The sequence below is a fragment of the Kitasatospora sp. NPDC001225 genome (assembly GCF_053597855.1).
Genome location: NZ_JBSFJC010000005.1, coordinates 1 through 57,671 on the forward strand (window position 1 = coordinate 1; position 57,671 = coordinate 57,671).

The window sequence follows — 57,671 nt, forward strand, 5'->3', positions numbered from 1 at the left end:
CTTTGGCGGGGTCGCCCTCCCTCTCGGGGGACATGTGGGGGTTTTTCCCCCCCGGCTCAACCTCCCGCGGTCCCCCGCACGGCTCGGCCGTGCGGGGCACCTCTGGTGTTGCGTGTGCTTCCTAGAAGTCGTCGTCGAAGGCGACGGAGCCCTCGACGGCGACCTGGTACGCCGAGACGCGGCGCTCGAAGAAGTTGGTCAGCTCCTGGACGTTCTGGAGCTCCATGAAGCCGAACGGGTTCGTCGACCCGTAGCGGATCGGCAGGCCCAGGCGGGCCAGTCGCTGATCGGCCACGGCCTCCAGGTACTCGCGCATGGAGGCGGTGTTCATGCCGGGCAGGCCGTCACCGCACAGGTCCTGGGCGAACTGGAGCTCGGCCTCGACGGCCTCCTCCAGCATCTCCGTGACCTGCTTGGCCATCTCGTCGTCGAAGAGGTCGGGCTCCTCCTCGCGGACGGTGTCGACCACCGACATCGCGAAGTCCATGTGCATGGACTCGTCGCGGAACACCCAGTTGGTGCCCGTGGCCAGGCCGTGCAGCAGGCCGCGCGAACGGAACCAGTACACGTAGGCGAAGGCGCCGTAGAAGAACAGGCCCTCCACACAAGCCGCGAAGCAGATCAGGTTCAGGAGGAACGCGCGGCGGTCCTCCTTGGTCTGCAGCGAGTCGATGTGGTCGACCGCGTTCATGTACTTGAAGCAGAACTGCGCCTTCTGGCGGATGGAGGGGATGTTCTCCACCGCGGCGAAGGCCGCGTTGCGGTCCTCCGGGTCGGGCAGGTAGGTGTCCAGCAGCGTCAGGTAGAACTGGACGTGCACGGCCTCTTCGAACAGCTGCCGCGAGAGGTACAGGCGCGCCTCGGGCGAGTTGATGTGCTTGTAGAGGCTCAGCACCACGTTGTTGGAGACGATCGAGTCGCCCGTCGCGAAGAACGCGACCAGCCGGCCGATGAGGTGGCGCTCGCCCTCGCTGAGCTTCGCCAGGTCGGCGACGTCGGAGTGCAGGTCCACCTCCTCGACGGTCCAGGTGTTCTTGATCGCGTCCCGGTACCGGTCGTAGAACGACGGGTAGCGCATCGGGCGCAGGGTCAGCTCGAAGCCGGGGTCGAGCAGCATCTTGCGGTCTTCGGGGGTGGTCACTGGCAGGCCTCGCAGGACTCGGGGTTCTCCAGGGAGCAGGCGATGGCGGCTTCCTGCTCCGGGGTGAGGGAGGGGGTGTTCACGGGCACCGGCGCCGGCGCGGCGGCACGGGCGGTGCCGGACGCGGCCTGGGCGATGCGGGTGGCCGGGCGCGAACGCAGGTAGTAGGTGGTCTTCAGACCGACCTTCCACGCGTAGGCGTACATCGAGCTGAGCTTGCCGATGGTCGGCGCCGCCATGAACAGGTTCAGGGACTGGCTCTGGTCCAGGTACGGCATGCGGGCCGCGGCCAGGTCGATCAGCGCGCGCTGCGGCAGCTCCCAGGCCGTCCGGTACAGCGAACGGACCCCGGCGGGCAGCCAGTTCAGGTCCTGGACGGAGCCGTTGGCGTCGCGCAGGGCGTCGCGGGTCTGCTGGTCCCAGACGCCGAGCTCCTTGAGCTCGCGCACCAGGTACGGGTTGACCTGGAGGAACTCGCCGGACAGCGTCTCGCGCTTGAACAGGTTGGACACCTGCGGCTCGATGCACTCGTACACGCCGGCGATGGACGCGATGGTCGCGGTCGGCGCGATGGCCAGCAGCAGCGAGTTGCGCAGGCCGGTCTCGGCGATCCGGGCGCGCAGCGCCGTCCAGCGGTCGGCCCACTGCGGGGCGGCCGTCGGGAAGTGGTCGATGTGCAGCTCGCCGCGGGCGGCGCGGGTCTCGCCGTACGCCTCGTGGCGGCCGAGCTGCTCGGCCAGGTCGGCGGAGCGCTCGTACGCGGTGAGCATGATGCGCTCGGCGATCAGCGTGGACAGGCGGGCGGCCTCGGCGGAGTCGAAGTCGATCCGCAGCTTGAAGAAGACGTCCTGGAGGCCCATCACGCCGAGGCCGACCGGCCGCCAGCGGGAGTTGGAGGTGCCGGCCTCGGTGGTCGGGTAGAAGTTGATGTCCACCACGCGGTCGAGGAACGTCACGGCCGTGCGGACGGTGGCGTCGAGGCGCTCCCAGTCCATGGCGCCGAGCAGGTCGTCGACCGTGGCACCGGGGGCCACGTGGGCGCCGAGGTTGACCGAGCCGAGGTTGCAGACGGCGGTCTCGGAGTCGTCCGTGACCTCCAGGATCTCCGTGCACAGGTTGGAGGAGTGCACGGTGCGGCCCGGCAGGGCGGTCTGGTTGGCGGCGCGGTTGGAGGCGTCCTTGAAGGTCATCCAGCCGTTGCCGGTCTGCGCCAGGGTGCGCATCATGCGGGCGTACAGGGTCTGCGCCGGGATGGTGCGGACGGCTTTGCCGGCCAGCTCGGCCTTGCGGTAGGCCTCGTCGAAGTCGGCGCCCCACAGGTCGACCAGCTCCGGCACGTCGGCCGGGGAGAACAGCGACCAGTCCTGGTTGGCGTTGACCCGGCGCATGAACTCGTCCGGGATCCAGTGCGCCAGGTTGAGGTTGTGGGTGCGGCGGGCCTCTTCGCCGGTGTTGTCGCGGAGCTCCAGGAACTCCTCGATGTCGGCGTGCCAGGTCTCCAGGTAGACACAGGCCGCGCCCTTGCGGCGGCCGCCCTGGTTGACGGCGGCGACCGAGGAGTCGAGGGTGCGCAGGAACGGCACGATGCCGTTGGACTTGCCGTTGGTGCCGCGGATCAGGCTGCCGCGCGAGCGGATGCGCGAGTAGGACAGGCCGATGCCGCCGGCGTGCTTGGACAGGCGGGCGATCTGCGCGTAGCGGTTGTAGATCGAGTCCAGGTTGTCCAGCGGCGAGTCGAGCAGGTAGCAGCTCGACATCTGCGGGTGCCGGGTGCCGGAGTTGAACAGCGTCGGCGAGGAGGTCAGGTACTCCAGGCGGCTCATCAGGCCGTACAGCTCGGCCACCTCGCGCACCGACTGCTCGGAGTCGCCGACCGCCAGGCCGCAGGCGACACGGAGCAGGAAGTGCTGCGGGGTCTCGATCACCTTGCGGGTGATCGGGTGGCGCAGCAGGTAGCGGGACTGCACGGTGCGCAGGCCGAAGTACTCGAAGCGGTCGTCGCCGGCGGTGTCGATCAGCGCGTCCAGGGCGGCGGCGTGCTTGGCGACGAAGTCCGCGGTGGTGTCGCCGATCAGGCCCTCGGTGTGGCCGACGGCGATCGAGGCGGAGAAGGACACCGAGCCCTGGCTGTTCGCCTCGTCGACGATCTCCAGCGCGAGCAGGCGGGCGGCCAGCTTCGAGTACTGGGGGTCCTCGGCGATCATCGACGCGGCGGCGTCCACGGCCAGCCCGCGCAGCTCGGCGAAGTCCGAGCCGGCGTGGCGGCCGCGCAGCGCGGCGGCGGCGACATGGCCGGGGTCGACCTCGGTGAGGTCGGTGCTGCGGTCGGTGAGCAGCCGCAGCAGCGCGCCCCCGGGGTCGGAGACCGTCGGGTCGGTGAAGGCGGTACCGGAGCCCTGGGCGGGCAGGGTGGCTGAGGCAGCGGTGGTCAAGGCGCTCTCTCCTGGCGGCGATCGGCGGCGGTGCTCGGGGGGCCACCGGGCCGATCTGGGCAGGGGAGCACGGCGCGAACGCAAAAAAGCGTCGCGCGAGGTGACTCCCCGGCCCGCCCGCGAGGCCCGGAGGGGTACTGCTGGTGCCGGCGCGGCCTCTGCGGGAGGGCCGTGGCGCACGCCGTCGGCAGGTACTCGGACTCGCGGGGTGCGGCTGCTGGAGCCGCCCGCTCACCGCTGCGGGGCAGTCCCGGATTCGCACCGGGTTCCCCTGCATCGACAGCAGAAGCGAGCATACATGTAGTGGTGTCTCACTGAAGCGACCCCAGATGTAGTACGGCGCCGCGTGTCGGGACGATGACCGGCAGTACCAGGAACGTGGTGCGCGATGGCCCTCGGTAGCCCCGGAACCGGGCCGGGGGCGTCCTGGTTTCGATACGGAATGGTCACCGGGAGGACCGGCGCTCACGAGGATGCCCTACGATCTGGGCGCATGAGCGACGGAACTGGCGTACCTGGGCAGGGGCCGCAGGGAACGCCTCCCGCCGGGCCGGGGGGCGCACAGAGTCAGCAGCCGGTGGTACCTGGTCCGGTACCGCCGCCGAGCGGGGGTTTCGGGCCGCCGCCCGCCTCGTACGGGCCGGTGGTGCCGTCGGTGCAGCCGGTCGCGCAGCCCATCCCGCCGGTGCCGCACCCGGTCGCGCCTCCGCCGCAGCCGGCTCCGCCGGTGGGGCAGCCGCACCCGCAGCCGGTCGGGCAGCCCCAGCCCGTGGCGCAGCCGCAGCCGCAGTGGCACCTCCAGCAGCAGCCCCAGCAGCCGGTCCCGCAGCAGCGGGCCGAGCCGGACTGGGACGCGCTGGCGGACCGCAACGAGGTCGAGGGCAAACGCCGTCGCCGGATGAAGGTCGTCGGTGTGGTGGCCGCGGTCGCCGTGGTGGGCGGCCTGGTCGCGGGCGGCGTGGTGCTGCTCCAGGGCAAGAAGGACGACGGTTCCCCGACCGTCGCGAAATCCACCCAGCCGACCGTCCCCCCGAGCACGTCCGGTACGCCGGACGACCCGTCGAAGCCGATCTGGGAGGCTGCCACCGACCCGGCGCCGCAGGACGCGGGAGCGCTGTTCTCCGCGCTCCAGGTGACGATCAACGGCGCCACCTGGAACCGCACCGTCGTGTCGCTGGACTCGCCCTGTTGGGACGGGAACTCCACGACCGGCGGGCTGGGCAAGGTGCTCGGCGACCAGGGGTGCCAGCAGGTGCTCCGGGCGACGTACGTCTCCGGGGACAGCGCGGTCACCGTCGGGGTGGCGGTCTTCGAGCACAAGCTCCAGGCCGAGACCGCGCTGAAGAACTTCGCCGGTCAGCTCAAGGGCGCGCCCGCCCCCGGTTCGCCGGCGTTCTGTGCCGGTCCGGGTTGTACCGGCACCCACAACAGCCTGGGCCGGTACGGCTACTTCACGGTCGAGGGCTCGGCGAAGGGCGGCAACGCTCCGGACGCCACGGCGACCGCCGCGGCCGCCGGGTTCACCGAGCACGTGAAGGGGCAGTTGCTCAAGCGCGCCAAGGCCGCGTCCTCGGCCGCGCCCGGCGTTCAGGGCACCCCGGCGGGCTGACCCGCCGTGACACCCCGGCCCCGGCGGTTCGTTCGCCGGGGCCGGGGGAGTGTGGCAGGCTCTCGGAACAGTCATTTCGCATGTGTGTTCCGGTTGCGTCCGTGGGGGGCGGCGCCGGCGAGCAACCGGAGGAGCGGTCCGTGGCCCTGCCCAGAGCCCTGCGCGGCAAGCCGGCCGTCCTGGCCGCGGCCGGGATCGTCATCGCCGCGGGAGCGGTCGCCCTGCTGGACCACGACGGCAGGGCGGAGGGCGAACAGCCCCCGAGGGTCCCGGTGTCGGTCGGCCTCCCCGGGCGTACCCTGCCGCCGGAGGTGGGCCGGGACCTGCTCGCCCGGGACCCGCAGGCCTCGCCGAACGCCCGCGCCGTCCAGCAGTTCCTCGCCGACCTGGAGGCCCAGGCCCGTACCGGGCAGAGCGGCGGCACGGTGATCGGCCAGCACGTCGAGGCGCACAACGAGCGCAACAACCCCGAGTACGGGGACTACCGGGGCACCAAACAGGTCGGCTACTACTACAAGAAGGCCGCCGACATCACCGGCAAGCTGCCCGGCTTCGTGGAGACCGACCTCGGTCCCGGCTACGGCCAGAACGGCTGGGGCGTCGGCAATCCGCGCTCCTACTCGGCCGGCCGCTGGCCCACGTGCCGGGCCGGCTGGCAGTACACCGACGACGCCGTCGACCTGCTCTCCGCCGTCTGGAACGGCCACCCGCGCGCGGAGGACGGCGGCTACGGCGCGGCGGGCGTGCAGCAGAACTGTGACGGCAGCAGCACCGAACTTCCCGACAACGGCGGCGGCCCGGCCGGGATCGTCGGCATGTCCTTCCACCAGCCCTACCCCGGTTCGGACGTCAAGTCCTTCGACCGGGTGCTCTGTTCGAACTCGCCGGCGGCCAAGGACCCCGACTGGTTCGGCCGGGTCGTGGACGGCGCGCACGACACCCCCGAGTACCGCGCGCTGATCACCGACCTGTCCTATCTGGCCGACCACCTGGAGTACCTGGCCTCCCGGGACGTGCCGGTGCTGCTGCGTCCGTACCACGAGATGAACGTGCTGGACTGCTCCCGCCGGTTCTGGTGGGCGGGCCAGAAACCGGCCGACTACCAGGCGCTGTGGAGGATCACCTACAAGTACCTGGTGGAGACCAGGGGGTTGCACAACCTGCTGTTCGTCTGGACCCCGGTGTCCTGGGACGGTGCCCCGGGCGTGGACCCCTGGGACTACTACCCGGGCACCCAGTTCGTCGACGTGGTCGGGGTGGACGACTACAGCGGCAGCCCGGCGCACCCGATCGGCACCGGTGAGGTGTGGACCAAGCGGTACTACGACGGGCTCTCCGCCTACGGCAAGCCGCGGATGCTGGCCGAGTCCTTCGCCGTCCCGGTCAACTCCCGTCAGCCGGAGACCCTGCGGCGCACACCCTGGACGATCTGGACGGTGTGGGGGCAGTCGCTCACCGCGAACAACCTGACCCCGGACCAGCCGCGCAACTCGGCCGCGGACGTCACCGCCACGTACCGCAGTCCGCTGGCGCTCACCGGCGGTTCCGGCCCGTTCGGCGCGAACGTCGACTGGGGCGGCCTGCACGTGCGCTGAGCCGACGGCACGTTCGCACGGTGCTCGGCGCTGTGAGGTCCGCCGCACCGCGGGGATCCGCTGAACGGGTGGAATTCCGGCTCCGTTGCGCCGTGTGGCATCCTGTGGCGGCGAAGCCGAGGGCGGGGCGAACGGCCGGGACGGGCCCGGAGGGGGCGGGGGATACGGGATGACACGTACGGGTCCGATGCGCGCGGCCGGCGCGGTGGCCGTCTGCTGGGGCGTGGTGCTGCTCGGCTGGGCCGGGTACAACTGCTTCGGCCAGGTCGGTGTCGCCACCTACCTCAAGGGCGTCTTCTACTACGGCGGTTCCTCGGTGGCCGCCGAGACCGGGAGCCTCAACTACGGCCTGCTCTACCTGGTCTCGGGCGTCCTCCTGATCCGCGGGCGCGACTGGGCGCTCGGGGTGGCGGCCGGCGTCGCACTGGTCGAGGGGTACAACCGGGTGCGCAGCCTGACCGGCGCGCTCCTGGACGAGCCGCAGCAGAAGTGGTTCACCGGCACCACCGAGGGCTGGCTCAAGCTCGCCACCTTCGGGCTCGGGGTGGTCGTCACCGCGGCGCTGATCGTGCTGCTGGCCCGGTCGGTCTGGCGGGAGCAGCCGCGAGCGGCGGTGGCCCCCGCGCCGCAGCCGTTCCAGCCCCAGCCGTATCCCGCCGCCTGGGGGCAGCCCCAGCCCCAGCCGTATTCGCAGCCGCAGCCGCAGCCGGCCTGGCCGCAGACCCTGCCCGGACAGCCCCAGCAGCAGCCCCAGCCCGGTTGGGGGCAGCCCGTGCCGTACCCGCAGCAGCAGCCGGTCCAGCCGTGGCCCGCCGCCTCGTCGCAGCCCGGCGCGCCGGCCCCCGGCCCGGTGCGGCCCGGTCCCGTCGTACCGCCGCCTGCGGACCGTCCGCCCCAGGGCTGACCGTCCGGGGCCGACCGCCCGCGAACGATCCGTGCCCCGCCGGGGGCTGAGACGACACCAGACGAGGAACTTCTTTCGCCATGTCATCGACAACCGCCGAGCGGGCGGTGCTGACCACGTCCCGCGAGGCCGCCCGGCTCGCCGAGCGACAGATGTCGTGGAAGCCCCGGGTGACCCCGTTCTACATCTCCTTCGCGATCATCTTCGCGTTCTCGGTGTGGGCGTACGTGCCCAATCCCACTCCGCTCGGCTGGGCCATCACCATCCTGTGGGGCATGCCGGTCTTCGGTGTGCTGATCGGTTTCCAGGGCGTGCTGATGGTCCGTCGCCGGCTGCGCAAGGTCAGCCGGATGACCCCGGCCGCGCCCGTCGAGGACGACTTCCTGATCGTGCTGGTGCCGACGATCGGCCGCCACGACACCTACCCGGCGCTGGAACGCTCGGTGCTCTCGTACGTCGAGCACCTTCCGCCGTACTTCCCGTGGATGCGGGTGGACATCCTCACCGAGGAGGGCTGCGCCGCCGCGGAGAAGATCGACGAGCTCGCCCAGCGCCACCAGCTGATCCGCGTGGTGACCGTACCGAAGGCGTACGAGACGCCCAACGGGACCAAGTTCAAGGCCCGCGCCAACCACTACTCGCACGAGCTGCGGATCGAGGAGGGCGAGGCGGAGGACGACGTCTGGGTGCTGCACATGGACGACGACACCGGCGTCGGCCCGGACACCGCCGCCGCCGTCGCCCAGTTCGTCAACCGGCAGCGCCGGGCCGGGGACGACGCCAAGCACATGGCGCAGGGCATCCTGACGTACCCGCGCGAGAACGCCGTCTCCACCTTCACCTGGCTCGCCGACGCGATCCGCCCGGCCGACGACATCGCCCGCTTCCGGGCGATGACCGGCACCGGTACCCCGATCGCGGGCGTGCACGGAGAGCTGCTGATCGTGCGCTCCTCGGTGGAGGCCACCATCGGCTGGGACTTCGGGCCGAAGACGATCGTCGAGGACGCCCAGATGGCGCTCAACTTCTGCCAGCGCTACCCCGGCCGCAGCGACTGGTTCAACGGCCGCTGCTACGGTGCCTCGCCGGCCGGCGTCAAGGACTTCCTCAAGCAGCGCGAGCGCTGGGCCTGGGGCCTGGTCGCGCTCTGCTTCAACAAGACGATCCCGCTGCGGTACCGGTTGTTCATCGGGATGGGCATGGTCAGCTGGGTGCTCGGCCCGCTGCAGCACGTCGGCCTGGTGCTGCTGGTGGCGTGGTTCACCGGCACCTGGAACACCTCGCCGGTCACCCAGTCCGTGGTGCTGGTCTGGTCGATCAACTTCGCCTACGTCATCTGGACGTACTGGGAGGGCCTGCGGCTGAACGTGGTGGCCTCGGCCAACCACCGGCGCAAGTGGTGGGAGCCGATCGTGGTGGTGGCGGCCATCCCGCTGTTCTCCTTCCTGGAGGGCTGGGGCGGGCTGAGGGGACTGATCAAGTTCCTGAAGCGCGAGGAGAACAAGTTCGTCGTCATCGCCAAGCCGGCGTGATCGGAGGCCACAACCGTGAAGCGCCCTGTCATCTTCATCCTCCCGACCGTGGTGGTCGCCCTCACCGTCGGCATCCCGATGGTCTGGGGGGACCACCCGCTCAAGTTCGACCACCAGCGTCCCACCACGGTGCACTGGGCCGGCGCGCCGACCGAGCAGGGCCGGGTCTGGGGCTTCGGCAAGGACGCGCCTCCGGTGGAGGACACCGGCCCCAAGGTGGCCCGCCCGTGGACCAAGGGCAGTCCCGAGTGGGGCGTGCAGGTGTACTGGCTGGACGACCCGGCGGACCCGGACAACTTCGTCCAGGGCAAGGTCGACCGCATCGTCAAGTACGTGGTCGGGCTGAACGCCAACTCCCTGTCGGTGACGTTCCCGTACTACACGACGGGACCCAGGTCGAACGCTGTCGCCGCCCGTCCGACCACCCCGTCCCCGGAGCGGCTGGCTCTGCTGCTGGACGCCGCCCACCGGGCCGGTCTGCGCACCACCGTGCGGCCGATCATGGACGAGGAGGTGTTCAACTACGCCACCACCGGCGTGTGGCGCGGCAACATCGCGCCCGGCGACAAGGACGCCTGGTTCGCCAGCTACGCCGCGTTCCTGACGCCCTACCTGAAGACCGCCCAGGAGCACTCGGCGGCCGAGTTCACCGTCGGGACCGAGTTCAACTCGCTGGAGAGCGACCAGCACTGGACGGGGCTGATCGAGCAGGCCCGGAAGACCTTCCGGGGCCAGATCGTGTACGACGCCAACTGGGACAACTGGTCCAAGGGGGCGCTCCCGCTGCCGACCGACGGGACCGGCGTGGACGCCTACTTCCCCGCCAAGTCGGCGGGCGACGACGCCCCGGTGGCCGACCTGGTGGCCAGCTGGCACAGCTGGCTCGACAAGCGGGGCGCGGGGCCGCAGCCGGCCACCAAGCTCACCGAGGTGGGCATCCCGGCGCAGAAGGGCGCCTACAAGACGCCCGGCGACTTCTACACCAAGCGCGAGCTGAACGAGGCCGTCCAGGCCGCCTGGTTCACCGCGGTCTGCCAGGTGGCGCAGGAGCGCAAGCTGGGCGGGGTGTACTTCTGGTCGCTCTACTTCGGCATCGACCCCACCCTGCCGACCGACCAGGACACCCCGCGGATGGACTTCGCCGGGCGTCCCGCCTCCGAGCAGGCGATCCGTACCTGCTTCGCGCAGTCCTACGAACTGCCGCCCTCCTGAGGCCCGGCCGTCCCGCGGCCCCCGCCGCTAGGTCCCCTCGCCCTGGGGGCCGGTGGTCTTGGGGGCCGGGGGCCGGGTGGACTTCGTCGGGCTATGGCCGGTCGTCGGCTTGCCGGTCGAGGTCGGCGTCGGGGTGGGGGTCGGTGTGGGAGTCGGCGTCGGTGTCGGTGTGGGCGTCGGGACGGGAGTCGAGGTGGGCGCCGCGGCCGGGTGGCCGGGTGCCGCGTCCGCCAGCGCGCCCGCGATCTCCTTCTCCAGCCACGGGGTGACGAACCGCATGCCGGCCGGGGTGAGGTGCACCCCGTCGTTGGCCGGGGAGACCAGGTGGCCCTGCTCGTCCTTCCAGGCGCAGGTCTCGTACGGGCAGTAGAAGGTGTTGAGGTCGAGCAGTCGGACGGCGCCGCCGGAGGCCTTCACGAAGTCGCCGACCTGCTGGTTGTAGCAGGTGCCCCAGGTCTTGTTGATGGCGCCGTTCTCGACCCGCTCGTTCATCAGCAGCACCCGGGCGTCCTGCGCGCGACGGCGGATCTGGTCCACGGCCTGGGCGAGCCGGGTGCCGTAGATGGTCCGGTAGTCCTCGTCGCAGGGGTTGAGCCAGCTGCCGTCGACGTACTGCTCGGCGGCGTCCCAGCCGAGGTGGACCACGACGGCCTGCGGCGCGCCGTCGAGCTGCCGGTCCCAGGCGGCGGCCCGGTCGCGGCACTCCTGGCTGGTCTCGAACTCCTCCTGGGAGGTGGTGCGCACCTTCTCCGGGCCGAACACCCCGCAGCCGCTGATCCCGCCGTCGACGACGCGGTAGCGGTCGCCGTGCCGGTACAGGCCGGTGGAGAGGTCCTGGGAGAAGGAGTCGCCGAGGAGCAGGACCAGCGGTTTGCCGCTCGGCCCGGTCCTCATGTCGTGGGTGATCCAGGCGGGCAGGTACCAGGCGCCGGTGGTGGCCACGGCGGCGGTGACGGCCACGAGCGGGACGGCCGGGAAGGCCCGCCAGCGCAGCACCCGCAGCTTCTCGGTGCCGGTGTGCAGCAGCCAGGCCAGGACCCAGGAGACCGGTGCGCCGATGAGCAGCAGCCGCTTCGGCGAGATGTCGTCGAGGTAGTGCTGGAGCAGCCAGTACACCGGCAGGTGGAGCAGGTAGAGGCTGTAGGAGATGGTGCCGGTGAGCCGCAGCGGGGGCAGCGACATCAGCCACACCAGCGGTCCCCGCTCCTGGCAGAGCGAGACGGTGAGGACGGCGGCGAGGGCCGCGACGACGGCCAGCCCGCCCCGGTAGAGCCACGGTTCGTGGTAGCTGCCGACGGAGAGGCTGGCCCAGACCAGGCCGCCGAGGGCCGCGGTGCCGGCCAGGGTGGGCAGGACCGGCCCGGCCGGCACGCGCGAACGGGAGCGCGATCCGTCGGTGCCGTCGGAGGAGCCGGCGCGGACCTTGTGGCGCTGCCACAGGTAGACCCCGAAGGCGGCGGTGGCGCCGGCCGCGAAGCCGACCGCACGGGTCTCGGTGCCGAGGTAGAGACGGTCGCTGTTGTGGCCGTTCCACAACAGCGGGGCGACCAGCGCGGCGGCGACGAACAGTCCGGCGGTGACGAAGCCGGCGGCGCGGACGGAGCGGCGGCAGACGCCGTAGACCACGAGCAGCAGCAGCGGCCAGAGGGCGTAGAACTGCTCGGTGATGCTGAGCGACCACATGGCCGCGAGCGGGTCGATCGACTCGAAGTGCTGCCAGTAGGCGTCACCGCGCGACAGTTGGGCCCAGTTGGCGACCTGGGCGAGCGCGGCCAGTGCCTGCGGTCGGAGGTCCCTGACGTCCCGTAGCGGACTGACCAGGGCGGACAGCCCCACCACCAGGATGATGGTGGCGAACAGGCCGGGCAGCAGCCGCTTGGCCCGGCGGCGGTAGAAGACGCCGAGCCGGATGCCGTCGGTGCGGTCCAGCTCGCGGACCAGCACCAGGGTGACCAGGAAGCCGGAGAGGACGAAGAAGACGTCCACCCCGAACAGCCCGTTCTGGAACCAGTTGGTGTGGTAGAGCAGCACCGAGGCGATGGCCAGGCCGCGCAGGCCGTCGACCGCCTTGAAGCGGACGGAGGGCGGCAGCGGACCGCGGGGTTCCGGCGTCGGTGCGGGGACCGCGTAGCGGCTGCCGGTGGGGGCTTCGACGCCCCTGCTCCTGCGCATGTCCTGGAGCGTGGGCCCGCTCGTGGGCGCGCCGAGACCGGGCCCGTCGTCCATGTGGTCTGTTCCCCCGGGGTCGATCGACTGTCACGACGTGTCCATGGGACATGTCTTGATCTGTGGTTTATATCAAAAGACGCCTGTTGATCGTCTGTCGGTCACCGGCAAGGGGGGATTGCCGGTGACGTCCCACGGGCCCGGGCCGGTCGTCAGAAGGCCATGGTGTAGACCATCAGGTCCATCCCCGGGTACGGGGCCCAGTCGCGTTCGGGGGTGCGCCGGAAGCCGATGCGCTCGTAGACGCGGTGGGCGGTGGTCATCTCCGGGCGGGTGGAGAAGGCCATGCCGGCCAGGCCGAGTTCGCGGCTGCGGGTGACGGTGGCGCGGACCAGGGCCTCGCCGACGCCGCGGCCGCGGGAGGCGGCGGCGGTGGCGAGCATCCGTATCTCGCCCTCCCGCGGGGTGGCGATGTCCGCCCACTCGGTGCCGCCGACCGCGTAGGTCACGCAGCCGAGGACCCCGGCTCCGGCCGTGTCGACGGCGACCAGGAGTTCGGCCTCGCGGGCCCGTCGCTCGGCGTCGCGCAGCAGGTCGACGTAGCTGCTCGTGGGGTTGGTGAAGCCGTCGCCGACGAAGGCCTCGACGGTGATCCGGCCGGCGTCGGCGAGGTCCTCCGGGAGGGCCTGGCGGATGAGGAAGTCCATGCGGCCAGTGTGCCGGAGCCCTGGTCGGGACGGTCCTCCGGGGTCGAACGGGTCGGAGGGGTCGAACGGGTCGGAGGGGTCGAACCGCTCGACGGGGCCGGGGCCGGGGCCGGGTCGGCGGTGCCGTGCAGCCGGTCGGGGCGGGCCGGGTCGGCCGGGTAGCCGCCCGGGCGGTGGTAGTTGTCGCGGCCGGCCGCCGGGCCGTGGGAGGTCTCGCGGCCGATCAGCAGGCCGAGCAGGCCGAAACCGCCGACGGCCGCGGTCATCGCGAGTGAGCCGATGAGGGTGTCGCTGTCCATGGGCACCACTGTGGCCGGGCGGCGCCGCGGCCACGAGTGGCAGGAACGACCGATCACCTCGAAATCCTGCCATCCTCCCGCCGTCCCCTTCCTTCCGCCGGGGCGGGCGCCGGGGGCATCCTGGTGGGCATGCTGAAGAACGTGGTCGCGGTGGTGCTGGAGGAGGTCCACCCCTTCGAACTGGGTGTGGCCTGCGAGGTGTTCGGCCTGGACCGCACCGCCGACGGGCTGCCGGGCTACGACTTCGCGATCGCCGGGGCCCGTCCCGGGCCGCACGCCACCCACTCCGGCTTCGCGGTGGACGTCCCGTACGGTCCCGAGCGCCTCGCCGGTGCGGACCTCGCCGTGGTCACCGCGGCGAGCATCCGCCCCGGCTACCCGGAGCCGCTGCTGGCGGCGCTGCGCGGGGTGGTCGAGGGCGGCGGCCGGGTGCTGTCCATCTGCAGCGGCGCCTTCGTGCTGGGCGCCGCCGGGCTGCTGGACGGCCGTCGCGCCGCCACGCACTGGCGGCACGGCGAGGAGCTGGCCGAGCGCTTCCCGCTGACCACGGTCGAGCCGGACGTGCTGTACGTGGACGACGACCCGGTGATCACCTCGGCCGGGACGGCGGCCGGCATCGACGCCTGTCTGCACCTGGTGCGCAAGGTGCAGGGCGCCGAGGTGGCCCGGGAGATCGCCCGCCGGATGGTGGTGGCACCGCACCGGGAGGGCGGGCAGGCCCAGTTCGTGAACCGGCCGCTGCCGGAGGCCGCCGGCGACTCGCTGGCCCCGCTGCTGGACTGGATGCGCCACCACCTGGCCGAGGAGGCCACCGTCGAGCAGCTGGCCGCCCGGGCGCACATGTCGCCGCGCACCTTCGCCCGCCGCTTCCAGCAGGAGACCGGCACCACCCCGCACCGCTGGCTGGTCGGTCAGCGGGTGCTGCTCGCCCAGCGGCTGCTGGAGTCCACCACCGAGCCGGTGGACGCGATCGCCGCCCGCTGCGGCTTCGGCAACGCGGCCGCGCTGCGGCACCACTTCGGCCGCCGGCTGGGCACCACGCCGCTGGCCTACCGGCGTTGCTTCGCCGACCCGGACCCGGACCCGAAGGCGGGCTGAGGGGCCGCAGGCTCGCACCAGCAGGTCCCGCCAACCGTCAGTCCGTCCCGGCCGTCAGGTGCCCGACGCCGTTCCAGCCGTCCGGCCGCAGCCGCCCGTCCTGGGCCCGCCAGAGGCTGGTGGAGCAGTTGTGCACCGGCCCGAGCGCGGTGAGCTGGTCCTCGGTGAGCCGGTCCAGCGCGTAGCGGAGCATCAGCACCGTGCAGTCGTGCGCGACCAGCAGGACGGGCCGTCCGGCCTCCTCCTCGCAGAGGTCCCGCAGCAGGCTGCGCACCCGCAGGGCGACGTCGGCCCAGGACTCGCCGCCCGGCGGGCGGTAGTACAGCTCGCCCATCTTGCGCCGCCGGGCCGCCTCCTCCGGGTGCTTGGCCTCGATCGCGGCCTTCGGCAGCATCTCCAGGACGCCGAGTTCGCGGTCGCGCAGCCGCTCGTCGTACCGGACGGCGAGGGTGACCGGGACGGAGCCGAGCCCGGCGGCCTGGGCGAGCGCGATCCGGGCGGTCTCGGCGGTGCGCACGTACGGCGAGCACCAGACGCTGCGCGGGCGGTCGGCGCTGGGCAGGCCGGCCCACCAGTGGCCGAGCGCCTGGGCCTGCCGGCGGCCCTGCAGCGACAGCGGGATGTCGGCGTCGCGGCAGCTGATCGGGACGCTGAGCGCTCCGGCGGCCTCGGCCAGCTGGAACTCGACGTTGGCGGTGGACTCCCCGTGCCGGGTGGCGATCAGCACGGACGGCAGCCGGCCGGCCGCCGACGGGCGGTGGGCGGTGCCGTGCTGGCCCTGCGCGGTGACGTGGTGGTGCTGGCCCTGCGTGGACTGGTGCTGGCCGTTGAGGGTGGTGCCGAGTTCTGCCATGGCCGCGAGCTCCCCGTGGTCGATCAGGTCCCGGCCGGATGCCGGTCCGGTCTGGTGGTGCCCGGCGTGCACGCCTGTTCATACATATGATCGCGCCGCCTTCTCCAGTGTTCACGGAGAAGGCGGCGCGATCACAGGGCGCGTACCGCGCGAATCAGTGCGCCGCTACAGGCTCCGGCGCGTTCTTCAGCTCGTCGTCGCCGGCTTCGGCGCTGTAGTCGGACGGCCTGGTCTCGTCCGGGCCGTCCGGTGCCTTGACCGCCCGCAGCACCAGGGTGAGCGCCACCGCGACGACCAGGTTGAGGGCGAAGGCGGTGACGCCGATGTAGCCGATCTCGCCGATGCCGGGGATCTCGGCCGCGTTGCCGCCGAAGTGCTTCGTGGCCGGGCTGGCGATCCCGTACGCCTTCCAGGTGCCGTACACCATGCCGGCCGCCCAGCCCGCGAACAGCGCCCAGTGGTGGAACCAGCGGGTGAACAGGCCGCCGACGATCGCCACGAAGGTCTGCAGGATCCACAGGCCGCCCAGCAGCTGGAGGTTGATCGCGGCCTGCTTGTCCATGCCGAGCACGAAGACCAGCGCGCCGACCTTCACCAGCAGCGAGACCAGCTTGGCGATCCGGGTCTCGTCGGCGGGGGTGGCGGCGGGCTTGAGCCACTCCTTGTAGACGTTGCGGGTGAACAGGTTGGCCGCCGCGATGGACATGATGGCGGCCGGCACCAGCGCGCCGATGCCGATCGCGGCGAAGGCCACGCCGGTGAACCAGTCCGGGAACATGTCCGCGAACAGCTGGGGCACCGACAGCTGGGCGTTGTAGCCCTTGACGCCCTTGCCGACGCCCGCCGCGAGCGCCATGAAGCCGAGCAGCGCCAGCAGGCCCAGCATCAGCGAGTAGGCCGGCATGATCGCCATGTTGCGGCGCACGGTCTTGCGGGACTTGGAGGCCAGCACACCGGTCACCGAGTGGGGGTACATGAACAGCGCCATCGCCGAGCCGAGGGCGAGCGTGGCGTACGTCCACTGCTTGTTCTCGGGGATGGTCAGCGAGCCGCCCTTGACCTCCTTGAAGTGCTGCGCGGCCGAGTCGAAGATGTGCCCGTAGCCGCCGAGCCGGATCGGGATGTAGATCACCGCGACGATGATCACGATGTAGACCAGGGCGTCCTTGACGAAGGCGATCAGCGCCGGGGCGCGCAGGCCGGAGGAGTAGGTGTAGGCGGCCAGCACGCCGAAGGCGATGAACAGCGGCAGGTCCTTGACGAACCAGTTGGCGTTCTCCCCGCCGCCGACCCCCAGCACGTCCAGCACGGCCTGGATGCCGACGAGTTGCAGGGCGATGTACGGCATGGTGGCCAGGATGCCGGTGAGCGCGACCACCAGCGACAGCGGCCGCGAGCCGTACCGGCCGCGCACGAAGTCGGCCGGGGTCACGTAGCCGTGCACCCGGGAGACCGACCAGAGCCGGGGCAGGAAGAGGAAGACCAGCGGGTAGGCGATGATCGTGTACGGCACCGCGAAGAAGCCCGCCGCGCCGGTCGCGTACACCGCGGCCGGGACGGCGACGAAGGTGTACGCGGTGTAGAGGTCGCCACCGAGCAGGAACCAGGTCACCCAGGTCCCGAAGCTGCGGCCGCCCAGGCCCCACTCGTCCAGGTGCGCGGCGTTGTCCGCGCGGCGCCAGCGCGAGGCGAGGAAGCCCATCACGGTGACGAGGGCGAAGAACAGCACGAAGACCACGAGGGCCGGCACGTTGACGTCCTTCATCGCGCACCGCCCTTCCGGGCCGCCTTGCGGGCCTTCTCGTCCCGGGTGATCAGCAGGTAGGCGGCGACCGTGAACACGGCCGACACCGGCACCCAGAGCAGCTGGTACCAGTAGAAGAACGGCACCCCGGCCACCGCCGGGTCGCTCTTGTCGTACGAGGACACCCAGAGCGTCGCGACGATCGGCACGAGCAGGGCGAGGCCGGCCAGCACCCGCTCGGGCGTCACGGCCGGGACGGGCCTCCCGGCTGGCTCGGGCATGACATCTTCGACGCTGGGGGGATCAGAGGGCATCTTCGGCTCCGCTCCGGAGGGGTTCCCCGTCGGCGCCGCAGCCCCTCGGCGCCGAGCGCCGCACGGGCCCGCCGAGCAGCACCATCGGTGATCGGCAGTCAGGTCAGTACGGCTGCGCAATCTAGAGCATGGGGTGATCCATGTCACCGGGATTGACCGAACTTCCCACCAGCCGGACGCAACCGGCCGGAGTCCGCCGCCGGGGGGCGCAAAAGCCACCACCGCCGGGGACCGCGGGAGAAGCCGCCGCGGAACGCGAAGGGCACCGGCGCGCGGGTCGCGCGCGCCGGTGCCCGGGATGCGGTGGGGGAGTGCGGCTACTCCGGACGCTTCAGTCGGGTGATGAACTTGTAGCGGTCGCCGCGGTAGATGGAGCGCACCCACTCGACCGGGGCCCCGTCGTTGTCGAAGGAGTGCCGGGAGAGCTGGAGCATCGGCAGGCCGAGGTCGGAGCCGAGCAGGCCGGCCTCGCGCGGGTTGGCCAGGGTGGTCTCGATGGTCTCCTCGGCCTCGGCCACGGTGACCCCGTACACCTCGCGCAGCGCCGCGTAGAGGGAGGTGTGCTTGGCCAGGTTGCGGCGCAGGGCCGGGAAGCGCTTGGCGGAGAGGTGGGCGACCTCGATGGCCATCGGGTCGCCGTTGGCGAGCCGCAGGCGCTCGATCCGCAGCACCCGGCCGCCGGGCTTGATGTCGAGCAGCGGGGCGAGCCGGTCGTCGGCGGTGATGTAGCCGATCTCGATCAGCCGGGAGGCGGGCTCCAGGCCCTGGGCCCGCATGTCCTCGGTGTAGGAGGTCAGCTGGAGGGCCTGGGCGACCTTGGGCTTGGCGACGAAGGTGCCCTTGCCCTGGATGCGCTCCAGCCGGCCCTCGACGACCAGCTCCTGGAGGGCCTGGCGCACGGTGGTGCGGGAGGTGTCGAACTGGGCGGCGAGCGCCCGCTCGGGCGGCACCGGGGTGCCGGCGGGCTGGGTCTCGGTGAGCTGCAGCAGGTGCCGCTTCAGGCCGTAGTACTTGGGGACGCGCGCGGTCGGGTCGGTGCCGGCCTGCGTCGGGAGGCTGTTCACCTCGGGGTCGTTGACCTGGGCGGTGGATCCCCCGTCGCTGCTCATCGGACCTGTTCTCCCGCTTCTCGCGAGGCCTACGGCGACCCCGCCACATCGTTAACGGCTCACATCGTTGCATGTATGGCTACGGAACGAATACCTCATCACGCGATGAACGATGTGCGGTGTCGGCTTGATAACGGGTGGTCGAGATCGGTCGAACAGCCGTTGACAGGCCCATTGGTCTAGGCCAAGCTCCAGGCAGCTGGTCTACACCACTAGGCCGGTAGCTATGAATCCCCCCACCCGTTCGAAGGGGTCCGCGGCACCTTTCCCCCCGCTTTGTGTGGGTCTGCCGCTGCCGCCCGACGGGGGTAACCCAGGCATCCCTCAGGAGGATGGCGTAATGAAGCGTCAGCTCATCGCGGCGGTCGGCGTCGCAGCAATGGTCGTCGGCCTGGCGGCTTGCGGCTCGGACGGCAAGAAGAGCGAGGGCGACTCGGGGTCGTCCTCCGCCTCCGCGGCGGACAAGTACAAGGGCAAGACGCTCAAGGTCTGGACCATGACCGGCTCCGCCCCGAAGGGCTGGACCGACGCGGTCAAGACCGAGTTCGAGACCACCTACCCGGGCTCGAAGGTCGAGTACGCGACCCAGGAGTGGGGCGGCATCGGCGCCAAGATCACCGCCGCGCTGTCGGAGGGCTCGGTCGACGTCCTGGAGGTCGGCAACACCCAGACCGCCGGCTACGCCTCCTCGGGCGGTCTGCTCGACCTCACCAAGGAGAAGGCCGCCCTGGGCGGCGACGCCTGGCCCGCCAACCAGAACGAGTCCGCCGTCCTGGACGGCAAGCAGTACGCCGCCCCGTGGTACGTCACCAACCGCGTGGTCGCCTACAACAAGGACCTGTGGACCAAGGCCGGCCTGACCGACACGCCGAAGACCCTGGAGGAGTTCTACAGCGACCTGGAGAAGCTGAAGACCACCGAGGGCGTCGTCGACCCGATCTACATGCCCGGCCAGGAGTGGTACGTCTACTTCGGTCTGCTCACCAGCGAGGGTGGCAAGATCGCCAAGAAGGACGGCGACAAGTGGGTCGGCGGCCTGGGCTCGCCCGAGAGCCAGAAGGCCTTCGAGACCTACAAGAAGCTCCAGGGCTACTCGGCCACCGGTCCGAAGGACAAGGACGAGGCCACCCCGCAGCAGAAGGACGTCTTCGCCCAGGGCAACGTCGGCGCCATGATCGGCCTCGGCTGGGAGCTGCCGGACGAGAAGGCCATGCCGAAGGACAAGATCGGCTACTTCGCGCTCCCCGGCAAGACCGCCGACAAGCCCACCGGCGTGTTCCTCGGTGGTTCGAACCTCGCGATCGCCTCGCAGAGCAAGAACACCGACATGGCCAAGGACTACCTGAAGATCGCCCTCAACGACAAGAACGAGGGTCTGTTCGCCGCCGCCGGCATCACCACGAACAAGCCCGCGCTGAACGCCAACATCCAGGGCGACTTCGCCAAGGCCGCCCAGCAGGGCGCCACCGTCGGCGCGATCACCCCGAACACCCCGAACTGGTCCAGCGTCGAGGACAACCCGAACCCGGTCAAGGAGTTCCTGACCGCTGTCCTCCAGGGCGGCGACTTCGCCTCCACGGCCAAGAAGTACGACGACGAGATCGCCAAGAAGCTCAACCAGAAGCAGTAAGCACCCGGGACCCGTCCTCGGCCCTCCCGCAGGCGGGAGTCCGGAGGCGGGTCCCAGCAGCGTCGTTCACCGGCCCCCGGCGGGGGGCCGGTGGGCGGCGCCTGTCCGTCGTGGCCAGGTTGTGAGGAAGTGAGAACGATGGCTGTGCATTCGGAGCGGGTGCAGACACAGTCCCCGGACCCAGGGAAGGCCGCTGTGGCCGGTCAAGAGACGAGCGCCTCGGGCGGCGGCTCGAAGGGCACCGCGCCGAAGGGCGCCAGATCCGCGGGCGGCCCCAGCCTGGGCTCACGCCTCGCGCCGTACCTGCTGCTGCTGCCGGCCACCGTGGCGACCCTGGCCCTGCTGGGCTGGCCGCTGCTCAAGACGGTCCTGCTGTCGTTCCAGAACCTCAACAGGCGCCAGCTGGTCCTGCACCTGACCGAGTGGACGGGTTTCGACAACTACAAGGAGCAGCTGACCGACCCGGAGTTCTGGTCGGTCACCGGCCGGACCATCGTCTTCACCCTGGTCAACGTGGTGCTGATCATGGTCGGCGGCACCCTGATCGGTCTGCTGCTGAACCAGCTCGGCAAGAAGATGCGGCTGGTGCTCCAGGTCGCGCTGCTGCTGGCCTGGGCCATGCCGGTGGTCGCCGCGACCACCGTCTACACCTGGCTGTTCGACTCCCAGTGGGGCGTCGTCAACTGGATCCTGGAGCAGCTCGGCTGGCAGTCGATGCACGGCTACAACTGGCTCAGCAACCAGTACTCGACGTTCTTCGTGATCATCCTGCTGATCGTCTGGATGTCGATCCCGTTCGTGGCGTTCAACATGTACGCCGGCCTGACCACCATCCCGAAGGAGCTCTACGAGGCGGCCCGGATGGACGGCGCCGGCGCGCGCAAGATCTTCACCGCGGTGATCTTCCCCAACCTGAAGCCGTTCTTCCTGGCCACGACCTTCCTCGAGGTCATCTGGGTGTTCAAGGCGTTCACCCAGGTCTACGCGGTCAACGCCGGTGGACCGGAGAAGCTGACCCGGACCCTGCCGGTGCACGCCTTCCTGGAGGGTTCGGCCGGCCAGCACTACGGCGTCGGCTCCGCGATCGCGGTGCTCACCATCCTGATGCTGGGCGTGCTGATGGCGTACTACTTCCGCATCATGATCAAGCAGGAGGACGAGCTGTGAGGCGCTCTCTCTTCGGACGTACCTGGCTGAACGTGATCGCGGCCGTCCTCGCCGTCTTCTTCGTGTTCCCCGTCTACTGGATGTTCGCGACCGCGTTCAAGCAGAACAGCGACATCATCAGCCCGACGCCGGTGTTCATCCCGCTCGACGCGACCTTCGAGCACTTCACCACCGCGGTCAACGCGCCGAACTTCTGGACGTACGTCCTCAACAGCGTCGTCGTCACCGTCGGCGCGGTGCTCGGGTCACTGGTGATCGCCACCCTGGCGTCCTTCGCCATCGCCCGGATGAGGTTCCGCGGCCGCAAGGCCTTCGTGCTGGTCATCATGATGGCCCAGATGGCGCCCTGGGAGGTCATGACCATCGCGGTCTACATCATCTCCCGCGACAACGACATGCTGAACAGCCTGGTGCCGCTGACCCTCTTCTACATGATGATGGTCCTGCCCTTCACCATCTGGACGCTGCGCAGCTTCATCGCCGCGGTGCCGAAGGAGCTGGAGGAGTCGGCCATGGTGGACGGCTGCACCCGCTCCCAGGCCTTCGTGAAGGTGATCTTCCCGCTGCTGGCCCCGGGCCTGATGTCGACCTCGCTGTTCGGTTTCATCACGGCGTGGAACGAGTTCCCGCTCGTCCTGATCCTCAACAAGGACCAGGGCAAGACGCTGCCGCTGTGGCTGTCGTCCTTCAAGACCGCCTTCGGCAACGACTGGGGCGCCACCATGGCCGCGTCCACGATGTTCGCCATCCCCGTGCTGATCCTGTTCGTCTTCCTCCAGCGCAAGGCGGTCGGCGGTCTGACCGACGGCGCCGTGAAGGGCTGAGTCCACGTGAGCATCCTCGTTCCCACCGTGCCGGACAGCGACCAGCTGCACCGCGACGCCCTGACCGTCCTCCAGCCCGGCTTCGTCGGCACCGAGCCGCCGGAGTGGCTGCGCCGCCACCTCGCCGCGGGCCTCGGCTCGGTCGCGCTGTTCGACCGCAACGTGGTCGACCTCGACCAGCTGTCCGCGCTCACCCGGGCGCTGCGCGCCGAGAACCCCGACCTCCTGATCGCCATCGACGAGGAGAGCGGCGACGTCACCCGGCTGGAGGCGGGCTCCGGCTCGTCCTGGCCGGGCAACCTCGCGCTCGGCGCGATCGACGACCCGGCGCTGACCCGGGACGTCGCCCGCGAGCTGGGCCGGGCACTGGCCGCGGCCGGCGTCAACTACAACTGGGCGCCCACCGCGGACGTCAACTCCAACCCGCGCAACCCGGTCATCGGCGTCCGCTCCTTCGGCGCCGACCCCGAGCTGTGCGCCCGGCACACCGCCGCCTGGGTGGAGGGCCTGCAGTCGGCCGGCGTGGCCGCCTGCTCCAAGCACTTCCCCGGCCACGGCGACACCGCGGTGGACTCGCACCACGGCCTGCCGGTCATCGACGTCGACCTGGACGTGCTGCGGGCCCGCGACCTGATCCCGTTCCAGGCGGCGATCGCGGCCGGCACCAAGGCCGTGATGACCGCCCACATCATGATCCCGGCGCTGGACCCGAAGCTGCCGGCCACCCTGAGCCCGACCGTGCTGCGCGACCTGCTGCGCGCGGCCCCGGCCGACGGCGGCCTCGGCTACCAGGGCCTGATCGTCAGCGACGCGATCGAGATGGGCGCCATCGCCGACACCTTCGGGATGGGCGAGGGCACCGTGCTGGCCCTGGCGGCCGGCGCGGACGCGATCTGCGTCGGCGGCGGGCTGGCCGACGAGGAGACCGTGCTGATGCTGCGCGACGCCATCGTGGCGGGCGTGCGCTCCGGCCTGCTCGCCGAGGAGCGGCTGGCGGACGCCGCCGAGCGGGTCCGGGCGCTGGGCAGCTGGGGCCGGATCGCGGCCCAGGGCGAGCGGGTCGAGCCGGACCTGGCGGTCGGCCTGCGGGCCGCGCGCCGGGCGCTCAAGGTGGTCCGGGCGCCGGGCCAGGTGGTGCCGCCGGTGAGCGAGCGCCCGTACGTGGCCTCGTTCTCGGACGAGCCGAACATCGCGGTCGGCGACGTCACCCCGTGGGGTGTGGCCGGCATGCTGGCGGACCGCTTCCCCGGCACCCGCACCCGCGCGGTGTCGGCGGCCGAGGCCGCGCCGGAGCTGCTGGACGCCCTGGTCGGCGAGCTGCTGGCCGGCGCCGAGGGCCGCCGCCTGGTGCTGGTGGTCCGGGACGCGCACCGGCACGCGTGGATGTCCGCCGCGCTGCGCCGCCTGGTGGCGGCCCGGCCGGACGCCGCCGTGGTCGAGATGGGCCTGCCCCAGTCGGAGCCGGTCGGCGCGCTGTACATCGCCACCCACGGCGCCGCCCGGGTCTGCGGACTGGCGGCCGTGGAGGTCCTCACCGGGCAGCCGGGAGCGGTCGGCTGACACGATCGACGCGACGTCACCGGCGCTGTCCGGTGGCGTCGGTGAACGGGCCCGTCATGCGCATGTCGCATGGCGGGCCCGTTCTGTTTCCCCGCCGTCGACCCGGGAGACCACCGAGTGACCGTGTTCCCTCAAGCAGGCCTTAAATCCACCTTAAGACCTACTTAGGGTGACGGAACGACGACTGGCGGCCACGCGGTACAACGGCTCTGCAACGGCCGCCCCGACGAAGGCTTTTGGTCGTTGACACCACCTATGGTCTAGGCCAGAGTCCAGTCATCCGGTTCGAGATTCAACCTCGCCGGATGTGGTATCGGCCCTCCCCCAAGCTCTTCGCCGCCCCCTGTCCGGACTCTCCGCCACGGGCGCCAATCACGCTGCCGGCGGGCACAACGGCTCTACACCCCTCGGAGGATGGCGTGAAGAAGCGTCAGCTCATCTCGACGCTCGGGACCCTGGCACTGGCGGTCGGTCTGACGGCCTGTTCCTCGACGGCGAAGCCCTCGGGCGACGCCGGCGCGGCCGGTTCCGCGGACCCGAAGGCCGCCGGTGGCACCGTCACCGTCTGGCTGATGGACGACGCCCAGAAGAACTGGCCGGACCTGGTCCAGCGGGTCAACGACGAGTTCGCGGCGAAGTACCCGAACGTCACCCTCAAGCTCGCCTACCAGGGTTGGGCCGACAAGCTGGCCAAGCTCGACAAGGCCATCGCCGACGGCAGCGCCCCCGACGTGGTCGAGCTGGGCAACACCGAGACCATGAAGTACGTGCTCTCCGGCGCGCTGGCCCCGGTGGACCGCGGCACCTTCGACAACTCCGACAGCTGGATCAAGGCGCTCGCCAACACCTGTACGTACCAGGACAAGCTCTGGTGCGTGCCCTACTACGCCGGCTCCCGGGTCGCCATCTACAACTCCACCGCCTTCCAGCAGGCCACCGGCAGCGCCGACTTCCCGAAGACCGAGGCGGAGCTGCTGGCCGCGCTGGACAAGGTCGCGGACCGGAACAAGGCCGACAAGACCTTCTCCCCGCTCTACCTGCCCGGCCCGTACTGGTACGCCGCGATGAGCTACGTGGCCGCGTACGGCGGCGGCATCGCCAAGTTCGACGGCTCCGGCAACTGGCACGGCACCCTGCACGACCCCAAGTCCCAGCAGGGCATCAGCCACTTCGTCGACCTGGTGCGCAAGTACAACAAGGGCGACCTGGCGGTGAACGAGCAGAACCAGTTCGAGTCGATGGCCCGCGGGCACGCCGCGTCCTTCTACGGCAACGGCTACGAGGCGGCCAGCGTCACCGCGCCGGTCACCGGCGACCCGAGCCTCAAGGACGCCGTCAAGGTGGCCACCATGCCCGGCCCGGACGGCAAGCCGCTGCCGACCTTCATCGGCGGCTCCGACCTCGCCGTCACCGCCAAGTCCCAGCAGGTGGCGCTGGCCACCGACTGGATCCGGATGTTCACCAGCACCAAGTCCGAGCAGGCGCTGGCCGACAAGGACATCCTGCCGAACAACCTGACCCAGCTGAACCCGCTGAAGAGCAAGCCGAGCACCGCCGCCGCGGCCAACGCCGTCCCGGACGCCTGGTTCACCCCGCTGGCCCCCGGCTGGGGCGCGGTCGAGAAGCAGAAGATCATCCCGGACATGCTGACCTCGATCCTCAAGGGCAAGTCGGTGGACCAGGCCACCAAGGAGGCCGACGCCGCGATCGACCAGCTGATCAACAAGGCGTCCTGACCTCCCGTCGCGCCCGTCTCCGGATGCCCGTCCCGTCGTCGGAAGGGCGTCCGGAGGGGTGCGCGGGTGGGCGTGCGCGCGGGGCGCGCGGGTGTGCGGACGGAGGTGCCCGGCGGCGGGCGCGCCCGTAGGATCGTGGGACGAAGGACCGCAGCGAGTGTGCGGACTCGCCGCCTGGAGGTCCCCGCCGGGCAGCCGCCCGAGCGGGGTCGAACCGTCTCACCGGAGGCAGACCCAGATGTCCGACCCGCAGACCGTTCCCGTCCCCGGCCGGATCATGGCGGCGGAGATGGCCGAGCAGCCGGCCGTCCTCCAGCGCATCCTCGACGAGGGTGCCCCGAAGATCCGCGAGGTCGCCGCACAGATCGCCGCCCGCCGCCCGCGCTTCGTCCTGCTCACCGCGCGCGGCACGTCCGACAACGCCGCGCTGTACGCCAAGTACCTGATCGAGATCCTGCTCGGCAAGCCGGCCGGCCTGACCTCGATGTCCACCACCACCGCGTACGGCGCCAAGCCGGACCTCACCGACGTGCTGGTCGTCACCGTCAGCCAGTCCGGCGGCTCGCCCGACCTGGTGGCCTCCACCAAGGCCGCCCGCGAGGCCGGGGCCGTCACGCTCGCGGTGACCAACAACGCCGCCTCGCCGCTCGCCGAGGTCTCCGAGTTCCACATCGACGTGCTGGCCGGCCCGGAGAAGGCGCTGCCGGCCACCAAGACGTACACCGCCGAGCTGCTGGCGCTCTACCTGCTGGTCGAGGGCCTGCGCGGGGGCGACGGCGCGGCCGCCAAGGAGCTGCCGGGCCTGGCCGCCGGGGTGCTGTCCCGCCGGGCCGAGGTGAAGGCGCTGGCCGAGCGCTACCGCTTCGCCCAGCGCCTGGTGATCACCTCGCGCGGCTACGGCTACCCGACCGCCCGCGAGGCGGCGCTCAAGCTGATGGAGACCACCTACATCCCGGCCACCCCGTTCTCCGGCGCCGACCTGCTGCACGGCCCGCTGGCGATGGTGGACAACGTCTCGCCGGTCATCGCGATCGTCCCGGACGGCAAGGGCGGCGAGGCCCTCCAGCCGGTGCTGGACCGGCTGCGCGGGCGCGGCGCGGACCTGGTGGTGGTCGGCCAGCAGGCGCAGGTGGACGCCGCCTCGGCCGGCTTCGCGCTGCCGGCCGGCGTGCCCGAGGAGGTGCAGCCGATCCTGGAGATCCTGCCGCTGCAGCTGCTGGCCTACGAGGTCACCATCGCCCGCGGCCAGGACCCGGACGCCCCGCGCGCCCTGGCCAAGGTCACCGAGACGCGATAGCCCCTCCCGCGTCCCGCACGCGAGCCGGCCCCGGTCCACGGGTTGTGGACCGGGGCCGGCTCGTTGAGCGGCGGAGACATGGTCCCGGGGGTGGAAAACACTACGGGCCACGGCGCCGACACGGGACCCTCAACCCATGCGGCACCGCAGCCCGGAGCTGTCGTCGGGCGCCAGATGGGATCGAGAACTGTGCGGGGTCCTCGATCTGCGGCGTCCGACCGAGGAGGGGCCGCGCGCGGTCAGGGCAGTTGCGCGGGGACCTCTCCTTGGTGCCCTTCCATTGTGGACTAGACCAATCTCGGTTGTCCAGGCCTCCCGGAAAATTGGTCTAAACAACTCAGGGGGTGTCCGGACCCGGCGGGAGGCCTGGCGCGCCCCGCCTGGACCGGCGGCGCTACCCTCGCCATGTGCCCTCGCTGAACGAACTCGTCCGCCGCCACACCACCCTCACCGGGGCCGACGTGGAATGGCTCCACCACCTGGTCTCGGAGTGGCAGCTGCTCTCCGACCTCTCCTTCGCCGACCTGGTGCTGTGGATCCCCACCTGGGACGGCATCCGCTACGTCTCGGTGGCGCAGATGCGGCCCAACACCGGGCCCACCTCCTACCAGGACGACATGGTCGGCCACCTCGTCCCGCGCGGCCGCCGCCCGCTGCTGGACGCCGCCTTCGACGAGGGCCGGATCGTGCGCGAGGGCGACCCGGAGTGGCGCGAGGAGGTCCCGGTCCGGGTCGAGTCGATCCCGGTCCGGCGCGAGGGCAAGGTGCTGGGCGTGATCGCCCGCAACACCAACCTGCTGACCGTCCGCACCCCCAGCCGGCTGGAGCTCACCTACCTCCAGAGCGCCTCCGACCTGGCCCAGATGATCGCGGCCGGCTCCTTCCCCTTCCCCGGCGTCGAGCAGGCCGACATGGACGCGGCCCCCCGGGTCGGCGACGGCCTGATCCGGCTGGACGCGGACGGCGTGGTCACCTACGCCAGCCCCAACGCCCTCTCCGCGTACCACCGCCTCGGCCTCACCACCGACCTGGTCGGCAGCCACCTCGGCCGGGCCACCGCCGACCTCGCCCCGCCGTCCCGCTCGGCCGTCCACGAGGCGCTGGTGAAGCTGGCGAGCGGCTGGGCGCCCCGGCAGACCGAGGTGGAGGCGCAGGGGGGAGTGGTGACCCTGCGGGCGATCCCGCTCAAGCCCAAGGGCACCTTGACCGGTTCGCTGGTGCTCTGCCGGGACGTGACCGAGCTGCGCCGCCGCGACCGCGAGTTGATGACCAAGGACGCCACCATCCGGGAGATCCACCACCGGGTGAAGAACAACCTGCAGACCGTCGCGGCCCTGCTGCGGCTGCAGTCCCGTCGGATGGAGTCGGAGTCCGCCCGGGCCGCGCTGGACGAGGCGGTGCGCCGGGTCGGCTCGATCGCGATCGTGCACGAGACGCTCTCCCAGGCGCTGGACGAGCAGGTGGCCTTCGACGAGATCGCCGACCGGGTGCTGGCGATGGCGATGGAGCTGACCCAGGACGGCCGGGTGGCGACCCGCCGCACCGGCAGCTTCGGGATCCTCTCCGCCGAGGTGGCCACCCCGCTGTCGATGGTGCTGACCGAACTGCTCCAGAACGCCCTGGAGCACGCGTTCGGTCCGACCGCCTCCGGGAACCTGGAGGTCAGCGCGCTGCGCGGGCGGGCCCCGGCGACCGGCAAGGGCTGGTCGGACACCTGGAACGGCGGCGCCCGGCCGGAGGAGTACCTGCTGATCACGGTGCAGGACGACGGCCGCGGCATGCCGGAGGGCTTCGACCCGAAGACGGCGGGCAACCTCGGGCTGCAGATCGTCCGGACGCTGGCCACCGGCGAACTGGGCGGCACCTTCGACATGGTGGCCGGCCCGAACGGCGGTACGAAGGTGATCCTGGAGATCCCCGTCCGCTGAGATCCCCGTCCGTGGCGAAGCCGTCGCGCGGGGAAACCGTTGCGCGGGGATGCGCACAGGTGCGTGGAGGGGGCGTGCGTCCGGCGGAAGCGCCGGGTGCGCGCACCCGCACGCCGGGGTGCGGAACAGGGTGCGGAAACAGAAACGAGGCCCTGTCGACCGGGGGGGGGTGGGTCGACAGGGCCTCTCAACCCGTTCCGGCCGTCGGGGGGAGTCGGCCGGAGCGGGGGCTCTGGGTGGTGCGACACCTCGCCGGTGCGTTGCACACGGTGAGCGCCACAGCTCCACGATATTGCTCTAAGTGAACAGTATCAAGTGCTTGGGCGGGTCCGGTGTCGCGGGACCTGGCTGGGCGAGGTCCTTGGTGCGGAAGGCTTCACCAGGAGGTGCAGGGAAGCCTTTGATCATGTGTCGATCGGTACTGCGGTCACTGCTGGTACTACGGCGTGTGATCGCCGGGTGATCAGGCGGTGCGGGCGCGGTTGCGGGCTGCACGGCGCTTCATCGCGCGGCGCTCGTCCTCGCTCATGCCGCCCCAGACGCCGGCGTCCTGACCGGTCTCGAGCGCCCACTGGAGGCACTGCTCCATCACCGGACAGCGGCGGCACACGGCCTTGGCTTCCTCGATCTGCAGCAGAGCAGGACCGGTGTTCCCGATCGGGAAGAACAGCTCGGGGTCCTCTTCGCGGCAGACAGCGCGGTGGCGCCAGTCCATGGTCGTCCAACTCCTCCTGCCGCGGGGGGTGGCCCGATCGGCATAATCGAATGGCTTGTGAATGTGAACGCTTTCACGAATCCCGCAACAGCAAAAGAGACCAAAGGCCCGTCGGGCCCGGGTGGTCTGTGCTGGGGGGGATTCGGCGATTCGAGGGACACCCCGCGGTCGGCGCTCCTGTGGTTCCGGAGTTGCCGTCGCTGCGATGTGTCCCGATCGCCATGTAGAGGTTCGCAAACCTCGGGCTCGGATACAACCCCCTTCGGGGAGGAATTTTGGATTCTTCGGTGTCGCCTAGCTCACAGCCAGTACTTCTATGGAGTGAAGGGGGCTTGTGCGTTCGAGAAGAAGGAGGAACCCCCCTTCCAGTCACACAATCACACGCAGTGCCCGCCGTACGCCTGTGAAACTGACGCGACTCCTGTCTCCAAGATGGTCCCCGTCGACCTGGAACGGGGCCGGTTCCTCCGAAACCAAGGTGAAGTGTCTGACGTCGTGATAGGAGACGACGTGCTTCCCGGAGGGGCCGCTGGGAGGGGCGCCGTCACTCGAAGTCGTGTACGACCGCAGGATCTGACGGACCGTTCGAGCGGTGCCGAACGCCGTCATCCGGGTGATGCCGAAGACGTCCAGGTCCGTGTCGAAGGAGGCGAGCGGTGAGGGGTAGACCGGACGGTTGCCGAGGAACGTCCAGGGAGAGGTGTTGCTGACTATCGACAGCACCAGGCCCGGAACCCGCTCGTGGCCCGGCAGCTCCAGGGAGACGGGGCCGGAACGGCGCTGCTCACGCTGGGTGAAGTAGTGCCGCAGGGCCTGGCCGACGTACAGGGCGTGGGTGGACTTGCGCCCGGCCCGGCGCTGCTCCTCGACCCGCCCGACCACCCCGGCGTCGAAGCCGAGGCCGGCGGTGAAGGTGAACCAGCGGTCCGGCAGCCCGTCGGTCATCGCCTTGCCCAGCCCGATCGGCCGCTCCCGGCCGTGCTCCAGCGCGTCCAGCAGGGCGCCGGTGGCCTCCACCGGGTCGTTGGGCAGGCCCAGCGCGCGGGCGAACACATTGGTCGAACCGCCCGGCACCACGGCCAGTCGCGGGACCTTCTCGCCCGGGCCGTGCGCCAGCAGCCCGTTCACCACCTCGTTGACGGTGCCGTCCCCGCCCAGCGCCACCACCAGGTCGACCGTGCCGTCCTCCGCCGCCTCGCGGGCCAGGTCGCGCGCGTGGCCCCGGTAGCGGGTCTCGGCGACCTCCAGCTTGAGATCGCTGCGCAGGGCGTGGATCAGGACGTCCCTGGTCCGGCCACTGGTGGTGGTGGCCTTGTGGTTCACGACCAGGAGAGCGCGCATGGGGAAAGCCTACGGGTCGGTACGGAGCAACCGGCGGCTACCCTGCTGGAGTGACCGCAGAAACCTCCGCACCCGTACCCTCGGCCGGATCCGGCCGCCCGGCCTCCCTGACCCTGGGCGCCGCCATCACGGCCCTGGCGGGCGCCGCGCTGGCCGTCGTCGGCGTCTGGGACATGGTGGCCGCGCTGTCCGGCCAGTCCAAGCAGCTGGCCCTGAACGAGTTCGGCGGAGCGGTCATCGTGCTGCTCGGGGTGCTGCCGGTGCTGGCCGCCCGCGCCCTGCTCAAGGAGCGCCGCTGGGGCCGCAGTCCGGCGGTGCTGACCAACTCGATCTGCCTGCCGGTCGGCTACTACATGGCCGAGAGCGGCGGCGCGATGATCGCGGTCGGCGTGCTGGTCGGGGCGCTCGGCCTGGTGGGCATCGGCTGCCTGCTGAACCCGAAGTCGACGGCGGCCCTGTACGCCCCGTCCGAGGACTAGGGGTACAGGGCCGCCGGGGGCCTGAGGCCGGGGGCTTGAAGCCGGGGGGACTGAAGGAGCGTCAGTCCTACTCCTCCACCAGGAGCTTCTCCCGCAGCTGGGCCAACGTCCGGGCGAGCAGCCGGGACACGTGCATCTGGGAGATCCCCACCTCGGCGGCGATCTGCGACTGGGTCATGTTCCGGAAGAACCGCAGCACCAGGATCTTCTGCTCCCGGGGCGGCAGTTGGGCCAGAAGCGGCTTGAGCGACTCGCGGTACTCGACGCCCTCCAGCGCCTCGTCGGTCGCGCCCAGGGTGTCCGCGACGGCCGGCGACTCGTCGTCGCTGTCCGGCACGTCCAGGGACAGCGTGGAGTACGCGTTGGCGGACTCCAGGCCCTCCAGGACGTCCTCCTCGGAGATCCCCAGGTGCTCGGCCAGCTCGTGCACCGTGGGGGAGCGGCCGTGCCGCTGGGAGAGCTCGCTGGTCGCCGTGGTGAGCGACAGCCGCAGCTCCTGGAGGCGGCGCGGGACGCGCACCGCCCAGCCCTTGTCGCGGAAGTGCCGCTTGATCTCCCCGACGATGGTCGGCGTCGCGTAGGTGGAGAACTCGACCCCGCGCTCGTGGTCGAAGCGGTCCACCGACTTGATCAGGCCGATGGTGGCGACCTGGGTCAGGTCGTCCAGCGGCTCGCCCCGGTTGCGGAAGCGCCGGGCCAGGTGCTCGACCAGCGGGATGTGCATCCGCACCAGCTGGTTGCGCAGCTCGACCCGCTCCGGGGAGCCCTCGGGCAGTGCGGACAGCCGGACGAACAGCGCGCGGGCGGCCTCCCGGTCCGGGGCGCCGGTGCGGTGCGAGCCCTGGGCGGGCAGGGCGACGTGCGGCTCGACCTCGGCCGTCGGCTCGGCCTCGACCGCGGGGTCGGCCTCGACCGCCGGTTCCGCCCCGACGGCCGGGGCCGTCTCGTCCACCGGGTCCGGCGGGGGCGCGGAGGCAGGCGTCGGCTCGGACGTCGGCTCGGTGGGGTGGCTCATCCGCTGGGCGTCCTTCGGGTGCGCTTCGTCGTTGGCGGCGAGGCCGGGAACGCTCGCCTGGGTCGGTACGGCAGGTCCCGCCGTCGCGAGGCCGGTACGGTCCAGATCACTCACGGCCATTCCCCCGTTCCGTTCCGGGAGCACCGGGGCCGGTGGCCCCGGAATCGTCTCGTTGGTCGTACCGCGTGGGCGGCGGTACCGGGAGCCGTCCGTCGGTCCCCTGAGCGGGGGAGCGGCGGACGGCCCTTGCGCGGGTGCTGCTCGGTGCTGCTCGGTCGTGCGGTGCGGTCCGGCGCCCGACTAGTGGGAGGGGGACCCGCCGCGCTTCTTGTGCAGGCTGATCGTCACGGTCCTGTCCTCGGCGACCGAGGAGTCGACCTCGCCGGCCAGGGCGGAGAGCACCGTCCAGGCGAAGGTGTCCCGTTCGGGAGCCTTGCCGTCGGTGGTCGGGGCGGAGACGGTGACCTTCAACGAGTCGCCGACCAGCCGGAACTCGCAGGACAGTACGGAGCCGGGCACCGCCTGCTGGAGCAGGATGGCGCAGGCCTCGTCGACCGCGATCCGCAGGTCCTCGATCTCGTCGAGCGTGAAGTCCAACCGGGCCGCCAACCCGGCCGTCGCTGTTCGCAGGACGGAGAGGTAGGCCCCGGCTGCGGGCAGCCGGACCTCCACGAAGTCCTGAACGCCGAGATCGCCGTCGATCTGGGACACCCTTGCCTCCTGGGTGGCGCGCTGTGCTTTCTTGGTACCCCGCTTGTTACCGCTTGCTACCCCCGAAGGGGGCCCGGCGCCGCGGATCCGCCATCGCTCTGCCTTCCGCACCCCGGTTCGGGAGTTACTCATGGTAAGGCATTGCGACGCAGGGTGGCAGACCCTTTCCCCGGACTCCCGGGAGCCGTTCAGCGCTGCCCGGCGGCGGCCAGCGCCCCGTCGGAGAGCCGGTACACCGTCCACTCGTCCATCGGCACCGCGCCGATCGACTTGTAGAAGTCGATCGAGGGCTGGTTCCAGTCCAGGACCGACCACTCGACCCGGGAGTAGCCGCGCTCGACGGCGATCCGGGCGAGTTCCAGCAGCAGCGCCTTGCCGTGGCCGCCGCCGCGCGCCTCCGGGCGGACGTACAGGTCCTCCAGGTAGATCCCGTGGGTGCCGCGCCAGGTCGAGAAGTTGCGGAACCAGACCGCGAAGCCGACCGGTTCACCGGTGGCGTCGTCCTCGGCGATCAGCCCGAACAGGGCCGGGTTCTCGCCGAACAGGGCCTCGTGCAGCTGCTCCTCGGTGGCCTTCGCCTCGTGCAGGGCCTTCTCGTACTCCGCGAGTTCGCGGATCATGGCGTGGACGACGGGGACGTCGGTGGCGACGGCGGTGCGGATCATGTCCGTGAGCCTACTGCTCGGGACCGGTCTCGTCCCAGGCCTGGAGGGAGGTCTGGTCGATGATCCGGCCGTCCCGCAGACCGGCCATCGAGGACATCAGCACCCGGACGCCGTCCGGGTACCGGCAGGACTCCAGGAAGGCGACGTGGTCGCCCTGGACGACCACCTGTTCCAGTGTGTGGGTCATCTCGCGGCCGTAGACGTCGTCCAGCATGGCGCCGATCTCCTCCCGCCCGTGCATCACCAGGGGGTGGCTGGGCTGGGTCTTGCGGTCGACCATGCGCAGTTCGGCGTCCTCCGCGTAGAGCGCCAGGAGGGCCTCGGCGTCGCGGCGTTCGATGCCCTCGCGCAGTGCGCGGGTGTCGAAGGCGGCGGGGGCCGTCGTGGTGGTCATGATCTCGCTCCTCCGGTCGGGTTCCGTCGGCTCGTACCTTGAGCGTACGCCCGCGGCCGCCCGGACCCGGAGGAGCGGGATCCGGGCCGGTCAGGGGGCCGGCACGGTGCGCAGGTAGGCGGCCAGCGCGCTGATCGCGGCCGGGTTGCGCGGGCTCTCCACCAGGTCGACGTAGTCCATGACGAAGATCCGGCCGTTCCTGACCGCGGCGACGTCGGCCAGCGGCGGGAAGGACATCAGGAACTTCCGCTTCTCCTCGGCCTTCGGCGTCGCGTAGTCGTTGATCACGATCACCTCGGGGTCGCGCCGCACCACGCTCTCCCAGCCGGCCGTGACCCAACTGTCGGCGAGGTCGCCCATGATGTTGGTCCCGCCCGCCTTGGCGATGATCTCGTTGGCGGCGGCGAACTTCCCGGCGGTGTACGGCTTGTCCTGCCCGCTGTCGTACAGGAAGACGGAGGGGCGGCGCTCGGCCGGCGGGACGGCGGCGATCCGCGCCTTGAAGTCCGCGATCAGCTGGTCGGAGCGGTCCTTGACGTCGAAGATCTCGCCGAGGTTGGCCAGGTCGGTGTAGAGCGCCTCCAGCGGGTCCATCACGCCGCGCTCGGTGCCCTTGCCGCTGCGGCAGGACTCGCTGAGCACGTACGAGTCGACGCCGAGCGCCTTGAAGGCCTGCGGGGTGACGCCGCTGCCCTCGTCGAAGCCGTAGTGCCAGCCGGCGAAGACCAGGTCGGCCTTGGCGTCCAGCGCGATCTCCTTGGTGAGGATCTTCTTGGAGAGCCAGGTGGTCTGCTGGTAGCCGTCCTTCCAGGCGACCTGGTCGATCTTCCCCTTGTCGTCGGGCATCACGTAGCCGGCCATCCGGTCGGCGAGGCCGAGCGAGAGCATCAGTTCGGTGATGTTGACGTCGTTGGTCACCACCCGGGCGGGCTTCTGCGCGAAGGTGAGCTTCTCCCCGCAGTTGTCCACCGTCACGGGGTAGTGGGCGGAGGCGGTGGCGGCCTCCTTCGGGGCGATCTCGGCGCCGCAGCCGACGAGTCCGAGGGCGAGCAGGGCGGTGGCGGCAACGGCCTTGGTGCGCACGGGAGTTCCTTGGGGGGTCAGGGGAGGCGGTCGAAGAGCAGCTGGAGGGCGCCGGTCTCCGGGTGGCGCACCGGGGTGCCCCGGACGCCGAACACCTCGGCCAGCAGGGCGGGTCGGAGCACCTCGTCGGGCGGCCCGGAGGCGACGATCCGGCCGTCCCGCAGGACGTACAGCAGGTCGCAGTGGCCCGCCGCCAGGTTGAGGTCGTGCAGCGCGGTGAGCACCGTCGGACCGGCCTCGCGGGCGAGCGCCAGCACCTCCAACTGGTGCGCGATGTCGAGGTGGTTGGTGGGTTCGTCGAGCACCAGCAGGCGCGGCTCCTGGAGCAGCGCGCGGGCGAACAGCACCCGCTGCTTCTCGCCCCCGGACAGGCTCAGGAAGCCCCGCTCGGCGAGGTGCCCGGCCCGGACCTTGCGCAGCGCCTCGGCGCAGCGCCGCTCGTCCCCGTCGACTTGGACGCCGAAGCCGCGGCGGTGCGGCAGCCGGCCCATGGCGACCACCTCGGCGACGGTGAAGTCGAACTCGGCGGAGTGCTCCTGGGTCAGCGCGGCCACCCGGCGGGCGCTCTCGCGGGCGGTGAGGGCGTGCAGGTCGTCGCCGGCCAGCCGGACCACGCCGCCGGCCGGCTTCAGCACCCGGTAGACGCAGCGCAGCAGGGTCGACTTGCCGCTGCCGTTGGGGCCGATCAGCCCGACCACCTGCCCGGCGGCGGCCGCCAGGCTCACCTCGTGGACCAGCCGGGTGCCGGCCAGCTCCACCGAGACGCCGTCGACGGCGAGGTCCTGGGCGTGCGCCGGGGTCGGGTCGGTCGTCGCGGTCACCGGGCACCTCCGAAGGCCTGGCCGCGGCGGCGCATCATCACCAGGAAGGCGGGCACGCCGAGCACCGCGGTGAACACCCCGACGGGCAGTTCGGCGGGCGCCAGCAGGGTGCGCGAGGCGATGTCCACCCAGACCAGCAGCAGCGCCCCGGCGAGCGGCGCGACCACCAGCACCCGGCGGTGCCCGGCGCCGACCAGCATCCGCGCCAGGTGCGGCATCAGCAGCCCGACGAAGCCGATCGCCCCGCTGACCGCGACCACGGTGCCGGTGACGGCGGCGGTCACCACGAACAGCTCGCGGCGCAGCCGGTCCGGGGCCACGCCGAGCGAGGCGGAGGTCTCGTCGCCCATCGCGAGCGCGTCCAGCCGCCCGGCGGTGCAGGCCAGGTAGGCGAGCCCGGCCAGCACGGTGACGGCGGCGATCGGCACCTTGCCCCAGGTGGCGCCGCCGAGGCTGCCGAGCAGCCACATCATGACGTCCCGGGCGGCCTCGCCGCGGTCGGCGGCGAAGACCATCAGGGTGGTGGCGGCGGAGAAGCCGTAGGACAGCGCGGTGCCGGTGAGCACCAGCCGCAGCGGGGTGAGCCCGTACGCGGTGCGGGCCGCGACGTAGACCAGGGTCATGGCGGCCAGCGCGGAGCCGAAGGCGGAGGCGGAGATCGCCCACACCCCGAGCGAGGCGAAGGCGCCGAACAGCATCACGGCATTGGCGCCGACGGCCGCGCCGGAGGAGATGCCGAGCACGAAGGGGTCCGCCAGCGCGTTGCGCACCAGGGCCTGGACGGCGACCCCGCAGGCGGCCAGCCCGGCGCCGACCACGGCGGCCAGCACGGTGCGCGGCAGCCGGATCTCCCAGACGATCGCGTACGCGGCCGCCTCGTCCGCGTCCAGCCGGCCGCCCGTCAGCCCGGCGCCCAGGAGCCGCAGCACCCGGGGCAGGCCGAGCCCGGAGGAGCCGAGGGCGACCCCGCAGACCAGGGAGAGCAGCAGGGCGGCGGCGAGTCCGGCGGCGAGCGGGACGACGGGTATTCGGCGGGCGGGCGGGCCGACTGCACGGTTGACGGGTGCGCGGTTCACGGGTGCGCCTTGCCTCGGGCCGGGAGCGCGCCGGGGCGGGCGCGGGCCGGGGGCGTGCCGGGGCGCCGTTCCCCTCGCAGTCCGCGGCGAGTTGTCGGGAGGTCGGCGGCCGAGGGCGATCGGGCTGGCGCGGCCGTACGGGCGGGTACGGGCCGTGCTCACCGTTGCGGGTCAGCGCCGGATTCGCACCGGACTTCCCCCTCGGACGCCCTGGCAGCATAACAGCCACTCAGGGCAGGCAACCCTTACCGGGCCGGGTCGGACGTGAACGCACGACCGCCCCCGTCCGGCGGTGCGGACGGGGGCGGTCGGGTGGCGACGCGTCAGGCTCAGGCCTGCTTGGTCTCCCAGAAGATCTTGTCGACCTGGGCGATCAGGTCGAGCAGGGCCTGGCCGGTGGCCGGGTCCGTGGACGCCTTGGCGGCCGAGGCGGCCTTCAGGGTGTCGTTGATCAGCTGGTGCAGCTGCGGGTACTTCTCGAAGTGCGGGGCCTTGAAGTAGTCGCTCCACAGCACCGAGATGTGGTGCTTGACGGCCTCGGCGCGCTGCTCCTTGATGATGACGGCGCGGGCGCGGAAGTGCGGGTCCTCGTTGGCCTGGTACTTCTCCTGGGTGGCCTTGACCGACTCGGCCTCCAGCTTGGCCTGCGCGGGGTCGTAGACGCCGCAGGGCAGGTCGCAGTGGGCGTGGACGGTGGCGCGCGGTGCAAACAGACGAGAGAACATGGGAGTCCTTCCTTAGATCGTCTTCCCGCGCCCGAGATTACCCTTCCGCCCTCCCGGTTTCGCGATCGGGCGGTGGGCCTAGGGCGAAAGACGGACCGGGAACCGGCGCAATCCGGACATCGGACGGACGGCGGTCCGTACGGCAGACTGGGGGCGCGAGCGGGGCGGGAGGAGGAGTCGTGGCGCGGAGCACGCGAGCGGAGGGCGCCGGGGCGGGGGAGCGCGGCCCGGGCGGCGCGCTGCCGTTCGGGCTGGTCGACGTGGCGGGGCCGTCGATGGTCCCGACCCTGCGCGAGGGCGACCGGCTGCTGGTCCGCTACGGCGCGCCGATCCGGCCCGGCGCGGTGGTGGTCTTCCGGCACCCCTTCCAGCAGGACCTGCTGGTGGTGAAGCGGGCCGCCGAGCGCCGGGCCACGGGCTGGTGGCTGCTCTCCGACAACCGCCCGGTGGACAGCGACAGCCGCAGCTACGGCGCCGTCCCGGACGAGCTGGTGCTCGGCCGGGTGCTGCTGCGGCTGCGCCCGAGCCCGGTCTGGCTGGCGCCGGGGCGCCGGCTGGAGCGGCTGCTGCTCACCCCGCGGCTGGCCCGGGTGCCGGGCCTGGCCCGCCGGCTCGGCGCCTGGGTGGAGGACGTCTAGCGGGCCGCTACGCCCGGGCCGCCGCCTCCGCCTCCAGGCGCTTGCGGGCCCGGTAGGCGGCCACGTTGGCGCGGGTCGCGCAGCGGTCCGAGCAGTAGCGGCGGGAGCGGTTGGTCGAGGTGTCCAGGTAGGCGTTGCGGCAGGGCGCGGCCTGGCAGATGCCGAGCCGGTCGGCGCCCAGCTCGGTGAGGTGGACGGCCAGGCCCATGCAGGCGACCGCGCTGAAGTGGGCGGTGGCGGTGGGGGAGTTGTCGGCCAGGTGCAGGTGCCAGCGCGGCCGCCCGGCGTCGTCCAGGTAGTCGTGCCCGGAGATCAGCGGGCTGACCGGGTACTCCATCAGCAGGCTGTTCAGCAGGTCGACGCCGCGGATCTCGTCCCCGCCGGCGGCGGCCTCGAAGACCCCGCGCAGCCGGGTCCGCACCGCCCGCAGCCGGGGCACGTCGGACTCGTCGGCGAGCGAGCGGGCCCGCGAGGAGTCGGAGAAGAGACCGCGCACCGCCTCCACGGAGGTCAGCGAGTCGGTGCCGCGCTCGGGCTCCTCGGTGTTCACCAGCCGGACGGCGAGATCGGCGTAGGCGGCGAGCTCCACAGGGGTCCTTCCAGGGGGTCGGTAACGGGCTGACTGCCTCCAGCCTATTACCTGGGCGGGCAAAACGACGGCGCCCGGCAGGAGTGACCTGCCGGGCGCCGGGCGTACGGGCTCAGAGCACCTTGGACAGGAAGGCCCTGGTGCGCTCGTGCTGCGGGTCGGTGAGCACCTCGCGGGGGTTGCCGGACTCGACCACCACCCCGCCGTCCATGAACACCAGCGCGTCGCCGACCTCGCGGGCGAAGCCCATCTCGTGGGTGACGACCACCATGGTCATGCCCTCCTCGGCGAGGCCGCGCATGACGTCGAGGACGTCGCCGACCAGCTCCGGGTCGAGCGCGGAGGTCGGCTCGTCGAAGAGCATCAGCTTGGGCTTCATGGCCAGCGCGCGGGCGATCGCCACGCGCTGCTGCTGGCCGCCGGAGAGCTGCGAGGGGTAGTTCTTCGCCTTGTCGGCGAGGCCGACCCGCTCCAGCAGGGCCATCCCGCGCTCGCGGGCGTCGGCCCGGCTCTCGCCCTTGACCTGGACCGGCGCCTCCATGACGTTCTCGACGGCGGTCATGTGCGGGAACAGGTTGAAGCGCTGGAAGACCATGCCGATGTCGCGCCGCTTGAGGGCGACCTCGCGGTCCCTGAGCTCGTGCAGCCGGTCGCCCTTCTGCCGGTAGCCGACCAGCTCGCCGTCCACCCAGAGGCGGCCGCCGTTGATCTTCTCCAGGTGGTTGATGCACCGCAGGAAGGTCGACTTGCCGGAGCCGGACGGGCCGATGAGGCAGAACACCTCGCCCTGCCTGACCTCCAGGTCGATGCCCTTGAGCACCTCGACCAGGCCGTACGACTTGTGCACGTTCTCGGCGCGGACCATGGGCTCACCGGACGCGGCGCCGCCGGCGGGGGACTTGGTCAGATCGGTCATACGTGACCACCTCCCTCGAGCCCCGGGACGACGTCGGCGGTCGTCCTGGGGGCGGGCTTCCCGGCGAACAGCCTCCGCAGCCGCTGCAGCGGGGTGGGCGGGAGGGTGCGGTTGGAACCTCGGGCGTAGTGGCGCTCGATGTAGTACTGGCCGATGGTCAGCACCGAGGTGAAGAACAGGTACCAGAGGCTGACCACGATCAGCAGCGGGATGTTCTGGTAGTTCCGGGAGTAGATGACCTGGCCGGCCCGGAAGATCTCCTCCAGGGAGATCACGGAGACCAGCGAGGTGGTCTTGAGCATCGAGATGGTCTCGTTGCCGGTCGGCGGGATGATCACCCGCATGGCCTGCGGCAGGACGATCCGGCGCATGGTCTGGAACCGGCTCATGCCGAGCGCGTGCGCGGCCTCGGTCTGGCCCTCGTCCACCGACTGGATGCCGCCGCGGACGATCTCCGCCATGTAGGCGGCCTCGTTGAGGCCGAGGCCCAGCAGCGCGGCGACGAAGGTCGGGATCAGCACGTTGGTCTGCTCGGACCAGAACTCCGGCCCCCACGGGACGCCGATCGACAGCTTGGCCCAGATCAGGCCGAGGAAGTTCCAGAACACCAGCTGCACCAGCACCGGGGTGCCGCGGAAGATCCAGATGTAGACCCACGCGACGCCGGCCAGCAGCGGGTTCGGGGACAGGCGCATCACCGCGAGGACGATGCCGCCGACCACACCCATGAGCATGGCGAGCACGGTCAGTTCCAGCGTCACCAGCAGGCCGTGCATGATGCTGTCGTGGAACAGGTACTGACCGACGATGTCCCACTTGAAAGCGGGGTTGGTGAAGAGGGCGCTCACCAGCATCGCCGCGAGTACGGCGATGACGACGGCGCCGGCCCAGCGTCCGGGGTGGCGGACGGGGACGGCCTTGATGGTCTCGGGCCGGCCCTGCTCCGCCGTCCCCTTGTCCAAAGAGTTCACGGTGTGGCCTCGGGGGAGAAGATGGAGCGGACGAGGGTCAGCTGACGGCGCCGTTGACGGTCGAGGTGGTGATGGCGCCGGACTCGACCCCCCACTTGGCGAGGATCTGCTTGTAGGTGCCGTCGTCGATCAGCGACTGGACGGCCCCCTGGACGGCCGGGGTGAGCTTGGAGCCCTTGGCCAGCGCGACGCCGTAGGGGGCCACGCCGTAGGTCTCGCCGACCTTCTCCAGCTGGCCGCCGGACTGCTTGATCGCGTAGTCGACGACCTGGGAGTCGGCCATCATCGCCTGGTCGCGCCCGGAGACCACGGCGTTGGTGACGTCCGTCTGGAGGTCGAACTTGTCGCCGCCGTTCTGGACGCCCGGCTTGCCGGCCTTGGCGCAGTCCGGGTCGCGGGTGTCCTTGATCTCGTCGGCCTGGGTGGTGCCGGTCTGGACGGCGACCTTCTTGCCGCAGAGGTCCTTCGGGTCGATCTTCTCCGGGTTGCCCTTCTTCACCGCGACGGCGCTGCCGGAGTTGAAGTAGGTGACCATGTCGACGATCTGCTCGCGCTCCTTGTTGTCCGTGAAGGACGACATGCCGAGCTGGAACTTGTTCGACTGGATGCCGGGGATGATCGCGGTGAAGCCGGAGTCCTGGACCTCGGCCTTCAGCCCGAGCTTGGCCGCGATGGCGTTGGCCAGGTCGACGTCCATGCCGATGACCTTGCCGCTGTCGTCCTTGAACTCGTCCGGCGCGTACGAGGCATCGGCGCCGACCAGGAGCTTGCCGGCGGCCTTGACGTCGTCCGGGACGAGCCCGGCCAGCTTGGGGTCGGCCTTGACCTCGTTGACGGTCGCGGAGGCGTTGGGGGCGCCGCTGCTCTCGCTCTTGCTGCTGCTGCAACCGGTCAGCACCAGGGAGACCGAGGCGGCGACCACACCGGCTGCGAAGAGCCGGCTGCGCTGGGTACGGGTGGTCATGAGGGGGATCTCCATCCTGGGGGAGAGAGGTCGGGCGGAGCGCGCCGCGGGAGCGGCGCACCGGAACGGCGAGCCGCGCGGCTCGGTACGGGTGCGTGTCGCCGTACGTCGTCGTACGTGCAGGCCGGGTCGTGCAGTTGCCCGGGCGCGGGGGAGCCGTCCGGGGTTGTACGAGGTACTGCTTCCGCCACCCTCCGCCGAGGTGGACGTTGACCGGACGGCCTCGACCAGTGGCCGGCTCGATCCGAGATGGGGGGAATCCTGCCATCTGATGACAGTCAGGTGGCCCTCATCCAGATCAAAATCGGATAACGAGGGGTCGCGCTGTCCGCTATTCGGACTTATTCCGCGCCCCTGTCACTCTGCGCATAAGTATGCAGATCGGTCCGTGCCGTCCCCGGAGGCCCGCCGCCCCCGCCTCAGATGCCCCCGTTGACCACCGCGTTCTGCGCCGCGCCGGCGCCGACGTTCCACTTGGCCAGGATCTTGTCGTACTCGCCGCTGCGGATCAGCTGGTCGATCGCCCCGGCCAGCACGTCCCGCAGCGGCCCGTCGTCCTTGCGCACCGCGATCCCGTACGGGTTGGAGGTGGACTGCCCGCCGGTCACCTCGAAGCGGGCGCCGCCGTCGGTGGTCTTCGCCGCGTAGGCGGCCACCGGGTAGTCGTTCAGGCCGGCCGCGGCGGCGCCGGAGGCGACCTCGGCCAGCGCCTTGGTGTCGGTGTCCAGCTTGTGCGGGGTCAGCGGGCGGCCGGCCCGGGTGCAGACGCCGACCTGGCGGGTGACGATCTCGTCCTGGGTGGTGCCCTGCTGGAACGCGACGGTCTTGCCGCACAGGTCGTCCAGGCCCCTGATCCCCTTGGGGTTGCCCTTCGGGACGACGATCGAGGTGCCCGCGATGAAGTAGTCCACGAAGTCCACGCCCGGGCCGGTCGGCTTGCCGGTCTCGTCCACCGCGTCCCGGCGCCGGCGGGTGTCGCTGAGCGCGGACATCGCCACGTCGTACTGCTTGGCCTGGAGGTTCGGCACCAGCTTGTCGAAGGGGGTGTCGACGAACTCGACCCGCACGTCGAGGATCCGGCCCAGGGCGGCGGCGAGGTCCGGGTCGAGGCCGGTCGGCTTGCCGTCCGGGCCGCGGAACTCCACCGGGGCGTAGTTGACGTCCATGCCGACCCGCAGCGCGCCGGCCGACCGCTGGGCCTTCGGCAGCTTGCCGCGGAGGTCCTTGACCGGGTCGCCCGGGGCGGCCTGCCCGCCGCCGCAGCCGGTCAGCAGGAGGGCTCCGGCGGCGGCCAGGGCGGCGCCGGCCGGGACCGGACGGAGGGCGTGGCGGACGTGCGGCATGAGGGCGGCTCCTGAGGGAGGGAGGTGGGGCCGCCACGGTGTCGCACGGGTGTACGCGAAATGGCGGACAAGCGATCCTGCCATCCCGCCCTGCCGGGCCCGGCGGCGGGTGTGTCAGAATTCGGTACCGGGTGACCCCCGAACGCTCGAACCAGGCCGACGAGCCCCGACAGGCTCGGGGTGCCCGGGAACGGAAGTCCTCACGCGGCTCCGTATCCGGGGCACCGGATCCCCTTCGGCCTGTGTTCACTCCTGCGGGTGCGCGTGCGCTCATGCCGTTGCCGCCGCCGGAGCCCGGCGCTTCCGACGCCGGGCCCCTGTGACGCGACAGCGCGGCGATGAACCGTACGTGACGAGGACGAAAAGGCATAGGTGCGATGCCTTCCTCCGACCTACGCTCGGCCCGGAAGCACAACGCGGACAACACAGACCCCATACAACCCTCATCCGAGGGCGCCGCCCGACGGCAGCGCCCCGACCCCGACCCCGGGTCCGCTTCGGCGTACCCGGTTTCCGGTTTCCGGACGGGTCGCCCTGCCCGTCGGCCGCGCGTCCTCGCCAGATCAATGACGAAGAGGTCATCGTGGCAGCGGAGATCATTCACAGCAGCACCCAGGACACCGAGGATCCGGTCGACGCGGTCTTCGCGCTCCACCGCGGCGGGAAGATGGAGATCCGGGCGACCGTCCCGGTGCGCGACGCGGACGACCTGTCCCTCGCCTACACCCCCGGTGTCGCCCGGGTCTGCACGGCCATCGCCGAGCAGCCGGAGCTGGTCAACGACTACACCTGGAAGTCCAACACCGTCGCGGTGGTCACCGACGGCACCGCGGTGCTGGGCCTCGGCGACATCGGCCCGCAGGCCTCGCTGCCCGTGATGGAGGGCAAGGCCATCCTGTTCAAGCAGTTCGGCGGCGTGGACGCGGTGCCGATCGCGCTCGACTGCACCGGGGTCGACGAGATCGTCGAGACCGTGGTCCGGCTGGCCCCCTCCTTCGGCGGCGTCAACCTGGAGGACATCTCCGCGCCCCGCTGCTTCGAGATCGAGCGCCGGCTCCAGGAGGCCCTGGACATCCCGGTCTTCCACGACGACCAGCACGGCACCGCGATCGTCACCACCGCGGCCCTGTGGAACGCGGCCAAGGTGACGGGCCGTGAGATCGGCTCGCTGCGGGCCGTCATCTCCGGCGCCGGCGCGGCCGGCATCGCCATCGCCAAGATGCTGGTCGCGGCCGGCATCGGCGACGTGGCCGTCTGCGACCGCAAGGGCGTGGTGTACGAGGGCCGCGGCGACCTCACCGACGTCAAGGCCGAGATCGCCGGGCGGACCAACCGCACCGGCCTCAAGGGCTCGCTGGCCGACGCGATGGCCGGCGCCGACGTGTTCATCGGCGTCTCCGGCGGCACCGTGCCGGAGGAGGTCGTGGCGACCATGGCCGAGGGCGCGTTCGTCTTCGCGATGGCCAACCCCAACCCGGAGATCCACCCGGAGGTCGCCCACAAGTACGCCGCCGTGGTGGCCACCGGCCGCAGCGACTTCCCGAACCAGATCAACAACGTGCTGGCCTTCCCGGGCATCTTCGCGGGCGCCCTCCAGGTTCGCGCCTCCCGGATCACCGAGGGCATGAAGCTGGCCGCCGCCAAGGCGCTGGCCGGCGTCGTGGCCGACGAGCTGACGCCGCAGAAGGTCATCCCCTCGCCGTTCGACGAGCGGGTCGCGCCGGCGGTCACCAAGGCCGTCGCCGAGGCCGCCCGGGCGGAGGGCGTCGCCCGGATCTGACGAGGTGATCGGGGGAGCGCGCCCGCCACGGCGGCCGCTCCCCCGCGTCCCCCCGAGCGCCCGGAGGCGAGCGGGGGAGCAGCAGCCGGGACACGCGTCACACCTGCGCGTGGTTCCCGGCCCCGGCCGTCGCGGCTATCGTCCGGGGCATGTTCGCTGCCTACGCCGCACGTACCGACGCCGCCGACCCGCTGAGCGGGCTGGAGCTGGGCGACCTCCCCGAGCCGCAGGCCCGCCCCGGGTGGAGCGTGGTCACCGTCCGGGCCGCCAGCCTCAACCACCACGACCTGTGGTCGCTGCGCGGGGTCGGCCTGCCCGCCGAGCGGCTGCCGATGATCCTCGGCTGCGACGCCGCCGGTGTCGACGAGCACGGCAACGAGGTGGTCCTGCACTCGGTGATCGGCCAGAGCGGCCACGGGGTCGGCCCGGACGAGCCGCGGTCCATCCTGACCGAGCGCTACCAGGGCACCTTCGCCCAGCGGGTCGCGGTGCCCACCTGGAACCTGCTGCCCAAGCCCGCCGGGCTGAGCTTCGAGCAGGCCGCCTGCCTGCCCACCGCCTGGCTGACGGCCTACCGGATGCTGTTCACCAACGCCGGGGTCAAGCCCGGGGACACCGTCCTGGTGCAGGGGGCGGGCGGCGGCGTGGCGACCGCGCTGATCGTCCTCGGCAAGGCGGCCGGCCTGCGGGTCTGGGTCACCGGTCGGGACGAGGCCAAGCGCGCCCGGGCGGTGGAGCTCGGCGCCGACGCGGCCTTCGAGAGCGGCGCCCGGCTGCCCGAGCGGGTGGACGCGGTGCTGGAGACGGTCGGCGCCGCGACCTGGTCGCACTCGGTGAAGTCGCTGCGCCCGGGCGGCACCATCGTCATCTCGGGGGCCACCTCCGGCACCAACCCGAGCTCCGTCGAGCTGAACCGGATCTTCTTCCTGGAGCTCAGGGTGGTCGGCTCGACCATGGGCACCAAGGAGGAGCTGGCCGGGCTGCTCGCGTTCTGCGCCAACACCGGCGTCCGGCCGGTGATCGACTCGGTGCTGCCGCTGGCCGAGGCCCGGGACGGCTTCGCCCGGCTCGCCGAGGGCGACGTCTTCGGGAAGATCGTCCTCACTCCCTGACGGCACCCCGCTCCTGACGGAGCCCCACCCCCTGGCGCCTGCCCGCGGGCGTGCGGCGGCCCGGTGCCTCCCGTGACGGGGGCACCGGGCCGCAGGAGCCGTTCCGGGCTCAGCCGAGCAGCCGCTTCAGCCGCTCGCCCGCGGCGCCCAGCACCGTACGGGCCTCGGCCAGCGTGTCCGCGTTCACCCCGCCGTCCCGGGCCGCGTCGCGGACCTGGTCGCGGAAGCGGTCGAGCAGCCGCTCCAGCTCGCGGGCCGGGTCCCCGGCCGGGTCGGTGGCGGCCCACGGAGGCAGGTCGGCCGGGGTGTCGGAGCCGTCCTTGTCCAGGTCGATCCTGGTCACGGTGACCCGCTCGGCGGGCTCGGCGGGCGGCTCCTCCGCGCCGTGGCCCCAGCGGGCCGCGTCGGCCAGGCCGGCCAGGCCCTTGGTCAGCTCGGACAGGCCCTCGGCCAGCCCGGTCGGCCAGTCGCCCTTCGCGGCGTGCTCGCGCACCTGCTGCTCGACCCGGCGCTTGATCCGCAGCGCCTCCTGCTGGGCCGCGGTGCGCGAGGCCTTGGCCTGCTCGCGCAGCCGTCGGGCCTCCGCCTCGGCGGCCTTCGCCTTGGCCTTGGCGGCCTTCTCCTGCTCCCGGGCGCGCTTGGCCTGCTCCTTGGCCTGCTGCTTGAACTGGGCGAACTCCTCCTTGGCGCGCTGCCAGGACTCGTTGTCGCCCCAGGGCCCGGCCCACGGGTCGCCGGGCTCGGTGCGCTCCGGCCCGGGCGCCTGCCGGGCGGCGTTCCACAGCTCCTCGCGCAGGTCCTTGGCGCTGTCCCGGACGTCCTCGCGGATCGCCCCGGCGAGCTGCGCCACGGAGTCCCGGATCTCCACCTCCAGCTCGTCCAACTCGACCTGCCGGGCTTCGAGTTCGGCGCGCCCGGCGTCGGTCAGCCGGTACACCTTGCGGCCGCCCTCGGTGCTGTGGGCGACCAGGCCCTCCTGCTCCAGCTTGGCCAGCCGCGGGTAGACCGTCCCGGCCGAGGGGGCGTACAGGCCCTGGAACCGCTCCTCCAGGAGCCGGATCACCTCGTAGCCGTGGCGCGGGGCCTCGTCCAGCAGCTTCAGCAGGTAGAGGCGGAGCCGGCCGTGGCCGAACACAGGGGTCATCTCAGGCCTCCTTGGTGAGGTTCGGGGTGCCCGGGCCGGCCGGGAGCTCCTTGACCACGACCGGGCCGTCCTCCTCCGCCTCGGGGCGGCGCAGCACGGTGACCGCGCCGGAGACGGTGGTGACGTGGAGGCTGCCGCGGCCCTCGCCGAGGCGGCCGGAGATCTTCTTGGCACCCCAGGTGCTGCTCATCTGGAGCTCTTCGAAGGTGCTGGAGACGTCGCCGCTGGTGGAGCCGGCCTCGACGGTGGCGTCGGCCAGCGAGGGGATCCGGATCACGACGGCGCCGCTGACGGTGTTGACCTTGACGTCGGTCTCGCCGGCCACGTCGAGGTCCAGGGTGACGGCGCCGGTGACGGTGTTGGCCTGGACCCGGTCGGCGGTGCCGGCGATCACGGTGAGCTGCCCGGAGACGGTGTTGACCTTGAGCCGGCCGCCGACCGCGTGGGCGTCCACGTCACCGGTGACGGTGCCGGCCTCGATCTGGCCGGTGACCCCGGCGAGGGTGGTGTCGCCGTTGGCGCTCTGCACCGAGACGTGCCCGCTGACGCCGCTGACGGTGGTGTCGGCCGACACGGTGCCGACCTTGACCTCGACCTCGGTCGGGACGGTCACCGTCACGGCGGCGATCCGCTTGCGCTTGAAGGAGCCGAAGAGGTCCTTCACCGAGCCGACCGACTTGAGCCGGTCGCCGAACTCGCCCCAGCTGTGGATGTCCTTGTAGGTGACCGTCAGGACGCCGTCCACCAGGGTCACGTGCAGGGGCTCGCCGGCCAGCTCGGTGACCTCCAGGCGGGTCGGGCCGTCGGCCGCCACCACGTTCACCGTGCCCTCGATGGTCCGCACGTGCAGCGCGCGCACCGGCTCGTCGAAGGTGATCCTCTCGGTGCCCTCGACCGTCCACTGGCTCATGTCCGTCGCCTCCCGTTGTCGATCGCGATGTATCGCGTTCTCTTCTAAAGACGATATATCGCGTGCTGGCAGAGTCAAGCGCCCCGACCCCCGAACCCGACCCCGATCCGTCCCCGACCCGTCCCCGAGGCCTCCCCTACGAGGCCCCCGGGGTTCCGCATTCCTCCGCACCCTCCGCACCCTTCCGTACCCGGACACGCGTGAGGCCCGGGAGGCGGTTGCCTCCCGGGCCTCACGGCGGCCGTCACCGGGTCACTCGTCGTCCTCGTCGTCGAGCCGCGCCAGCCAGGTGGCCAGCCGCTCGACCGGGACCTCGAAGTCCGGGTTGAGGTCGACGAAGGTGCGCAGCTGCTCGGCCAGCCACCCCAGGGTGACCTCCTCCTCGCCGCGCCGGTTCTCCAGCTCCTCGATGCCTCGGTCGGTGAAGTACACGGTTCGCTCCGGTCCGGTGGGGATTGACCTGGTCAGGATAGTCCGGGCCGGTCGGCCGTCGTACCGGTGGTGGCCCGGCGAACGCCCGCGGCCCCGCCCTCCCGGTGGGGAGGACGGGGCCGCGGGTGTGGAGAGCGTCGGGCTTCGGCTCGTCAGAGCGCGAAGACCTCCTCGACCAGCGCCTGCTGCTCGGCGGCGTGCCGCTTGGCCGAGCCGACCGCCGGGGACGAGGCGGCGGTACGGGCGACGCGGCGCAGACGGGCGTCGCCGCCGGTGCGGCCGATGACGACCTGGAGGTGGTCGACCAGGTTCATCGCGATGAACGGCCAGGCACCCTGGTTGGCCGGCTCCTCCTGCGCCCAGACGAACTGGACGTTGTCGCCGTAGCGGGCCAGCTCCTCCTGGAGCTCGGCCACCGGCAGCGGGTAGAGCCGCTCGACCCGGACGATCGCGGTGTCGGTGACGCCGCGCTCGGCGCGGGCCGCCGCCAGGTCGTAGTAGAACTTGCCGGCGGTGATGACCACCTTGCGGACCTGCGCCGGGTCGACGGTGGAGTCGCCGATGACCGGGCGGAAGGAGCCGGACAGGAACTCCTCCGCCGCACTCGCCGCGGCCTTCAGACGCAGCATCGACTTCGGGGTGAAGACGACCAGCGGCTTGTGGTGCGGGTTGTGCGCCTGCCAGCGCAGCAGGTGGAAGTAGTTCGACGGCAGGGTCGGCATCGCGACCGTCATGTTGTCCTGCGCGCACATCTGCAGGAAACGCTCCGGACGGGCGGACGAGTGGTCCGGTCCCTGGCCCTCGTAGCCGTGCGGCAGCAGCAGGGTGACGCCGGAGTGCTGGCCCCACTTCTGCTCGGCGGAGGCGATGTACTCGTCCACCATGGTCTGCGCGCCGTTGACGAAGTCGCCGAACTGCGCCTCCCACATGACCAGCGCGTTCGGGCGGGTCAGCGAGTAGCCGTACTCGAAGCCCATGGCCGCGTACTCCGACAGCAGGCTGTCGTAGACGGTGTAGCGGGCCTGGTCCTCGGTGAGGTACTGCAGCGGGGTGTAGTCCTCGCCGGTCTTGCGGTCGATCAGGACGGCGTGCCGCTGGCCGAAGGTGCCGCGGCGGCTGTCCTGGCCGGCCAGGCGGACCGGGTGGCCCTCCATCAGCAGCGAGCCGATGGCGAGGGTCTCGCCCATCGCCCAGTCGATGGTGTTGTCCTCGACCGAGGCGGCGCGGCGCTGCAGCTGCGGCAGCAGGCGCGGGTGGACGGTCAGCCAGTCCGGGTGGTTGACCTGCGAGGCGGCGATCCGCTTGACCATCTCCTGGGAGATGCCGGTCTGGATGCTGACCGGGAAGTCGGCCTGCGGCTTGCCGGCGGTGGCGTCGGCCGGCGCCTGGGCCGCGTCGCGGACCTCGGCGAAGACCTTCTCCAGCTGGCCCTGGAAGTCCTGGAGCGCCTGCTCCGCCTCTTCCATGGTGATGTCGCCGCGACCGATCAGGCCCTCGGTGTACAGCTTGCGCACCGAGCGCTTCTTGTCGATCAGGTCGTACATCAGCGGCTGGGTGAACGACGGGTTGTCGGCCTCGTTGTGACCGCGGCGGCGGTAGCAGATGAGGTCGATCACCACGTCCTTGTGGAACGCCTGGCGGAACTCGAAGGCGAGCCGCGCGACGCGGACCACGGCCTCCGGGTCGTCGCCGTTCACGTGGAAGATCGGGGCCTCGATCATGCGGGCCACGTCGGTGCAGTACATCGAGGAGCGCGAGGACGCCGGGGCGGCGGTGAAGCCGACCTGGTTGTTCACCACGACGTGCACGGTGCCGCCGGTGCGGTAGCCGCGCAGCTGCGACATGTTCAGGGTCTCCGCGACGACGCCCTGGCCGGCGAAGGCCGCGTCGCCGTGGACCTGGATCGGCAGCACCGGGAAGGTGGTGCCGCCCTGGTCCAGGATGTCCTGCTTGGCGCGGGCGATGCCCTCGACTACCGGGTCGACCGTCTCCAGGTGGGAGGGGTTCGCGGCGAGCGAGACCTTGATGGTCTCGCCGTCCAGGCCGGTGAAGGTGCCCTCGGAGCCCAGGTGGTACTTGACGTCGCCGGAGCCGTGCATCGACTTCGGGTCGAGGTTGCCCTCGAACTCGCCGAAGATCTTGCCGTACGGCTTGCCGACGATGTTGGCCAGCACGTTCAGGCGGCCGCGGTGGGCCATGCCGATGACGGCCTCGTCGAGGCGGTGCTCGGCGGCGGAGTCGATGGTCGCGTCCAGCAGCGCGATCAGCGACTCACCGCCCTCCAGCGAGAAGCGCTTCTGGCCGACGTACTTGGTCTGCAGGAAGGTCTCGAAGGCCTCGGCCGAGTTCAGGCGGCGGAGGATCCGCAGCTGCTCCTCGCGCTCGGGCTTCGCGTACGGCTTCTCCAGGCGCTCCTGCAGCCACTTGCGCTGCTTCGGGTCCTGGATGTGCATGTACTCGATGCCGACGGTGCGGCAGTACGTGTTGCGCAGCAGGCCGAGGATGTCGCGGAGCTTCATCATCTTCTGGCCGCCGAAGCCGCCGACCGCGAACTCGCGCTCCAGGTCCCACAGGGTGAGGCCGTGGGTGGTGACGTCCAGGTCGGGGTGCTTGCGCTGCTTGTACTCCAGCGGGTCGGTGTCGGCCATGAGGTGGCCGCGGACCCGGTAGGAGTGGATCAGCTCCATGACGCGCGCGGTCTTGTTGACCTCGTCGTCGTGGGTGGTGGCGACGTCGGTGGCCCAGCGGACCGGCTCGTACGGGATCCGCAGCGACTCGAAGATCTCGTCGTAGAAGCCCTTCTCGCCGAGCAGCAGGCGGTGGATCTCGCGCAGGAACTCGCCGGACGCCGCGCCCTGGATGACGCGGTGGTCGTAGGTCGAGGTCAGCGTCATGATCTTGGAGACGCCCAGGCGGGACAGGGTCTCCGGGGCGGAGCCCTGGAACTCGGCCGGGTACTCCATGGCGCCGACGCCGACGATGGTGCCCTGGTTCTGCATCAGGCGCGGCACGGAGTGCACGGTGCCGATGCCGCCGGGGTTGGTCAGCGAGACCGTGACGCCGGTGAAGTCGTCCATGGTCAGCTTGTTGGCGCGGGCCCGGCGGACGATGTCCTCGTAGGCCTGCCAGAAGCCGAAGAAGTCGAGCGTCTCGGCCTTCTTGATGGCCGCGACGACCAGCTGGCGGTCGCCGTTCGGCTTGACCAGGTCGATGGCCAGGCCGAGGTTGACGTGCTCCGGCTTGACCAGGAAGGCCTTGCCGTTCTCCACCTTGTAGCTGTAGTTCATGCCCGGGGCGGCCTTGATGGCCTGGACCAGGGCGTAGCCGATCAGGTGGGTGAAGGAGACCTTGCCGCCGCGGGCGCGCTGCAGGTGGTTGTTGATGACGATGCGGTTGTCGATCAACAGCTTCGCCGGCACGGCGCGGACCGAGGTCGCGGTCGGCACCTCCAGCGAGGCGTCCATGTTGGTGGCGACGGCCTTGGCCGGGCCGCGGAGCTGGATCAGCTCGGGGCCGGCGGCGGCAGCGGGCTCGGCCGGCGCCGGGGCGGCGGCCTTGGGGGCCGGGGGCGCGGCGGGCGCGGCGGCGAGCGGAGCCGGGGCGGCGGCCGGAGCCGGAGCGGCCGGAGCCGGAGCGGCGGCGGGCGCGGCCGGAGCAGCGGCTGCGACGGCGGGCGCGGGGGCAGCGGCAGGGGTCGGCGCGGGGCCGGCCTGGGTCGCGGCCTGGGTCACTGGGGTCACCTCGGTACCGGGCTTGTAGTCGGCGAAAAAGTCCCACCAGGCTCGGTCGACCGAGTTCGGGTCCTGGAGGTACTGCTGGTAGATCTCGTCGACGAGCCACTCATTGGGGCCGAAGCCAGTGGAGCTTGCCGAGCTGTTGGGGGTTTCAGGGGACTGTGGCGACACGGCGGCAACCGCCCTCTTCCGCTTCCTTTTGGGATGTTTGGACAGCGGGGATTAAGGCTACGCCCCTGACCAGTGATCGCGCAGTCCCCGGGGCCCAGGCGTCGCCCAGATCACAGTGCTGACCTGCACTTTGGCTGAAAAAGTGCGTTAGAAAGCCGTATCTGAGGGGAACCGATCAGCGCCGAACAGGGGGCATACCGGGGCCAAAGCGGACAAAAACCCGGCCAAATCCTCTAACGATCTTCGTAGACCGCTGTGTCGGATCTGTGACAAATGTCCCGACCGTCGCTCTGACGCCGTGCGGGCAGCCGGACCTCGATCCGGCAGCCGCGCGGGGACTCGGCCACCGCGATCCGTCCGCCGTGCAGGTCCACCGCCCAGCGGGCGATGGCCAGGCCCAGTCCGGTGCCGCCGTCCGAACCCGGTCCGGCGGCGGTCGCGGTGCCGCTGCGGCTGAACCGCTCGAAGACCCGGGAGCGGTCGGCCGGCGGGATGCCGGGGCCCTCGTCCTCGACCTCCAGCAGCAGGCCGCCCTCCTCGCCCTCCGGCCTCGCCCGCACCGTCACGGTGCCGCCGGGCGGGGAGTGCTTGCAGGCGTTGTCGACCAGGTTGGCGACCACCTGGTGGAGCCGTTCCGGGTCCGCCACGCCGGTCAGGCCGGTCGGGCTGACCTCCAGGGCTAGCCGGACGTCCCCGCGCCGGGAGAAGGCGCCGCCGGCCGTCGCGCCGTCCACGGTGACCCCGCGCAGCACGCCGTCCAGGAACTCGCGCACCTCGAAGGGGCGGGCGTCCAGGGCGACCACGCCGTCGTCGATCTTGGAGAGGTCGAGCAGGTGGGTGACCAGGCGGCCGAGCCGTTCGGTCTGCTCCAGGGCCGCCCCCAGGGTGGCCGGATTGGGCTGGACGACGCCGTCCACCACGTTCTCCAGGACGGCGCGCAGCGCGGCGATCGGTGTGCGCAGTTCGTGCGAGACGTTGGCGACCAGCTCGCGGCGGTGCCGGTCGGCGGCCTGGAGGTCGGCGGCCATGGCGTTGAAGGCGGCCGCCAGCTCGCCGATCTCGTCGCGCGAGTTCACCTCGACCCGGCGGCTGTAGTCGCCGGAGGCCATCGCGCGGGCGGCGGCCGTCATCTCGCGCAGGGGGGCGGTCAGCCCGTGCGCGAGGAACTGCATGAAGAGCAGTGAGGCGATCATGGAGAAGACCATGATGATCCGGATCTGGGTCTCGGACCGGATCGCCACGACCACCATCCCGGTGGCCAGGCACACGGAGACGATCACGAGCAGGGTGAGCTTGCCCTTGATCGAGCGGACCGGGTCGAGCGGCCGGATGTCGGCCCAGACCCGGCGGGCGGCACGGGCGGCCAGGTTCTGCGGCCGCGTGTCGGCGGATTCCCCGTTGCGTTGCTGTGGAAAGGTCATCGGTTCCTTGTGGTCCCCGCGGTGTCGGCCCGCGTGGTGGCACGGCGTCGTCCGGGCTGCGGGCCCCCCGGTGGCCCGTCGCCCGAGGAGGGCCCTAGGAGAGCGGGGCCTCCAGCGCGTATCCGACACCGTGGACGGTGCGGATCCAGCTGGCGCCGATCTTCCGGCGCAGCGCCTTGACATGGCTGTCCACCGTGCGGGTGCCGGAGGCGTCGGTCCAGTCCCAGACCTCGGCCAGCAGCTGCTCGCGGGTGAGCACGGCGCGCGGCTGGGCGGCCAGGCAGGCGAGCAGGTCGAACTCGGTCGGCGTCAGGTGGACGTCGCCCGAGGCCAGTCGGACCCGGCGCTGCACGTGGTCGATCTCCAGCTCGCCGAACCGCAGGCTGCCCAGCGCGGGCGTGCGGGCGGCCTGCTGGGCGCGCTCGACGCGGCGCAGCAGGACGTTGACGCGGGCGGCCAGTTCGCGCATCGAGAACGGCTTGGTCATGTAGTCGTCCGCGCCGACGCCGAGGCCGACCAGCAGGTCCGTCTCGTCGTCGCGGGCGGTCAGCATCAGCACCGGCACCGGGCGCTGGGCCTGGATCCGGCGGCACACCTCCAGGCCGTCGAAGCCGGGCAGCATGATGTCGAGGACCACCAGGTCCGGCTGCCAGGTGTGGAAGCCGTCGACCGCGCCGGGGCCGTCGTGGGCCACGGCGACCTTGAAGCCCTCGGCGCCCAGCCGGGCGGCGATCGACTCGGCGATCGTGGGCTCGTCCTCCACCACCAGGACTCTGCGCTGGCTGCTCACAGTGCCGCCGGCGTTGTGGTTGTCCTGCTGAATCTCTGTCACGGTCACGCCACCGCCCCCAGGGCTGCGGGCCGGCCACCTGTGGGGATGGCGGGGCTCCGCTCGTAGTCTTGTTCCGTCGTGGACTGTGCCGGGTCCGCCGTCCCGTCGCGCGATCGGGAGCCGAGGACGGATGGTCGGCCGCCCACTTCTCCCGCGCACTTCGCAGCGTACGGACAGCGGATGCTTCCCGGCAGGTGGACCGGACGTTTCCGGCCCGTGGGCCGGCTGTCGGGCCGCCCTCGGACCCACTGCACGAGTGGGCACGGGCCGATACCTTACCCGTCGAATTTTCTCTGCGTAACGGTACGTATGCAGTGCAGTTGACGCCAAGTCGCCGGTCAGAGGCCCTGGTGCCCCGTTTATGGGGAGAAGGTCTGGACCAATGTCGGGAATCCGGCGGTCCGCTACGGCGACGGTCTTCACGGGCTTCTTTCAGGTGCCTCTCAGAACCTCGACGTACCGTGGCCACGTGAGCGCCCGGCCGGGCGGAATCCGCGGCGCGCGCCGGTACGTTGGGCATCCGGCGGGGAGCCGGTGGCTGCGGCGTGGAGCGGAGGCGGCATGGCGGGACTCGGGCGGGGTGCCGACGGGTACGGGAGTGCGGGGGCGCCGTACGGAATGCTCCGCCTCGGGCTGCGCACCGGCGTCCTGGAATGGCTGCTGGAACGGGTGCCGACGCCCCGGAGAACGCCCTTCACGCTCGGGTACCTCGCCGTCGTGGGAGCCACCACGACCTTCGCCCGGCTCGCCGATCCGGAACTCGTCCAGCGTCTGCAGGAGGCCTCCAGTTCGGACGGCCACAACCTGCTCCAGCATCCTTTGCGCGCCCTTGTGCTGAGCGGGTTCTGGGTGGCCGGCGAGGTGTGGATGCCGTACCTGTGGGGATTCGCCCTCACCCTCGCCCCGCTGGAGCGCAGGGTCGGCCCGGCCCGGGCCGCGGCGGTGTTCGCGGCCGGGCATGTCGCGGCGACGCTGCTCTCCCAGGGCGTGGTGATCACCGCGGTGGAGACCGGGCGGATGGCGCCGGAGGCGATGGACTACCTGGACATCGGGGTCAGCTACGGCGTGCTCGCCTGCCTGGGCGCGGTGGCCGGGCTGCTCTCCTGGCGCGGGCGGCTGCTCGCGCTGGGCGGCGCCGGGCTGATGATCGCCGAGCAGATCGCCACCGACAAGGACGTGATCACCGGGGTGGGGCACCCGGCCGCGGTGCTGACCGGGGTCGCGCTGTGGCGCTGGCTGCGCCGGGCCGAGCGGCGCCCGCCCCGGCCGCGCCCGGCCGCCGCGACGGCCGCGGGCGCTGCGCCCGCGCGGGTGCGTGCGGCGCGCTGACGCCTGTGCGTTAGGCGCGTCTGCGCCGTCGCCCGGTCGGACCTCCCTGGACTCGCGGGGCTCCCCGTCGGGACTTTTCGAGGCGTGTCCGGTGCTCTTTTGACGAAGTCGGGTGCCGCGCTTTCCCCGCCGATTCCTGTTCGCTCACGGCGAACAGGGGGCCGGGAACATCCGGCGCTCGTGAAGCCTTAGTCAGGTCGACTCAAGTTCACTGACTGGGGAGAGATCATGGCATCGACGTCCACACCGCTCACCCTGCCCGTGCTGCCGCTCGACGACGAGGTCGTCCTGCCGGGCATGGTCGTCCCGCTGGACCTGAAGGACACCGAGGTGCGCGCCGCCGTCGAGGCCGCCCGGGCCGCCGCCACCGGCGCCGGCAAGCCGCAGGTCCTGCTGGTCCCGCGGGTGGACGGCTCGTACGCGGCGGCCGGCACGCTGGCCACCGTGGAGCAGGTCGGCCGGCTGGCCGACGGGGAGCCGGCCGCGCTGGTGCGCGCCGTGCGCCGGGTCCGGATCGGGGTCGGCACCACCGGCCCCGGCGCCGCCCTCTGGGTGGAGACCACGCCGTTCACGGAGTCCTCGGTGGGCACCCCGGTGGCCGGCCGGGCCGCCGAGCTGGTCAAGGAGTACAAGGCGCTGTCCACCCAGTGGCTGCGCAGGCGCGGCGCCTGGCAGATCGTCGACCGGGTGGCGCAGATCGAGGGCGTCGGCGAGCTCGCCGACAACATCGGCTACGCGCCCTTCGCCACCGCCGAGCAGAAGCTCAAGGTGCTGCTGGAGGCCGACCAGGTCGCCCGCCTGGAGTACGCGCTCGCCCTGCTGCGCGACCACCTCGCCGAGGAGGAGGTCAACGACACCATCCGCAAGGACGTCGAGGAGGGCGTGGCCAAGCAGCAGAAGGAGTTCCTGCTCCGCCGCCAGCTGGAGGCCGTCCGCAAGGAGCTGGCCGAGCTGAACGGCGACCCGGCCGACGAGGAGGGCGACTACCGCGCCCGGGTCGAGGCCGCCGACCTGCCGGAGAAGGTCCGCGAGGCCGCGCTCAAGGAGGTCGACAAGCTGGAGCGCTCCTCCGAGCAGTCGCCCGAGGGCTCCTGGATCCGCACCTGGCTGGACACCGTCCTGGAGCTGCCCTGGAACGAGCGCACCGAGGACGCGTACGACATCGCCGGCGCCCGCGCGGTGCTGGACGCCGACCACGCCGGCCTGGCCGACGTGAAGGAGCGGATCGTCGAGTACCTGGCCGTCCGCAAGCGCCGGGCCGACCAGGGCCTTGGGCTGATCGGCGGCCGCCGCGGGGGAGCGGTGCTGGCCCTGGTCGGGCCGCCCGGAACGGGAAAGACCTCGCTCGGAGAATCGGTGGCCCGCGCCATGGGCCGGAAGTTCGTCCGGGTCGCGCTCGGCGGCGTCCGGGACGAGGCGGAGATCCGCGGCCACCGGCGCACCTACGTCGGCGCGCTGCCCGGCCGGCTGGTGCGGGCGATCAAGGAGGCCGGCTCGATGAAC

The 57,671-nt window shown here is 71.6% G+C and carries 48 protein-coding genes and 1 riboswitch (1 of these 49 running past the window's edge); of the genes, 19 read left to right on the forward strand and 29 right to left on the reverse strand.

Annotation, left to right across the window (positions count from 1 at the left end; translation table 11 throughout):
- Positions 1–121 precede the first annotated feature (121 nt).
- Both ACWDCZ_RS02515 and ACWDCZ_RS02520 read right to left on the reverse strand, forming a co-directional pair.
- Positions 122–1,117: a ribonucleotide-diphosphate reductase subunit beta gene (locus ACWDCZ_RS02515; protein ID WP_049652375.1), complete on the reverse strand. Its 996-nt coding sequence runs from the start codon at positions 1,115–1,117 to the stop codon at positions 122–124.
- A 20-nt stretch (positions 1,118–1,137) separates the two neighbouring features.
- A complete protein-coding gene (locus tag ACWDCZ_RS02520) occupies positions 1,138–3,549 on the reverse strand; it encodes a ribonucleoside-diphosphate reductase subunit alpha (protein WP_049652373.1) in 2,412 nt (803 codons plus the stop codon).
- Between the two features lie 193 nt (positions 3,550–3,742).
- Positions 3,743–3,869: riboswitch (cobalamin riboswitch) on the reverse strand.
- A 473-nt stretch (positions 3,870–4,342) separates the two neighbouring features.
- Here ACWDCZ_RS02520 and ACWDCZ_RS02525 point away from each other — a divergent pair.
- From ACWDCZ_RS02525 to ACWDCZ_RS02545, 5 genes are all read left to right on the forward strand, one after another.
- The gene (locus ACWDCZ_RS02525; RefSeq protein ID WP_449815042.1) at positions 4,343–5,182 is read left to right on the forward strand and encodes a hypothetical protein; all 840 of its coding nucleotides are present in this window, start codon (positions 4,343–4,345) and stop codon (positions 5,180–5,182) included.
- Positions 5,183–5,322: 140 nt separating this feature from the next.
- Positions 5,323–6,777: a glycoside hydrolase family 26 protein gene (locus ACWDCZ_RS02530; RefSeq protein WP_380778812.1), complete on the forward strand. Its 1,455-nt coding sequence runs from the start codon at positions 5,323–5,325 to the stop codon at positions 6,775–6,777.
- 169 nt (positions 6,778–6,946) lie between these two features.
- Complete coding sequence (locus ACWDCZ_RS02535) at positions 6,947–7,681, forward strand: hypothetical protein (protein ID WP_449815043.1); 735 nt, start codon at positions 6,947–6,949, stop codon at positions 7,679–7,681.
- A gap of 80 nt (positions 7,682–7,761) precedes the next feature.
- Positions 7,762–9,213 (forward strand): glycosyltransferase family 2 protein, encoded by a 1,452-nt coding sequence (locus ACWDCZ_RS02540; RefSeq protein WP_449815044.1) that lies wholly within the window; start codon positions 7,762–7,764, stop codon positions 9,211–9,213.
- Between the two features lie 15 nt (positions 9,214–9,228).
- Positions 9,229–10,425, forward strand: coding sequence for a glycoside hydrolase family 113 (locus ACWDCZ_RS02545; protein WP_449815045.1), 1,197 nt, complete (start codon positions 9,229–9,231; stop codon positions 10,423–10,425).
- A gap of 27 nt (positions 10,426–10,452) precedes the next feature.
- On the opposite strand, the gene ACWDCZ_RS02550 is transcribed toward ACWDCZ_RS02545, so the two are convergent.
- Positions 10,453–12,597, reverse strand: coding sequence for an acyltransferase family protein (locus ACWDCZ_RS02550; protein WP_449815046.1), 2,145 nt, complete (start codon positions 12,595–12,597; stop codon positions 10,453–10,455).
- 206 nt (positions 12,598–12,803) lie between these two features.
- On the reverse strand, positions 12,804–13,298 hold the full coding sequence (locus ACWDCZ_RS02555) for a GNAT family N-acetyltransferase (protein WP_049649416.1): 495 nt from the start codon (positions 13,296–13,298) through the stop codon (positions 12,804–12,806).
- Positions 13,299–13,726: 428 nt separating this feature from the next.
- Here ACWDCZ_RS02555 and ACWDCZ_RS02560 point away from each other — a divergent pair, with 428 nt between their 5' ends.
- A complete protein-coding gene (locus tag ACWDCZ_RS02560; RefSeq protein ID WP_388044509.1) occupies positions 13,727–14,695 on the forward strand; it encodes a helix-turn-helix domain-containing protein in 969 nt (322 codons plus the stop codon).
- Between the two features lie 37 nt (positions 14,696–14,732).
- On the opposite strand, the gene ACWDCZ_RS02565 is transcribed toward ACWDCZ_RS02560, so the two are convergent.
- From ACWDCZ_RS02565 to ACWDCZ_RS02580, 4 genes are all read right to left on the reverse strand, one after another.
- Positions 14,733–15,548 (reverse strand): histidine phosphatase family protein, encoded by an 816-nt coding sequence (locus ACWDCZ_RS02565; protein ID WP_449815047.1) that lies wholly within the window; start codon positions 15,546–15,548, stop codon positions 14,733–14,735.
- A 154-nt stretch (positions 15,549–15,702) separates the two neighbouring features.
- Entirely contained in the window at positions 15,703–17,313 is a 1,611-nt protein-coding gene (mctP, locus tag ACWDCZ_RS02570) for a monocarboxylate uptake permease MctP (RefSeq protein ID WP_049649418.1), read from the reverse strand.
- The gene (locus ACWDCZ_RS02575; RefSeq protein WP_049649419.1) at positions 17,310–17,573 is read right to left on the reverse strand and encodes a DUF3311 domain-containing protein; all 264 of its coding nucleotides are present in this window, start codon (positions 17,571–17,573) and stop codon (positions 17,310–17,312) included. The genes mctP and ACWDCZ_RS02575 overlap by 4 nt, the downstream gene beginning before the upstream one ends.
- A gap of 350 nt (positions 17,574–17,923) precedes the next feature.
- A complete protein-coding gene (locus ACWDCZ_RS02580) occupies positions 17,924–18,715 on the reverse strand; it encodes a GntR family transcriptional regulator (RefSeq protein ID WP_049649420.1) in 792 nt (263 codons plus the stop codon).
- 340 nt (positions 18,716–19,055) lie between these two features.
- Between ACWDCZ_RS02580 and ACWDCZ_RS02585 the strand changes: the two genes are divergently transcribed.
- The 7 genes from ACWDCZ_RS02585 to ACWDCZ_RS02615 all read left to right on the forward strand — a co-directional run bounded on the left by ACWDCZ_RS02585 (position 19,056) and on the right by ACWDCZ_RS02615 (position 28,857).
- Positions 19,056–20,345 carry an extracellular solute-binding protein gene (locus tag ACWDCZ_RS02585; protein WP_049649421.1) on the forward strand — a complete coding sequence of 430 codons (1,290 nt, stop codon included), beginning with the start codon at positions 19,056–19,058 and terminating at the stop codon, positions 20,343–20,345.
- Between the two features lie 138 nt (positions 20,346–20,483).
- On the forward strand, positions 20,484–21,512 hold the full coding sequence (locus ACWDCZ_RS02590; protein WP_049649422.1) for a carbohydrate ABC transporter permease: 1,029 nt from the start codon (positions 20,484–20,486) through the stop codon (positions 21,510–21,512).
- Positions 21,509–22,336, forward strand: coding sequence for a carbohydrate ABC transporter permease (locus ACWDCZ_RS02595; protein WP_049649423.1), 828 nt, complete (start codon positions 21,509–21,511; stop codon positions 22,334–22,336). Before ACWDCZ_RS02590 ends, ACWDCZ_RS02595 begins: the two co-directional genes overlap by 4 nt.
- Before the next feature lie 6 nt (positions 22,337–22,342).
- A complete protein-coding gene (locus tag ACWDCZ_RS02600; protein ID WP_049649424.1) occupies positions 22,343–23,896 on the forward strand; it encodes a glycoside hydrolase family 3 protein in 1,554 nt (517 codons plus the stop codon).
- A gap of 419 nt (positions 23,897–24,315) precedes the next feature.
- Entirely contained in the window at positions 24,316–25,632 is a 1,317-nt protein-coding gene (locus tag ACWDCZ_RS02605) for an extracellular solute-binding protein (protein ID WP_259316730.1), read from the forward strand.
- 238 nt (positions 25,633–25,870) lie between these two features.
- Positions 25,871–26,929, forward strand: coding sequence for an SIS domain-containing protein (locus ACWDCZ_RS02610; RefSeq protein ID WP_049649426.1), 1,059 nt, complete (start codon positions 25,871–25,873; stop codon positions 26,927–26,929).
- Positions 26,930–27,336: 407 nt separating this feature from the next.
- A complete protein-coding gene (locus ACWDCZ_RS02615; protein ID WP_181970676.1) occupies positions 27,337–28,857 on the forward strand; it encodes a sensor histidine kinase in 1,521 nt (506 codons plus the stop codon).
- 463 nt (positions 28,858–29,320) lie between these two features.
- Here the strand turns inward: ACWDCZ_RS02615 and ACWDCZ_RS02620 are convergent, their stop codons facing one another.
- Complete coding sequence (locus ACWDCZ_RS02620) at positions 29,321–29,572, reverse strand: WhiB family transcriptional regulator (RefSeq protein WP_014138019.1); 252 nt, start codon at positions 29,570–29,572, stop codon at positions 29,321–29,323.
- A 369-nt stretch (positions 29,573–29,941) separates the two neighbouring features.
- Positions 29,942–30,913 carry a diacylglycerol/lipid kinase family protein gene (locus ACWDCZ_RS02625; RefSeq protein ID WP_074001417.1) on the reverse strand — a complete coding sequence of 324 codons (972 nt, stop codon included), beginning with the start codon at positions 30,911–30,913 and terminating at the stop codon, positions 29,942–29,944.
- Positions 30,914–30,963: 50 nt separating this feature from the next.
- Here ACWDCZ_RS02625 and ACWDCZ_RS02630 point away from each other — a divergent pair, with 50 nt between their 5' ends.
- Positions 30,964–31,392: a hypothetical protein gene (locus tag ACWDCZ_RS02630; protein WP_049649428.1), complete on the forward strand. Its 429-nt coding sequence runs from the start codon at positions 30,964–30,966 to the stop codon at positions 31,390–31,392.
- A gap of 67 nt (positions 31,393–31,459) precedes the next feature.
- On the opposite strand, the gene ACWDCZ_RS02635 is transcribed toward ACWDCZ_RS02630, so the two are convergent.
- The 8 genes from ACWDCZ_RS02635 to sodN form a co-directional block, all read right to left on the reverse strand.
- Complete coding sequence (locus tag ACWDCZ_RS02635) at positions 31,460–32,527, reverse strand: SigB/SigF/SigG family RNA polymerase sigma factor (protein ID WP_449815048.1); 1,068 nt, start codon at positions 32,525–32,527, stop codon at positions 31,460–31,462.
- A gap of 180 nt (positions 32,528–32,707) precedes the next feature.
- Positions 32,708–33,118, reverse strand: a complete 411-nt coding sequence (locus tag ACWDCZ_RS02640) for an ATP-binding protein (RefSeq protein ID WP_049649429.1) — start codon at positions 33,116–33,118, stop codon at positions 32,708–32,710.
- Positions 33,119–33,306: 188 nt separating this feature from the next.
- The gene (locus ACWDCZ_RS02645) at positions 33,307–33,783 is read right to left on the reverse strand and encodes a GNAT family N-acetyltransferase (RefSeq protein WP_049649430.1); all 477 of its coding nucleotides are present in this window, start codon (positions 33,781–33,783) and stop codon (positions 33,307–33,309) included.
- Positions 33,784–33,793: 10 nt separating this feature from the next.
- Positions 33,794–34,177 carry a nuclear transport factor 2 family protein gene (locus ACWDCZ_RS02650; protein ID WP_049649431.1) on the reverse strand — a complete coding sequence of 128 codons (384 nt, stop codon included), beginning with the start codon at positions 34,175–34,177 and terminating at the stop codon, positions 33,794–33,796.
- A 90-nt stretch (positions 34,178–34,267) separates the two neighbouring features.
- Positions 34,268–35,260, reverse strand: a complete 993-nt coding sequence (locus tag ACWDCZ_RS02655) for an ABC transporter substrate-binding protein (protein WP_449815049.1) — start codon at positions 35,258–35,260, stop codon at positions 34,268–34,270.
- Between the two features lie 17 nt (positions 35,261–35,277).
- Positions 35,278–36,081 carry an ABC transporter ATP-binding protein gene (locus ACWDCZ_RS02660; protein WP_449815050.1) on the reverse strand — a complete coding sequence of 268 codons (804 nt, stop codon included), beginning with the start codon at positions 36,079–36,081 and terminating at the stop codon, positions 35,278–35,280.
- Positions 36,078–37,157 carry a FecCD family ABC transporter permease gene (locus ACWDCZ_RS02665; protein WP_449815051.1) on the reverse strand — a complete coding sequence of 360 codons (1,080 nt, stop codon included), beginning with the start codon at positions 37,155–37,157 and terminating at the stop codon, positions 36,078–36,080. The genes ACWDCZ_RS02660 and ACWDCZ_RS02665 overlap by 4 nt, the downstream gene beginning before the upstream one ends.
- A 329-nt stretch (positions 37,158–37,486) precedes the next feature.
- On the reverse strand, positions 37,487–37,882 hold the full coding sequence (gene sodN, locus ACWDCZ_RS02670; RefSeq protein WP_049649434.1) for a superoxide dismutase, Ni: 396 nt from the start codon (positions 37,880–37,882) through the stop codon (positions 37,487–37,489).
- A 275-nt stretch (positions 37,883–38,157) separates the two neighbouring features.
- On the opposite strand from sodN, the gene sodX reads away from it, so the two are divergent.
- On the forward strand, positions 38,158–38,520 hold the full coding sequence (sodX, locus tag ACWDCZ_RS02675; RefSeq protein ID WP_079271923.1) for a nickel-type superoxide dismutase maturation protease: 363 nt from the start codon (positions 38,158–38,160) through the stop codon (positions 38,518–38,520).
- Positions 38,521–38,527: 7 nt separating this feature from the next.
- Here sodX and ACWDCZ_RS02680 read toward each other — a convergent pair whose 3' ends face one another.
- The 5 genes from ACWDCZ_RS02680 to ACWDCZ_RS02700 form a co-directional block, all read right to left on the reverse strand.
- Positions 38,528–39,109: a CGNR zinc finger domain-containing protein gene (locus ACWDCZ_RS02680; RefSeq protein ID WP_049649436.1), complete on the reverse strand. Its 582-nt coding sequence runs from the start codon at positions 39,107–39,109 to the stop codon at positions 38,528–38,530.
- A 112-nt stretch (positions 39,110–39,221) separates the two neighbouring features.
- A complete protein-coding gene (locus ACWDCZ_RS02685; RefSeq protein ID WP_449815053.1) occupies positions 39,222–40,025 on the reverse strand; it encodes an amino acid ABC transporter ATP-binding protein in 804 nt (267 codons plus the stop codon).
- Positions 40,022–40,996, reverse strand: coding sequence for an amino acid ABC transporter permease (locus tag ACWDCZ_RS02690; protein ID WP_049649438.1), 975 nt, complete (start codon positions 40,994–40,996; stop codon positions 40,022–40,024). Before ACWDCZ_RS02690 ends, ACWDCZ_RS02685 begins: the two co-directional genes overlap by 4 nt.
- Positions 40,997–41,033: 37 nt before the next feature.
- On the reverse strand, positions 41,034–41,960 hold the full coding sequence (locus tag ACWDCZ_RS02695) for an ABC transporter substrate-binding protein (RefSeq protein ID WP_063780035.1): 927 nt from the start codon (positions 41,958–41,960) through the stop codon (positions 41,034–41,036).
- Between the two features lie 419 nt (positions 41,961–42,379).
- Positions 42,380–43,303, reverse strand: coding sequence for an ABC transporter substrate-binding protein (locus tag ACWDCZ_RS02700; RefSeq protein ID WP_074001423.1), 924 nt, complete (start codon positions 43,301–43,303; stop codon positions 42,380–42,382).
- Between the two features lie 583 nt (positions 43,304–43,886).
- Between ACWDCZ_RS02700 and ACWDCZ_RS02705 the strand changes: the two genes are divergently transcribed.
- Both ACWDCZ_RS02705 and ACWDCZ_RS02710 read left to right on the forward strand, forming a co-directional pair.
- Positions 43,887–45,083, forward strand: a complete 1,197-nt coding sequence (locus tag ACWDCZ_RS02705) for an NAD(P)-dependent malic enzyme (RefSeq protein WP_049649441.1) — start codon at positions 43,887–43,889, stop codon at positions 45,081–45,083.
- 149 nt (positions 45,084–45,232) lie between these two features.
- Positions 45,233–46,195: a zinc-binding dehydrogenase gene (locus tag ACWDCZ_RS02710; protein WP_049649442.1), complete on the forward strand. Its 963-nt coding sequence runs from the start codon at positions 45,233–45,235 to the stop codon at positions 46,193–46,195.
- A 109-nt stretch (positions 46,196–46,304) separates the two neighbouring features.
- On the opposite strand, the gene ACWDCZ_RS02715 is transcribed toward ACWDCZ_RS02710, so the two are convergent.
- The 6 genes from ACWDCZ_RS02715 to ACWDCZ_RS02740 form a co-directional block, all read right to left on the reverse strand.
- Positions 46,305–47,339, reverse strand: a complete 1,035-nt coding sequence (locus ACWDCZ_RS02715) for a PadR family transcriptional regulator (protein ID WP_049649443.1) — start codon at positions 47,337–47,339, stop codon at positions 46,305–46,307.
- A gap of 1 nt (position 47,340) precedes the next feature.
- Positions 47,341–48,249: a DUF4097 family beta strand repeat-containing protein gene (locus tag ACWDCZ_RS02720; RefSeq protein WP_074001425.1), complete on the reverse strand. Its 909-nt coding sequence runs from the start codon at positions 48,247–48,249 to the stop codon at positions 47,341–47,343.
- 252 nt (positions 48,250–48,501) lie between these two features.
- Positions 48,502–48,681, reverse strand: coding sequence for a DUF6104 family protein (locus ACWDCZ_RS02725; RefSeq protein ID WP_049649445.1), 180 nt, complete (start codon positions 48,679–48,681; stop codon positions 48,502–48,504).
- Positions 48,682–48,833: 152 nt separating this feature from the next.
- Complete coding sequence (locus ACWDCZ_RS02730) at positions 48,834–52,586, reverse strand: multifunctional oxoglutarate decarboxylase/oxoglutarate dehydrogenase thiamine pyrophosphate-binding subunit/dihydrolipoyllysine-residue succinyltransferase subunit (RefSeq protein WP_449815054.1); 3,753 nt, start codon at positions 52,584–52,586, stop codon at positions 48,834–48,836.
- 233 nt (positions 52,587–52,819) lie between these two features.
- Positions 52,820–54,007: a sensor histidine kinase gene (locus ACWDCZ_RS02735; protein ID WP_082346227.1), complete on the reverse strand. Its 1,188-nt coding sequence runs from the start codon at positions 54,005–54,007 to the stop codon at positions 52,820–52,822.
- A gap of 94 nt (positions 54,008–54,101) precedes the next feature.
- Positions 54,102–54,839 carry a response regulator transcription factor gene (locus ACWDCZ_RS02740; RefSeq protein WP_181970677.1) on the reverse strand — a complete coding sequence of 246 codons (738 nt, stop codon included), beginning with the start codon at positions 54,837–54,839 and terminating at the stop codon, positions 54,102–54,104.
- Between the two features lie 561 nt (positions 54,840–55,400).
- Between ACWDCZ_RS02740 and ACWDCZ_RS02745 the strand changes: the two genes are divergently transcribed.
- Positions 55,401–56,168, forward strand: a complete 768-nt coding sequence (locus tag ACWDCZ_RS02745) for a rhomboid-like protein (protein WP_449815055.1) — start codon at positions 55,401–55,403, stop codon at positions 56,166–56,168.
- A 228-nt stretch (positions 56,169–56,396) separates the two neighbouring features.
- A protein-coding gene (gene lon, locus ACWDCZ_RS02750) for an endopeptidase La (protein ID WP_449815056.1) crosses the window boundary here: on the forward strand, positions 56,397–57,671 show its 5' portion. It continues 1,125 nt past the right edge of the window; only the first 1,275 of its 2,400 coding nucleotides appear in the window; the start codon lies at positions 56,397–56,399; the stop codon falls past the right edge of the window.

Coding starts and splice junctions, on each gene's coding strand:
- ACWDCZ_RS02515 (WP_049652375.1), bottom strand. CDS start 1,117: ATGCTGCTCGACCCCGGCTTCGAGCTGACCCTGCGCCCGATGCGCTAC.
- ACWDCZ_RS02535 (WP_449815043.1), top strand. CDS start 6,947: ATGACACGTACGGGTCCGATGCGCGCGGCCGGCGCGGTGGCCGTCTGC.
- ACWDCZ_RS02540 (WP_449815044.1), top strand. CDS start 7,762: ATGTCATCGACAACCGCCGAGCGGGCGGTGCTGACCACGTCCCGCGAG.
- ACWDCZ_RS02550 (WP_449815046.1), bottom strand. CDS start 12,597: ATGCGCAGGAGCAGGGGCGTCGAAGCCCCCACCGGCAGCCGCTACGCG.
- ACWDCZ_RS02555 (WP_049649416.1), bottom strand. CDS start 13,298: ATGGACTTCCTCATCCGCCAGGCCCTCCCGGAGGACCTCGCCGACGCC.
- ACWDCZ_RS02560 (WP_388044509.1), top strand. CDS start 13,727: ATGCTGAAGAACGTGGTCGCGGTGGTGCTGGAGGAGGTCCACCCCTTC.
- ACWDCZ_RS02565 (WP_449815047.1), bottom strand. CDS start 15,548: ATGGCAGAACTCGGCACCACCCTCAACGGCCAGCACCAGTCCACGCAG.
- mctP (WP_049649418.1), bottom strand. CDS start 17,313: ATGAAGGACGTCAACGTGCCGGCCCTCGTGGTCTTCGTGCTGTTCTTC.
- ACWDCZ_RS02575 (WP_049649419.1), bottom strand. CDS start 17,573: ATGCCCGAGCCAGCCGGGAGGCCCGTCCCGGCCGTGACGCCCGAGCGG.
- ACWDCZ_RS02580 (WP_049649420.1), bottom strand. CDS start 18,715: ATGAGCAGCGACGGGGGATCCACCGCCCAGGTCAACGACCCCGAGGTG.
- ACWDCZ_RS02585 (WP_049649421.1), top strand. CDS start 19,056: ATGAAGCGTCAGCTCATCGCGGCGGTCGGCGTCGCAGCAATGGTCGTC.
- ACWDCZ_RS02590 (WP_049649422.1), top strand. CDS start 20,484: ATGGCTGTGCATTCGGAGCGGGTGCAGACACAGTCCCCGGACCCAGGG.
- ACWDCZ_RS02610 (WP_049649426.1), top strand. CDS start 25,871: ATGTCCGACCCGCAGACCGTTCCCGTCCCCGGCCGGATCATGGCGGCG.
- ACWDCZ_RS02620 (WP_014138019.1), bottom strand. CDS start 29,572: ATGGACTGGCGCCACCGCGCTGTCTGCCGCGAAGAGGACCCCGAGCTG.
- ACWDCZ_RS02625 (WP_074001417.1), bottom strand. CDS start 30,913: ATGCGCGCTCTCCTGGTCGTGAACCACAAGGCCACCACCACCAGTGGC.
- ACWDCZ_RS02635 (WP_449815048.1), bottom strand. CDS start 32,527: ATGGCCGTGAGTGATCTGGACCGTACCGGCCTCGCGACGGCGGGACCT.
- ACWDCZ_RS02645 (WP_049649430.1), bottom strand. CDS start 33,783: ATGATCCGCACCGCCGTCGCCACCGACGTCCCCGTCGTCCACGCCATG.
- ACWDCZ_RS02650 (WP_049649431.1), bottom strand. CDS start 34,177: ATGACCACCACGACGGCCCCCGCCGCCTTCGACACCCGCGCACTGCGC.
- sodN (WP_049649434.1), bottom strand. CDS start 37,882: ATGTTCTCTCGTCTGTTTGCACCGCGCGCCACCGTCCACGCCCACTGC.
- sodX (WP_079271923.1), top strand. CDS start 38,158: ATGGTCCCGACCCTGCGCGAGGGCGACCGGCTGCTGGTCCGCTACGGC.
- ACWDCZ_RS02685 (WP_449815053.1), bottom strand. CDS start 40,025: ATGACCGATCTGACCAAGTCCCCCGCCGGCGGCGCCGCGTCCGGTGAG.
- ACWDCZ_RS02695 (WP_063780035.1), bottom strand. CDS start 41,960: ATGACCACCCGTACCCAGCGCAGCCGGCTCTTCGCAGCCGGTGTGGTC.
- ACWDCZ_RS02700 (WP_074001423.1), bottom strand. CDS start 43,303: ATGCCGCACGTCCGCCACGCCCTCCGTCCGGTCCCGGCCGGCGCCGCC.
- ACWDCZ_RS02710 (WP_049649442.1), top strand. CDS start 45,233: ATGTTCGCTGCCTACGCCGCACGTACCGACGCCGCCGACCCGCTGAGC.
- ACWDCZ_RS02715 (WP_049649443.1), bottom strand. CDS start 47,339: ATGACCCCTGTGTTCGGCCACGGCCGGCTCCGCCTCTACCTGCTGAAG.
- ACWDCZ_RS02720 (WP_074001425.1), bottom strand. CDS start 48,249: ATGAGCCAGTGGACGGTCGAGGGCACCGAGAGGATCACCTTCGACGAG.
- ACWDCZ_RS02735 (WP_082346227.1), bottom strand. CDS start 54,007: ATGACCTTTCCACAGCAACGCAACGGGGAATCCGCCGACACGCGGCCG.
- ACWDCZ_RS02745 (WP_449815055.1), top strand. CDS start 55,401: ATGGCGGGACTCGGGCGGGGTGCCGACGGGTACGGGAGTGCGGGGGCG.